This window comes from Vibrio lentus, from assembly GCF_030409755.1.
Classification (GTDB): Bacteria; Pseudomonadota; Gammaproteobacteria; order Enterobacterales; family Vibrionaceae; genus Vibrio; species Vibrio lentus.
In genome coordinates this window covers 403,701-461,371 of the sequence record NZ_JAUFQE010000001.1, presented here as the reverse complement: position 1 = coordinate 461,371, position 57,671 = coordinate 403,701, and the positions used below count along the sequence as shown (strand labels likewise).

Sequence of the window (57,671 nt, the reverse complement as noted above, 5' to 3'; positions counted from 1 at the left end):
CACAGAAATTAGCCGCCAATGAGCCAAGCGTTTCAGCTAAAACTACCGATGCGCCGCCATGAAGCATGCCCAACGGTTGGTGCGTAAAATGACAAACCGGCATGGTTGCCACCAACGAATTATCGTTGACCTCAGTGTAAACAATGTTGAGGTGCTCAATTAAGGTATTTTTTGAGGTCGCGTTGAAGGTATCTAGGTCAACGGGCTTTTTCCAAATACTCATGTGGGTTCCTTAATTATTGACTTTGTTTGTGCGTGAGCGGCTTTATTAACAAGAATACAGATCTTTACGATAACAATCGTTCTTAAGTCCAATAGTTATCTTACAACTATTAGTTATTACGCAAGTTGATGTTAACATGCATAAAAACCGAATACACAGAGGATATTGTATGACGTCATGGATGAAGTTTACCTCGCTTCTCACACTAGCCGGCCTGACCGCATGTAGCGCTTCCCCGACAGGAAGAAACCAACTGCTGCTTTTTTCAGATAAAGATATGTCTCAGCTTGGAGCACAATCTTTTGAGCAAATGAAGGAAGAACAGCCAATCAGCAAAGATGCAAAAACCAACGCTTATGTTCAGTGCGTAGCGAACAGTATTACTCAACACATCCCTAAGCAAGGCTTTAGTGAATGGGAAGTCGTTGTTTTTGATAGCGACCAAGTGAATGCGTTTGCCCTACCTGGTGGAAAAATTGGCGTATACACAGGTTTGCTTAATGTCGCGGTTAACCAAGACCAATTGGCGACGGTTATCGGACACGAAGTGGCTCACGTTCTCGCTGACCACAGTAATGAGCGTCTATCTCAGTCTCAAATCGCTAATACAGGCCTATCTATTACTAGCGTCGCGTTAGGCGCTTCAGAATACAAACAGTATCAGGGCATGACAATGGCTGCGTTAGGCTTAGGTGTTCAATACGGTGTTGTTCTACCTTATGGCCGAACTCAAGAGTCTGAGGCCGATATTGTAGGCTTAGAGTACATGGCTCAAGCTGGGTTCGACCCAAAACAAAGTGTCGATTTGTGGCAAAACATGGCGAATGCATCAGGTGGGAACCAACCACCCGAGTTACTTTCTACGCACCCTTCCCACAATACGCGTATTAAAGATCTGCAAGCGAAAATAAAAACGTTGCCTCAATCTGGAACATCAAGACCAAATTGCAAAGCGTAACCTGATGTTCGATTAAATTTAGAGCTTCAAATACAAAAACGCCCTATCCATATTGGTTAGGGCGTTTTTAGTGCATCAAGCTAATGAGCTAATGAGCTATTCAGATAGCGTTAACTATTGGGTTATGTACCTAAAATTTGTAACGGTAGGCTGAGTAACTGATCGCCAGTTGATGCGAAGTACCAGATAACGCCGATTAAACTGCTCACTAAGCCCACATACCAAAGGAATGATACGACTTGGCCATATTTATCTAATGGCAATAAATGGCTATGGTGACGCCCTTTCCATTCGAATAGGATTTCAACACTACCCATGATCAATAAGAAACCAAATAAGGTTAAGTTCAACTGATAACTCAGCACGACGCCAGCAACCGCAGCTGCCACACAAAGCACAATACCAAGAATGCTGTTCATTGAAAAACTGATACTTTTCAACACATGACCGCCATCAAGAGGCAAAATCGGCAGTAGATTGAACAGGTTTAACAAGGCATTAAATACCGCAAGCCCAGCAAAGAACATCTCGCCAGTCGCCCAGTACAACACCATAAATATCAACGACAATATCAAACCAAATAGTGGTCCCATGATCGAGATAACCACATCTTGCCATCGTGTATTGATCTTTTCGTCGGATAGCGCCAAACCACCAAGGAACGGGATTAAATAGATGCCTTTGGTCTTCATACCAAAATATTTCATTGCTCTGATATGGCCATATTCATGAAACATCAAGCAAGCGATCAAGGCAAGCGCGAACTGAATTGAAAATAGCCATGAGTAAGCCGCTAAACTCGCAGAGGCAAGTACCACCTTAATTAACTTCGCACTCTTGAGGGCTTTCATACCCAACGACACTAAACCGATTAAGCTAAAACGCTTCTCAGGCTTAGGTGCTACAACGGGAGTTTGTTGCTCGATATCTTTAGTATTGCGATTGCCTTCGGTGATGGTTTGGCCATTAACAGACGCTTTGTATGTCATCTCAAATGGTTGCCATTGAACCAACGCCTCAACGTGACACTGCAACGTTTCCTCTCCAGATCGGAGCGTAAAAGTATGCGTTCTCGCATCATCTTGATCTGTCGTTGCATCCAACTGAGAGACCAACGTGTTATCCCAAAATAACTGTTGCCACCCTGCCATTGACCCCTCTAAACGAAGCGGTTTACCAAGAAACTCTATCGCGAGTAATTCCAAACTAAAATTCCAATTTAATGACTTTCTAAATGAACCAACATTATGCCGATTTAGCGATTAGCGGTAAACATAAACAAAGTTGTTACATATTGAGCAGTTGAACACTATTTGTACCAATGAGATTCACAATCATTCTGGCCACACCTCCAACCACCAATAAACCATTTATTGTAATTATATTATTAGTGTTAAAGTCCCGCCCCTTTAAAATATAACTTCACAAAATAACAACTCATTCTTTGACTTTATATGAAATATGAATTTAACATACTGTTTACATTGGAGCTTAAACACCAACAATGCTCAGTGTGTTTTCAACAATAAGAATGAGATTTGATGCCCTAGGAGGGTCACGGATGAAAACAATACAACGCTCTCTCGTTTCGCTTTCTGTGCTATTTGCATGTAATTCACTTGCGGCTGGTTTCCAAGTTGCTGAGCATTCTGCTTCAGGTCTTGGTCGCGCATTTTCAGGTGAAGGTGCCGTAGCCGATAACGCGAGTGTGCTAGCGAGAAACCCCGCCGCAATGACCCTATTTGATACAGCCCAATTTTCAGGCGCGGTTTCTATCGTTGATCCAGAAGTGGATATTACTCAAAACAACGTTCCAGGGTCTGGCGGTCAAAGCCAAGAATCCAAAGACGTAGCGCCACTTCAAGTCGTTCCTGCCGCTTACTACATCAGCCCAATCAACGATAAATGGGCTTGGGGTATCGGTATGTTTTCTAACTATGGAGTTGCTACTGATTATCCGGATGATATTTATGCGGGTGATCTTGCAGGTGACACCTCACTTGTGTCAGTGAACCTGAATCCGAATGTCGCTTATCGAATCAATGACCAATTTAGTGTCGGTGCCGGTGCAAACCTCGTTTACGCCGAGGCTGAACTTAATCGTCACCAGGGTTCTATATCGAACATCACTGGCGATCCTGCTTCTACAAAACTGATTAGCATGACAGGCGAAACCTTTGCATTTGGTTGGAACCTAGGCGCGTTATATGAACTGAATGAAAACAATCGATTCTCTATCGCATATCGTTCAGAGGTAGACCTCGACTTTGATGATGGTGACTTTACTGATTACACGGGCAGCATCGTGCAAGGTAGTGCTACGACAACAACAGGTCGTCTAAAAATCACATTACCTTCAATTATTGAAATCTCAGCTTTTCATCAACTGACGGACCAATGGGCGATTCATTACGGTTGGCAACAAACTGGGTGGAGTAGTTTTAAAGAGCTTAAAGCGACGAGTTCAGATTGTGTAAGTGGCGAGTGTTTTAAAAAGACCGAAGACTACGACGACAATAACCGTTACTCATTGGGTGCGACTTACCAGTTAAACCAAGAATGGACCTTACGAGCTGGTTTAGCTTATGACGAGCAAGCTGGTGAAGCGACATTAAGTATCCCTGACAGCGACCGCTTCTGGTACAGCGCAGGTTTGACTTATCAGTACAGCCCTAACCTTTCAATCGATGCTGGCTTCGCTCTTGTTCAAAGTAAAGAAGGTGATTTCACTGAAACCAATGAACTTGGTCAGGAACTTGAATTCTCTGGTGATGCGGTAGCTTACCTATCTGCAATTCAAATGAACTACACCTTCAACTAAACGGAATTAAAACATGAAAAAGTTATTTAATGTTTCGCTGCTTGCGTCAGCAATGTTTCTTGCTGGTTGTGGTGATGACTCTTCGAGTTCAGGTGCTTCAACTGCGATTCAATATGAGCAATACATTCAAGATTCACTCGCACAAGCGACGAGCATCAAGTTTCAACTAACGGGCGCGGATATTGCGGTTCCTCTTCCTAGCTTCGCGTTGATGGATGCTACCGACGGTACACTTGGTTTACCGACTGGTGGTGATGATTCACTAACCAACCCTATTGCAGCAATGAATACAATGGATGGCTGGTCAACTTCGATGCCAATCATCATGGACTTTGAAGGTACTGGCTTGGCTGACGGTGCAGCGACTGGTGGGGTTTACCTATTAAAGCTTAGTGGTTCGCTGACTTCAGACACAGCACCAACTGTTACTGGCGTATTGTCACAAGGCACTCATTTTAATGTTCTGTCTAGTGCTTCAACAGACACCTTCACGATCGTATTCAAAGACTCTCTTGATGCTTCAAGTGAATACGTATTGGCGCTTTCCAATGAACTAACGGACGTTAATGGCGATCCTGTTGGCATGTCGGCAAGTTACGCTGCGCTGAAATCAAGTGCGGTAACTTACACCGAAGGTAGCCTTGCTCAAGCGCAACAAGTCACTCAAGGCGTCGAAAAGATCTTCGCCGGAGCGAACGCTCAAGGTGCAATTACTCTTGATACCGAGAACATCATTTACTCGACTTGGTTTACTACTGAATCCGTTGGTGATTCTCTTTTCGCAACAAAGGCTGCAACCGCAACAGGATTAGCAACTGCAAATCTCAATGGTGTCTGGAAAGGCAGTGCAAACCCTAACTCTGTTGACCTGACGACAGCTTATGCGATGCAATTTGGAACGTCAGAACCTTTTAAAGCTGCACTTACCAGTGACACTGATTTTGATAAGTATATTGGTGGTGACGACGCGACGAAGATTACCAAAGCAAAAACCGCCATCGAGACTTTGTATGATGCAGTAGGCACCGCTGTAAATGTTAGCCAAGGTTTCGTTCAACTTCCTCATTACTTAGAGAAAGGCAGTAATGAATGGAACTCTCAACCTTTTGAATCAGGTATGCCTAGCCTCGCCAAGATTTCAAATGCTTTGAGTAATAGCGCTGAGCAAGCCAATATGGCGGCACAGCTAGTTGCAGCAGGTATCGACACTAGCGTATTAGCGACCAGTCAAACTGAACAACTGAAGTTAATCGGTTTAAACTTAACGCTGGCAGATGGTTCACCACTTGATAGTGACAGAGTAATTACAAAGTACTCTCCAGTTCCACAAATTAAATCATTAGAATCTGTCGAGTTCTTGCTATTCACTAAGGACCTGAAAACACCAAAAAACGTTGTTATCTATCAACATGGTATTACCTCCGCTAAAGAGAATGCTTATGCGTTTGCTTATAACTTAGTAGACGATAATACGGCAGTTCTAGCAATAGATTTACCAATCCACGGTACACGTAGTCTAGATGATACACGCTCAGCAAATGCAAACGTCTTAGCTTATTTAAACCTAACAAACTTGCCAGTAGCGCGCGATAACGTTCGACAAAGTGCACTTGATGTAATGGCTTTACGCACATCATTAGCAGCTTCTTTAAAAGCTGGTTTACTCGCTAGTTCTCCATTGAGTGCATTCAATCTAAATACAGGTTCACAGGTCAAATTTTTAGGTCACTCTTTGGGCGGTATTGTTGGAACGACAGCTGTTGCTGCCTCTAACCGTACGTTAGGTAGTCCAACGGCTGATGCTCTGTATTCGTTTAGTTCCGCAGCTTTTGAAAACTCTGGCGGTCAAATATCTAACCTTCTACTCGGTTCTACTGAGTTTGGTCCTCAGGTTAAACACAATGTTGCGTTGAGTGCTTCAACGGAATACGCGAGTTTCGCAAGTGCGACTTGTGCCAGCCTATCAGACAAAATCTGCTATGAAACGTTTGAAAGCAATGCAACCACAGCACAACTAGCAGTGATGACGGCTGCATTTCAGCAATTTGCATACGCTGCTCAAACCGTGCTGGATACCATCGACCCGTTCACTAATGCTGACCACCTATTAAGCTCTGGTTCACCTGTTCTTCCTATTTATATGGGACAAGTTCAAGGCGATGATACGGTGCCTAACTCTGTGGCAAGTGCTCCGTTTGCCGGAACAACACCATTAGCAACAAAACTTGGCCTGACTGTTGTTGATTCAGTTAATCTAACTCCCGACGGTTCAAAAGACTTTGTTAAGTTTAGTGATGTTGCTTCACACAGTACCTTCGTGATTCCTCAAGATGACACAACTCCGGTACCCCTAGATGCAGCTCATCACGCTAGCATGCAGACACAAGCTGTAGACTTCTTAATAGATAACGCTTTAACTGCAGCCTCTATTACTGGTTCTGTATTGGAATAATAACGAGTTCTAAATGAAGCCAAATGCCAGCCTAACCGCTGGCATTTTTGTATCTGTCGTTCGAACCATTCCCTAGTTAACCGTTTACATAAACCTTTAAAACACAAATGGTTGATCTCAGCTAAAATTAATCAAGACAGAATACCGTACGACCTCTTTCTTTATTGTAAATAAAGTGGATAATAGCCCCGTAATTTAATACCTAATAAATGTGAGTCCATTATGTCTTCTGAAGCTACGATGCTAGAACGCTGCCAATCTAAATGTGAACTATGTGGTTCTGATTCTTCTCTTACTGCATACGCAGTGCCGCCACACAGCCACGTAACAGTGGATCACGGCATCATGGTATGTGACAAATGTCTTGGTGAGATTGACGACCCTAAAGATATCAACCACTGGCGTTGCCTGAGCGACAGCATGTGGAGTCAAGAAGCGCCAGTTCAAGTAACTGCATGGCGTCAACTTACTCGTCTGAACTCTGAAAGCTGGGCTCAAGACGCGCTAGACATGATGTACCTTGAAGAAGAAACGTCAGTTTGGGCACAAATCGGTATGTCTGCTGATGATAAGCCTCTTGATGTGAACGGCGTTGAACTTAAGAAAGGTGACGACGTAACAGTAATCAAAGACTTGCCAATCAAAGGTACTAACCAAGTGATTAAGCAAGGTACTGTTATTCGCGGCATCAGCGTTGGTGACGATCCTAAGCTTGTTTCTGGTAAAACAAACGGCGGTCAATCAATGTACGTAATCGCTGAGTTCTGTCGTAAGAAGTAATCTTACGGTAAGAAAGTGATAGAAAACGAAAAGGCGCTGATTAGCGCCTTTTTTACACCTGCAATTCTTACAACTTGAAGCTATCAATAAGGTGCTCTCGATAGTTCTTGATGACCGATACCAAAGAACCTTTTATTCCGCTGATTTGTTTTGAGTGCGGACACCATAATGCAAAGCCAAACTTGAAACCTTCTACCATTTGCTGGGAACGAATAGGTTCTATCGAATACTTCGAAAACTCCAAATCAGTAAAAAAGGCTTTAGGTAACAATGACCACCCCAACCCTTCTTCGAGCATTTTGATAATCAAAACCAGTTGGTCGATTTCTTCATAATCCGAGCTCACAATAATCTTTTCTGACATCCCTTCTTCAATCAAAGATCTCAATACAAACTGCTTCGAATTGCGGAGTGCCACAAGGACTTCATCTTTGCTCAAGGTAGATAACTCTCCACCTTTTTGCGCAAATGGAAAGAATTCGAAATGCCCTAGAAAAGTAGCATCTAAACTGTGCATAGCACGGCTATCATGAACATTAACCAAGCCAAAGTGGTAATCGCCAGTCTGTAACCCTACTTTAATTTCTTTCTTATTCTTGACGAGGAAATTTACTCTCATCATCGGAAAGTCGTGTTTTAACTGCTTACGAATATCCACCAGCACACGTTGAGGAATCACACTAGAGTAAGCAATCGTAATGTTTTCTAATCCACCAGAGGACAGGCTCAACGCAACCTTGTCAAAAGTTCTAGCTTGTTCAATCGTCTGTTTCGCGTAGTGATAAAGAAGGTGCCCGTCGTCGGTTGGCTCGACAGAGCGGCCAACTCTTTCAAAAAGATTGACTGCGAGATGATCTTCCAAGTTAGTAATAACTTGTCCAATAGTCGTTCTGTGCTTGTTAAGCTTTACTGCTGCTTTACTAAATGACTGTTGCTCATAAACGGTCACAAACGCGAGAAGTTGTTCAATACTAAAATTCATTCGATCGCACTGGCTTTCTTGATTATCTCTTTAAGTTATCACGAAATGGTCTGTTTGCACTTTTTGAGGGCAACAAAGACAAATCAGATCGACTATACGAGTGTAATTTGTCTAATTTGTAATCATTACCCATCTATACAGACCATAGTTTCCTGCTTTTGATGGATCCAATCCTCTATAAGCGATTATCCAAATTGTGCCAACTGCTTTATCGTTCTGCCTATCAGAACGAATAGAGAACAAGACCATGAACACAATGCCACATGAACTCGTGTGGGGTGAAATCTACTTCCCACCGCTGTTACTGGTTATCGCGCTCGCTTATATGCTGACGATTTTGACGGGTTCAATAGCAACCAAGTTCGGACTGCACAAATATGTCGCCTTTCCTGCATTAGCAGAAATAAGTCTAATTGTGATTTTTACTGGCGTGATTGGCCAATTCATTCCCATCTTATAAGGCCTTACCTTGATAAAACGTTACCTCATCACATTACTATTATTTGTTGCTGCAGGCTCTGTGGTTTATAGCTATTACCAATCTTATACAAGCAACCCTTGGACGAGAGACGGGCAAGTCAGTGCCTACATAGTGTCTATTACTCCTCGTGTCACCGGACAAATCATCAAAATCCACGTAGCTGACAACTCTCAAGTGTCTAAAGGCGATCTACTTTTTGAGATCGACCCTAGTATTTATAGAGCGGCTTACAACAAAGCACTAGCGACACAAAAACAAGCGCTTGCTCTACTTGCGAAAGCAAAGAATGAAGAGCAACGTGCAGCGAACCTAGAAAAGAGAACCCCTGGTGCCGTGCCCGTTTTAACGTTGAACAACTTAAGCAATGCTGTTGAAACTTCATCAGCGAATGTTCAAGTAGCCAAAGCCAATGTTGAAGAAGCACATTTGAATCTCGAATTTACCAAGGTCTATGCGCCTACCAACGGATACATTACTAATTTTAACTTACGTGTTGGATCGCAAGTGGTTGCCAACTCACCTGTGGTTGCGTTGATCGATGAAGATAGCTTTTGGATTGAAGGTTATTTTAAAGAAACCGACCTTGTTGGGGTCAATCCACAAGACAAAGCATTTGTCACTCTCATGATGCACAACAACGTCCTGTTGAAGGGTCACATCAAAAGTATTGGATTTGGTATTGCTAAACAAGATGGCAGCACTGGCAATGATCTTCTACCTAACGTGAACCCAAACTTCCAATGGATTCGTCTTGCTCAGCGTATACCGATTAAAGTGAAGTTAGATAATGTGCCTGAAGACCTACAACTTCGTGTTGGGATGACAGCTTCAATCAAAATTATCAAATAGTTGGATGGCTTTTATGTTCAATGCATCAACCAAAGAAGCGATTAAAGCAGCGCTTTCAATCGTTATCGCTATCTGCCTTGCGTTGTGGTTCCAATGGGAGAAACCTTATTGGGCTGCAATAGCGGTTGCCGTAATGGCATTGAACGAGAGTTTTGCTCATTCAATCAATAAAGGCCACAACCGTTTAATGGGCACCCTATTAGGGACCGGTTATGCCTTTTTCTTGATCGCGATGTTTTCACAAGATCGTTTTTTGTTCCTGACGTTTTTTACCTTGTTCCTAGGAATATGTATCTTCATGTCGAGTGATGAAAAGTATGGGTACGTCTTTTCGATTGGGTTCGCTGTATGTTCCATCATCGCGTGTATGGGTGGTTTCGATAGTCAGGTGACGTTCTACTTCGCAGTATTACGGATACAAGAAACTCTGCTCGGCGTGATAACGTTCTCTATTGTGTATCGCTTAGTTTGGCCGGTAAACACGGAACAAAACTTTGTACAGCGCTTTGAAGCAAGTAGAGAGACATTGTTAACCGCAATGCGTAACACCGAAAGCTTAGATATAGAAGCCTTAGAATCCAACACAGCGAATATTGATAAACTCTACCAACTGCTAGATTTACCATTAAACGGCAGTTATCACCTTAAAGAGAATATTCAAGACTGGCGTTTGAGAATCCATGAAATGGCTCATATTCAGGCTCGACTGCTTGAACTCGCCTCAAATGAACTTACTCATGCTATTGATTGGATTGCTCTGACCCAAAAAATGGAAAAACTGGAGTTAATCACGCCAAACCAGTCATTGATTGGTGATGTATCGTATGTGGTCGGTAAGAACCAAGGAGTTTCTTGGCACCATGAACATCGCACCTTTGTTCAACATTTGAATGAGGATGGGAGAAAAGTATTACAAGGTGTCTCGATGTTCGTAACATCGCTATTAGTTTGGATATATCTACCTGTACCAGGTGGTTTTATCTTCCCGATGATTGCAGGTGTGTTTTCTTCCATGCTACCGACCATGCCACCAAGTGTTATCAAAGATGCATTTTTCGGGGTAATCGGCACTGGTACCATTATTTTGCTTCAATACATATTTATCATGCCAATGATGAGTGAACTTTGGCAACTCGCACTTTTTTATTTCGTTAATAGCGTAGTGATATGGAAGGTTTTCGCAACACCTAAGCTTATGATTCATAGGATACTTGGTATTAACCTGCTCGTCGTGCTTACTTCTGGCGCTCTAAACCTAACGCCGATATACCAGATTGAAACGCCATTGCTTATGTTGACCACGATCCTGATTATCTTGATGATCGCCAAGCTGTTTACTGATCTCTTTAGAGTAAAGAGCACTGCTTAACTTAAGCGTTAACAAGCTCTTTTGAGAACAGACTGACAGACACAAAAAAGGCGCGATTAAGCGCCTTTATAATATCCATAAACAACTGATTCTTTATCAGTTATTTCTCAACCAAACATCTTGGTTTTTAGGTGCTTTTTTCTTTTTCTTCTTGCCTGTACCAGCCGGTGGCGCAACGGGTTTTAATGCAGCAACAAGTGCAGCGGTTGCTTCTTCATCCACTTCAAAGCCTTCAATTTGCTCACGCTCAAGACGAATTTTGTTCTTCTTCTCGATGATTGTGAAGTGATGATAGTCTTCGTGATCGATCAAAGACAATGCTAAACCAACCTCACCCGCACGACCACTTCGGCCAATACGGTGCATGTAGTCTGATGGACTACGTGGTAAGTCAAAGTTGATTACTACAGGAAGCTTTTCAATATCCAAACCACGTGCTGCGATGTCTGTCGCGATAAGAACATCAATCTCGCCAGATTTGAAATCTTCAAGAATACGAGTACGTGAACCCTGACCTTTATCACCGTGGAATACTTCTGCGATGATACCGCGCTTGTATAGCTTGTCTGCCAAATGTTCACAGCTGTTCTTCGCATTCACGAAGATCAAAGCTTGGCGCCATTCGTGTTGCTGAATCAGGTGCGCTAACAACGCTGTCTTACGGCCTTTTTCAACTTCAAATACACGCTGAACCAGTGTGCTTGCATTAGCACTTTGAAGTTGGACTTCAATTGGATCGTTCAGTAATTCGTGAGTCAACGTTTTAACTTGCTCAGGGAAAGTCGCAGAGAACAACAGAGTTTGCTTTTTGCTTGGCAGAAGTTTCAAGATCGCGTCGAGCTCTTCAGTAAAGCCAAGGCTCAACATACGGTCTGCTTCATCAAGCACTAACGTTTTTACTTTATCGAGTTTGATAGCGTTGCTTGAGATCAGATCAAGCAAACGACCCGGCGTTGCCACCAAGATGTCTGTGCCGCCACGTAGCGCTTGCATCTGAGTGTTCACCGACACACCACCGAATACACAAACAGTTTTGATTGCACCGTTGAAATGTACTGCGTAAGACTTAACGCTATCGGCAACTTGCTTAGCAAGCTCACGTGTAGGAACCAAGATAAGGCCAGAAACATAGTTACCTTTGCCCGAACGACGGTCTAAAGGTGCATCTTCATGGATCTTCTGTAACAGTGGAAGTGCAAATGCTGCGGTTTTACCTGAACCTGTATTTGCGCCTGCAATTAGGTCGCGTCCTGCTAACACACTTGGAATAACTTGCGCTTGGATAGGCGTTGGCTGTTGGTATTCAAGCTCGGTTAGACGAGCCATCAAAGGAGAAATTAAGCCAAGATCGGAAAAGTTGGTTGGTGCTGTGGTGTTAGTCATTAATTGCAGGAACTCAAAGCTAAAATAATAGCGCGCTATATTAACGTATTTCAGCAGTATTACGTAACTAAATCGCCCCTTTATCCGTTGTTTCAGTGGTTAAGACCCACCAAACCAAGCAAGAGATGAAGTAAACGGTATTAGAAGTGCTCTAATCATCGTCTCAGCTTCATCTCAATGTCGTTTATCTTATTGGATTGTCACTCGTGTAACACGGTAGCTCTTGCAAAACGGTCATCCTTACAATTTAGTTCAACCACCCTGCTACCGTTTGTTCGGGCGCATACGAATTAGGCTCGGTTAACCACACGGCTACGGCATCTGGCGTGGCGACTAATGGATCAAAATCGACATTGAATTGCCATTTGGATTCGCCGCGTTGGTAACCATCGTAAACCACCACAAAATCATGCTCGAGTTTTTTACCTCTGTTTTCGCCCGCTTTAACACTAGTGACTTCGTTCATCGCTAATAAGGCAAGATGAGCCACATAATCCCCTTTGCCTTCATAGCTTACACTGAACGTATCGCCTTTATGATTGACGGTTAGCTTAGGGTTACTTTGTTGTTGGAGCGAAGGGAGATTTCTATCGAGCCATTTAAAGTAACCGCGCCACTCTTTTCCATCAACGATAAATCCCGGAGTATAAACGCCACTTGTTACTCCATAAGCTTTGTACAAGCGTTGCTTCTGACTGAATGCCTTGCTCGCAAACTTATCTCCCCACCCTAGGTAATCCCAGTAGTCGACGTGATAGGCAAGCGGAATGACTTGTGTCCAAAGTTTTGGATGGTCTTCAAAAGTACTGAGGTAGGCATCAGCAGGCGGACAACTTGAACAACCTTCAGAGGTGAACAGTTCGATAACCTGCGCAGGTTGACCTTCATTACTCCAGGTTTGTGCATTCGACACAGAAGAGTAAAAGCCGATCGGTAAGGCAAGTAAACAGAGTTTAATCAATGGTGAGTTGCGGTTGGCGTGTGACATACAGAGATCCTTGTACGAAGCGAATTGATTGGCGCTCAAATACAGACCGTTATGCCTAAGTCTTTCTTTCAGGTGATGAGTTTCTTTCAGGTACTTAGTTTGCGAAGGGATAGAGTTTATTGCAGATACAAAAACGCCAGCTTTAGAAGCTGGCGTTTTCTTAAAATTCTATATTTTACATGTTCACGCTAAGATTAACGGTTAATACCGATATCGCGTTGCATGTGACCAGATAGGTCGCTAGCGTAGTAACTACGTGGAGAGTTGTCTACGAAAAGAATATCGAAAATGTGTGCAATCAATCCTTTGAAGTTAACCGAGTAGGTCTTCTTATCCATAGAGTTAGGAACAGCGATAGTATTCATTTGCATTGCTTGAGCCATGATTGCCTCTCTATAAATTTGTTTATGTGGTTCGTTCTGATGACAAGAATAATAGGTGATTTTTTGCAGGTTAAAAAATGACTAAAATTAGACATTCGAATTAGTTTTTCTAATAAAACAAACCATTAACAACCCCGGGGAATACATATGCACAATGGGTGAGTATAAATTCAACATGATGCAAAAATCATGCATTTAGTACAAATAACCCCCAAACAAAAGTGGCCAATGTCACAGAAATTTTACATAAATAAATTTTCCACTTCATCGACCACGTATCCCTTATCGAGTTTTCGATAAGTTATATTTGTTTTAATTTACTTGTTCAATGTCTGGCTTCTTTGCATAAATCGACGCTATAACCGCAATCGTCATAGTAGAAATCAGTACTGCTAACGACCAATACGTTGGAATAGCCCATTCGCTGTCGACCAGTAGCATTTTCACGCCAATGAAGACCATGATGAACGCCAATGCTGGCTTCAAGTAAATGAACTTATCCATCATGCCTTGCAGCACAAAGTACAGAGAGCGAAGGCCAAGTAATGCAAAGACGTTTGCAGCAAGTACCAAGAACGGTTCTTGTGTTACAGCAAAGATAGCTGGGATAGAATCCAGTGCAAACATCACGTCCATGACGGCAATCGCACCAATCACCAACATCATTGGAGTGAACGCCCATTTAACGCCCTGTTTAACCATTAACGCAGGACCATGGAAGTCCTCGGTGACAGGCATAATTTTACGAAGTAACTTCTCAGGTAGTGTGTTAACACTCTCTTCTTCGCCCTTGTCTAACGCCAGTTTGATACCAGTGCCAATCAAGAACGCCGCAAACACGTAAAGCACCCAGTGGTATTCAGCCAACAGCTGTGCACCTAATGCGATCATAATTGCACGAAGCACCAATGCACCGATGACACCCCAAAGAAGTGCACGCGGTCTTAGATGCTCTGGAACTTGGTATTGAGCAAAGATCATCGCGAATACAAACAGGTTGTCTACGCTCAATGATTTTTCTAACAAGTAACCCGTAATGAATGACACCGTTGCTTTTTGTGCGGTGTAGTCACTATTTGGAGCATAGATGTCCCAAAATAGGTAGATAGAACCTGCAAAAAAGAACGCGAGTACGAACCAGAAAACGCTCCAAATTGCCGCTTTCTTAATGGTTACGCTGCCACCACGAGTTTGATAGATATCAATAGAGACGAGAATTACTGTCAGCAGGAAAAAGCCCACATAAGTCGTCATGATTGGCGATGAAAAAAAGGATTCACTATTGGTAGATAATAGAGATTGAGTTGAGTTCATTATTCCTCCGGGCGGAAGAACTGTACAAAGACCTTCCGCAAACAAAGCATATCAAGCTCCATTACGGATCTTGACTGTGATTGCGTTGGTCTCGTTGAAGTGAAATATGGGATTTCACCTTTACATACCGGATAGACTCTTGGCCTAACGAGATGACGATATGTAAACTTGCGCTAACTACTCCCCAAACGCGTGGATAATATTCCCCTATTTATGTTTCGTCTAGATAAATTTGTTCTAAAAAAGAAAAAAGGAGCAAAAGCTCCTTTTTCTATTACCGCTGTTTTATCAAAATGACACACACATTGATTCTAAGAATACCACTCACGTGTTCACCCTAGATGAATGCTTAGTGATACTTGAAACGAATGATATTCATCTATAAACCAGCCATGGGTACCCAGTACACTAACGCAGACCAAACAGACACCCACCCAACGACGGCTACCGCGTCTAACCAATCTTTCTTATCCATGCTTATCTCCACAAGAAGGCAACCTGCAGGATTAAAGCATAAACAATGCCAAATTTATAAATCACTCTCATAAATAATACTAAACACAAGTATTATCATTGATTATCGAAAGCACTCCATGCAATTAAGCGGCTCGTTGTATTGAAGTGACTCCGGGTGGTCTTGTAAGAACTCAATAAAACAGTCGGCCATTGAGTCAGTAGTAACAAAGCCATCGCCTATCATATCTAAGACGGCGTTATAGCCTTCTTTGCCTTTCATGGTGTAGGCCGATGACGCTCCTCGGTAAATTCGGTCGCGAGACACTGGCTGCCAACCGGATGTTTCAGAGTGTATTTCTAGATGATGAATACGATGTCCTAAGGGAGCTTCTTTGTGATAACAAAATCTCAGGTTATGAGTATAAGGGAAACTGCCAGAACCCGTACCGACCACACCATTATCCAGCGCGTTGTTAATTGCCCCTTCTAACATGCCTGCGATCGTTTCACCTTTTACGTCATACACACCAATAGGTACGGCAAACGGTAGTAGTTTTCCGGCAATATCGGCAACGGAAACGTCTCCGCTATTGAGTGAGTTTCTCACCCCACCAGAATTGTGGATGGCAAACTCTACGCCGTGTCCTTTTTTGTTCATCAGATATTGAAACGACTGAGCAACCAAAGGCGCAAGTTGGCTAGGCCCTTGTTCGTCAGGGATACGAACATGGCGGAGTTTTGTGCCAGCATGAGCGATAACTTGTTGTTGAAGCTTGCGAACTCTTGGCTGATATTTATCCGTCAAAATGCTTTGCAGTTCAGGATCTTTCTTACATACCGCGATATTCGAGTGATTGTTTAAAAACTCACACGCCATATCGTGAGCATCGCCTTGCCCTACTTCACTTAATTTGGCGTCTATAAACAATCGACGTCCCAACAGCAGTTCATTCTTGCCATTAAAGTGCGTTACTTTGCCTGCAGAATCGAACTCAATTTCACAGTGTCCGAGGCTCATTGCGTGGAAACCTGCTTGCACAACATAGGTGCCGCCAACCTTTAAACCGTAATCATCATCTTTCACTAAGCCGATATCTGAGAAATCGCCTTGTAAACGATGGCTATGGCCGCCAACAATCACACCGATGCCTTGCACATTCGCTGCTAGCTCCAAATCAGCCTCATAGCCAAGGTGACTCAGCAGCACAATCTTGTTAATACCAGCTTGATGGATCTGCTCTATTGTGGCTTTTGCCGTTTCTAGCGCGTTTTCAAATGGTGTATCAAAGTCTGGATTCGCAATGCCCGCCATTTTGTCGATGCTTAAGCCGAAGATTGCGACCTTCTCGCCATCAAACTCTTTCGTTATAAAAGAAGCACTTTGCGTTTCAGTTAGATAAGGCTTAACAATGTCGTTGTCCGCTAAGGTATGAGTTTTATTGATATCCTCATTCGACAAATTCCAGTTACCCGCCAACAATGGGAATCTGATTCTTTTAGCGAAAATGGCGACCGGCTCATTACCCATGTCTAGCTCATGGTTGCCAAGGGTCATGCCATCAATATTAAGGGCATTCAACAAATCGGCGTTGGCTTTTCCCTTAAATAGCGAAAAGTACAACGTGCCTTGGAAGCAGTCTCCAGCATGCAGGAACAAGGTTCCGACCTTCTGACGCTTAGCATCTTGCTCTAGTTGTTTAAAGCGTGTTGAGATTCGAGCAAAGCCACCAGCACTGACATAAGGTTCAATGATGTGGTTGTTCATTTTAAGTGATAGCTGTAACGAGGTTGGTTCAAAGTATGAGTGGGTGTCGTTGATGTGTGCCAACACTATTTTTGTTGGCTTATTCTTTTTAGTCATATTTTCTTCTCTCTTTGTCCCTTCATACTAGGTTGAGAATCATGACAGAATCGTGAATTTTATGAAACTGCACTGCAAAAAAATACTCAAGATAGATCAAAAATCTCGTTTTGATCCGTATGAATAAAGAGTGGGTTTTGTGACAACTGAGCATACCGGATAACAATTTTTCGATTATGATTAAAGATATCTGTTAGCTTTCAAACAATTAGCAGAGCCTTCCGTTAGGAGTAAGCCTATGCAACTAGAAAGAATCGAGATTTCTGGCTTTCGAGGTATCAAGCGTATGTCACTCGCGTTTGACGAGCTAACTACGCTGATTGGTGAAAATACTTGGGGTAAGTCTTCTTTACTTGATGCTTTGTCCGTCGTTCTTCCCTCAGACGGCGTCCCATATCACTTCGAAATGACTGATTTTCATGTCGATTATTCTGTTTCACATCCACAATCTCAACATCTTCAAATTGTTCTCGCATTAAAAGCCAACGACAAGAGCGAACTCAACGCCGGTCGTTATCGCAAACTCAAACCTATCTGGGTTCAAGATGAGTTTGGCACCTATCGTATCTATTACCGAATCAGTGCGACGTTAGAACAGTATGAAACGACCACCCACTACGCTTTCTTAGGGACCGATGGCAACCCTTTAAAGCTCCATCATTCTGAAAAACTGGCGCAAGAGTTAATGACGTTACATCCAGTGATTCGTTTGCGAGATGCAAGGCACTTTGATCGTCCTTTCAACAGCAAATCGCTGAACCACAATGCTCATCTACCAGCCAATGTTCATGCTAGTAACGGTCACGCTAATAATGTGAATGGAAATGGTAACGGCCAGAGTCAAACAACCAATGGTAATGGCAGCAATGGAAACGGTAATAACGGAAATGGGCGTCAGGCAAGGATAGAAAAGCGCATCGACAACACCTGTCGTCGCTTAATGGCAATACCTGGTCATGTAAATAAAGGCGAGATGCGCAGTAGCCTAGAATCGATGCAGAGCCTGATTGAGCATTACTTTTCTTTCAAAAGTACTTCTCGACGAAATCCGAGAAAACAGAGGGATGGTTTGCTTTATTCTGCAGGGGTAAATGACAAGAGCATTCATCAACTTGTCGAAGAGACTAAGAATAAACAGACTCGTTTGTTATTCATGGGTTTGCTCAACGCATACTTACAAGCCAAAGGCCCTACCGATCTAAGACGTTGCGCGCGCCCTCTTTTGATCCTTGAAGATCCAGAAGGTCGATTGCACCCAACACACTTAGCAAGAGCTTGGAGCTTAATGCAAAAGCTGCCCATGCAGAAAATTCTCACGACCAACAGTGGCGATCTTCTTGCTGCCGTGCCTCTTCAGTCTATTCGTCGATTGGTTCGTCAATCAGACAAAACTATCGCTAATCAACTGAACATGAACCATTTCAGTAAAGATGAGCTAAGACGCATTGGTTTCCACATTCGCTTCCACCGTTCAGGGGCGCTGTTTGCTCGTTGTTGGTTATTGGTAGAAGGTGAGACTGAAGTCTGGCTGTTTAATGAGTTAGCCAACCAGTGTGGCTATAACCTTGCTGCAGAAGGTGTGCAAATTATCGAGTTCGCTCAGTCTGGTCTTAAAGCACTCATTAAAGTAGCGCAAGAGTTTGGCATTGATTGGCACGTGGTGACTGACGGAGACGCTGCTGGTAAGAAGTACGCTGCGACTGTGTTATCTAAGCTTGGTAATGATCAGGAAAGACATCGCCTTACTGAACTGCCCGATAAAGATATTGAACATTACTTGTATATGAATGGCTTCGAAAACTTTTTCCGAGATATGGTTAAAATCCCTTACGATCACCCTATCCCTCCGAAGAAAGTGGTGGCTAAGGTTCTTAAGAAACACGCGAAACCCGACCTTGCACTCGCGATCGTTTCTCACTGCGAGAATCAGGGACAAGACTGCATTCCGCTGTTACTAAGGTGGACGCTAAAACGTGTTATTACCATGGCAAACGGCAACACCTAAGCGCTTTAATTAATTGATAGGTGCTATTGATTCTCCTGCAGAGAAGTTTTTTAACTGATTACCTAAACCAAAACCAAAAAAGGCACACCAAGTGGTGTGCCTGTATAAATCGATATACAAATTAATTGGGGGTTATCTTGCAAGAGTTCACAGTGACTAAACTAAGGTTAACGAATTAAGCCTTAACTTGCTTAGCGTGTTGTTCAACCGCTTCCGAAGATTGGGTCGATTTTTCGTGAAGCCATAGCCCCGTTGCTTTCATCAAGTATCCGAATACACCACCAAGCAGTAAAGATGGCACGACAAGTTGCCAATCGCCACCTGCCGCAAACGTCGCACAACAACCAATAAAGGTTCCTGGGATATAACCTAGCCACGCTTGTTTCGCTTGAATACACATAAAGAAAGCCACAATAGCAGTAATCACATAGCCTAGAATCTCTAACCCTGCGAAGGTTGAGCTTTCGATAATCACCATTGCCCAGAATACGCCCGTCATGTTGGTCAGTAAGCTACCCGCTAGTCCTTTAACACCGCCGGTTGGCGAAGCAAAATAACTGGTGCAACCTAGGAAACCTGCCCATGACAGTAAGCCGAAAGAGATAGCTATCCATCCCCATAGACCTGACAAAATACCTGTTGTTAATGAAATCGCGACTAATGTACTCATACTATTTCTAAAGCCTAATTACGCAATTCATCGCAACCGGATTTAGCCTCACTTAAAATCAAGTAAGCATATTATGGGAAGAGCGTCTTCGTTTAGCCGATCACGATCACATTAATAATGTACGCCGATGTGCATTTATCATCAGATGGAGACCGGAATCGCTTATTCAACACATTTGGTTATAAGGGACTGTTAACCTTTCGAGCTTTATTTTGCAGCTCTTGTGGGAAATTTATACAAGGCAGAGGCTTTGATGTGTAGTTAGCCTACATGAAAAGGCGATAACGCAGTAGAAATGAACCACAAGGGCTGCCCGAAGGGTTCGGTTAAAATCGCTTTATGCTTTGTTGAAGAATATTTGCTTAGAATGACTAGGCTACATACTCTTCGCCGCGCCTAAAACGATTTTACCTCGAACAAAACTTAACCACGAAAGGTCAACAGCCCCTAGCCTTTATCAAATCTACCTTACAAAACCGACGGTTTGCCTTTCATCATGCGCTTACCTTCTCGCTTAATACACTCAGCAAGCGGGTTTTCAGCCATATCAGCACGCCAAATAAACGAAAGCGTACGTTCCATTTCAAGCTCAGGCACATTCAAGGTAACAAGTTGGCCTGATTCAACAAACTGTTCGACATCGAGATAAGGTAGACACGTTAAATATGGGCCGTTTGCAACCAAACTTCTTAAAACAGGAACGTGTTCATACTCTCGCCAAACATCAAGATCACCAATTAAATGATGAATAGAGCTATCAAAAACTTTGCGCGTACCAGAGCCATGTTCGCGCAATACCCACTTCGCTTGCTCTAACTGAGCCAAACTCACACGCTCACGCTTCGCGAATGGGTGATGTGCTGACGCAACGACCGTTAAATGGTCGGTACACCACACTTCTTGGTTAACTCGACTGTCGTCACAGCGACCTTCGATAACGCCTAAGTCATATTTATAATCTAATACGCCATCAATCACTGCATCGGTACTTTGCACGCCAAGCGAGATTCGCATCTCAGGAAAGTCGTTATCAATAATACTGATGAGGTCTGGAACTAGGTGTTCTGCCGGGGTTTGGCTAGCACCGAGTTTGAGCTCTCCACTAAGTAAATGCTGCTCGTAGAAACCCATCTCAATTTGCTGAGCATCTTGCAGTAAACGCTTCGCTTTAGGCCTTAGCCACATACCCCAATGAGTAAGGGCCATTTGCTTGCCCTGCCTTTCAAACAAAGGCCTGCCGAGCATTTTTTCCAACTGTGCAAGAGACATACTTGTCGCTGATTGAGTCAACGCCAATTTGTCTGCTGCCTGACTAACACTCCCGGAATCTGCCACTGCATCAAATACCGCAAGTTGTTTTAATGAATAACGCAAAATTCATCCTTAATTCTTTTAATAACTTATGTCCTGCTGCTCGTTTTTTGTTAAGCCGATGAGCAATTGATTTCATTCTACGCGTAACCAAATCTATATCAATAATTTTGATGTGGTTTCTAAAAATTGTCAATTTTACCTCTACCCCTCAACCCCCTAATCTGGAATGGCAGGACACAAACGAGCCCTGCAAAACATTACTGATTAACCATTACGGATTAACCAAGTCATTAACACTAGGAATTACACATGACGGATTGTTCAAGGGGGGGATATGGCAACCAGCACTTCTGAAAATCAGCAACTGTTCTCGCCAACAGAAATGATGGCGGAAGCCGAGAAGTTTGCATTAAGCAAAGCAAATAAAACCAGCAGCATGACATTGAGTTTGGCAATCATGGCTGGCGCATTCATCGGGCTTGCTTTTTTATTCTACATCACGGTAACCACAGGTAGCGCTGATGCTGGATGGGGATTAAGTCGCTTAGCCGGTGGTCTTGCATTCAGCATGGGGTTAATCCTGATTGTTATTTGTGGTGGCGAGCTGTTTACCAGTTCGGTGTTATCAAGCATCTCATGGGCTAACAAGCAAATAACCTTCACTAAGATGCTGTCTATCTGGGGCAAGGTTTACGTCGGTAACTTTATCGGAGCCATGTTCCTTTTGGCTTTGGTAAGCGCAGCAGGCTTATATCAATTAGATGGTGGCCAATGGGGTTTAAACGCTCTAAACATTGCTCAACACAAGCTACACCACAGCCCTGTTCAAGCGTTTGCTTTGGGTGTGCTTTGTAACTTGTTGGTGTGTTTAGCAATTTGGTTAACGTTCAGCTCTGCTAACGCCATGACTAAAGCAATGATGACCGTGTTACCCGTTGCAATGTTCGTTAGCTCAGGCTTTGAACACTGTGTGGCGAATATGTTCATGGTTCCGCTAGGCATCACTATTCAAGCATTCGCACCAGAAAGCTTCTGGATGCAAATAGGCGCAACACCAGCGCAGTATGCAGACTTAAACGTCATGAAATTTGTCACCGCAAACTTAATACCAGTGACAATCGGCAACATCGTAGGTGGTTCGGTATTGGTCGGCTTAGCCAATTGGAGCATCTACCGTCGCCCACAACTAAAAGAAGCAAAAATTACAGCAATAACTCAAACAACAGAAATTACGTCAGTTAAGGAAATCACTATGAACACTACAACAACTATCAAGCAAATCATGAACACTCAACCAATTACACTAAGCGTAGAAATGCCTACATCAGTTGCAATTGATTCACTTTTAGACGCTCACCTTGTTAGCGCTCCTGTGTGTGATGTTGAAGGCCGACTAGTGGGTATCTTATCTGTTCACGACGTAATGGTTGATCTTTGGTGCCAAGACTACATCCCGACTAAAGGTCAGAAAGTGGTAGACCTAATGAGCCGTGACGTTGTGGCTATTGATGCAAACGACAAGCTGGTTGATGTTGCTGAGTTCCTATGTATCGACAAAGAACAACTGTACCCGACCACAAGCATGGGCTACGCCACTCGCCTGACTTCTCTTTCTTTAGAAGAGCGTGCAAAAGCAATGAAAGTAAGCCAACCACACATGCTTCCAGTGCTAGAAAATGGCGTAATGGTCGGTGTACTGACTCGCACAGAAGTGATGCAAGCGTTACGTCCAATCTACGGCGACCGCCTAAACGTGGTTCCACAAGCTGAACTAGAAACAGCTTAACTGGCGATTGTTTGTAAAGTAAATATTTCACCAGAAACAGATTAACTAATCTTAAGCTGAACTATTAGGGATTAGTAGTTCAGCTAGATAACTCAGTCATGACAACGTTGACTGGCTAGAAGTAAATGGAGGCTTAAAACGCAACTCAAGGTTTGACACAAAACAGATCTAAACGCGTGGCCATTTACCTCAATAAAAAAGGCGCAAAGTCATTACTTTGCGCCTTTCTCTATTTTTAGCTACTTGTTCTTTTTCTAACTAACCTGCTAGTTGATATCGACCAAACTTTTGATGTTTCTAAAAATGTTGATACCAGTCAGCGATTATTGATAGCTAGATTACTTCTTTACACCTTCAACGTGCAGATCCATATCTACATAGCTTGAAGCGCCCATTACTGGAATGTTGAAGTCAGCAAGTTCTAGACGAGTTGTGCCAACGAAACCAGCACGCTCACCGCCCCATGGGTCTTGACCAGCACCGATGAATTCAGCTTCGATAACGATAGGCTTAGTTACACCGTGAAGTTTAAGGTCACCCATTACTTCAAGTTTGCCTTCGCCTTTATCAACTACTTTTGTGCTGTTGAATGTTGCATCTGAGAATTTGCTTGTATCAATGAAGTCAGAGCTACGGATGTGCTTATCACGTTCTGCGTGGTTTGAATCAAGGCTTGTTGTATCAATCGTTACGTTCACTTTCGATGCTTCAACGTTGCTCTCATCAAATGAGAAGTCACCTGAGAATGTGTTAAAACGACCTTGGATAAAGCTGTAACCTAGGTGGCTAACTTTAAAGTTAACTGAAGCATGCGCTCCTTTTGTATCAATCACGTAATCAGCGGCGTTCGCAGCGAAAGGCATTGCCATAGCAAATGCTAATCCTGTAGCGATAATTGACTTTTTCATTTTGAAGCTCCTATCATTTTTCGTAGCGTATCGTCTTTGTCGATAACGTGGTGTTTTATCGCCGCTAAGGCGTGCACTGATGCCATAATGATCAGTACCCATGCAGCATAGTAGTGAACCGTTCCTGCGAGATCAGATTGGTTTGCAAATAGTTCACCCATACTTGGTACAGTGAACCAATTGAATACCTCGATCCCACGGCCATCTGATGTCGAAATCAAATAACCTGAAATAAATAAAACCGTTAAGTTAATGTACATAAAGCCGTGAGCAATCTTCGCTGCTGCAACTTCATAGCTTTTCCCTTCCACCTTAGGTGACACGGTAACTAGCTTCCAAAGCAAGCGGATAATGGTAACGGCAGCCAAAAGAATGCCTACCGAACGGTGGTAGTCTGGCGCTGTTTTGTACCACTCGCTGTAATATGAAAGATCAACCATCCACAGGCCTACACCAAATAAGCCAAAAATCGCGAGTGCTGAAATCCAATGCATCGCTCTTGCTAAAGGGTTGTAATTTCTAACGTTGTTGTCCATGAATCTGTTCCGAATGTTAACGAGTAGTGTAGTTTTGAAAAGCGTACCCTACACCAAGTTTGTGTAACATATTATTTACCAAGCTTTACATTGGTAACATCATTTCAAATTAAACGAGTTATTCAAATTATTTGAACAAGTTTGGGCTAAACGTTAGATTTCAACGATTTGTTCGATCTCGTAAAGCTCATCTGAGATGTCTAACATTTTACGTTCCATCACTTTTTGCGCGTCTTCTATCCCCTTGTTGTAGTAAACAGCACCAAACTTTTTGCTTATGAAGTCGACCAAGAATTCCGTGTCGAACTGACCAAGTTCCACATCGAGTTCATCTTGGAGGTACTTTTGAAGCGTATGAGTGAGTTCAGACTTTTGTTTCGAATCTAATTGAATGGTCATGAATGTTTCCAAATAAAGAGTAAGTAGATCAATTGTGATTAGCTGACTAAGATTAAGCTAGCCACCAGTAACTTTGCTAACTAAGCTTAATCCTTCTAACTAATTAGAATTCCTCATAATTTAGAATACAGACTAGCGAAGTGCCAGTGCTATCCATAAAATCGCTCGGCAATAGCTAATTTTGATAGAGGGATCAAGAACTCGCACTTTGGCGATAGGTAATGGAACCTCAATTACCGTACTATTGCCCATCAATAAGATAGTAGCTGTGTATAAGGGACTTCATTGTTATTAGATCTAGTGATTAAAAGCGTCAATCAGTTTCAAGACGATTGCCTAAAGCTATGTGAACGCCACTACCCTACGGTACACAATCAAGGAATCAGTGAGCATCACATCGGCAAAGCCTTTGCCCGACGAATGGAACACACCTTTGTTAGCTTTAACCATGCAAGCAACATCAGCCCACTCGAAATGCTCTCTTCTGGTGAAAACCCTCGACACTTCCGAATCTCTTCTGAAATCGGTACCGTTTGGATGATCAGCCATCATATGGTGAGCGCAGGAAAAACCTGTCGTAAAAAGTTGATGCTAGACATTCATAACTGGCAGCAAGAGTATGGATTTGCCATTCAGCCAAATGACGTATTGATCATTGTTTCCGACCATTGGATAAGCCGAAGTAAAAACAGTAGTGAGTTGTTACATTGGTGGATGGGAGAACTCCCAGACGCGATGACGGAATACAGCCAGCAAGGCATCACTCTAAGAGAGAGTGATTCTCAATTCGCTTCCGATTTAAATAATAACTTCAGAATCAGCCCTTGCTTTATTAAATTCGGGCACCCACTCAAACGGTCAGGAAATCAACAATTGGTTCGTAAATACCTGCAACTTTATGCGGTACTTCAATGGCAGTGATAATACGGGTCAACTTTTTCATTCAATATTGAAAGTAAATTGTTAGACCTTCATCCCAATATTTTATAAAAGATAACTCATTCCCTGTTCATTAATTATTCGAACCTTCTGTTTTAATTATTAATAGTTGTTCTACTCGCCGTCTCGATTTTGAGAGATAGATATCATTTCTATGTAACTCGCTTACCCTCTCCATTTTGTAACTTTGACATTCCCCCACAATCTAAGCCTTTAACCCTACTTTTCTCTGGTGTATCAGCATTCTAGCCTTATATTGGCTGGGTTAATATGAGAGACGTTACTTAGCCATTAAATTCACAGCAACTATCAAACACAGTGAATGATAAGTAAATTTAATGGTCAATGTCATTTATCATGCTGATTTTTCGTTAATTATATTTATTTAAATATTGACCCTACAAATGAATTTTTATTAATTGACAATTTACTTACACCTGTCAATATTGTGACAGCCATGACGTATATTTCGTCATTAAATAAACACCTTTATTAGCGACTATGATTTTATCAGACAGAAGTGAATTTATTAGCTGTATATCTGTGGATGCCGATATGCAGTTTATTGCGAAATATCAAGACTTAACACTTAGAAGTGTCTATCAACCTATATTTGACAGTTCAATGACTCAGATAGGCGTTGAGGCTTTGGTTCGTATTTCGAATAGCAAAGGGGATGTTGTTCGTCCTGACCACTTCTTCCATTCCGACGATACCTTGTGCACTGACAAGATCAATGTAGAAAGGCTGAGTCGCGCTATCCATATCCGTAACTTCGCACAATCGAATATCCGCCATTTACACTTGTTTTTGAATGTTCTTCCAAACGTTGGTGAATTGTTTGCTGCAGAAAAAGTCAGTGACAGCCTGTTGGCTAAACGCCTTCATGAACTCAACCTTTCATGTGAACAAATCGTGATGGAATTAGTGGAACTGAATGCCGAAAGTGAAGAGCGTTTGAAAGATGCAGCCCAATCTCTAGCTGAAAATGGTTTTCAAATTGCTGTTGATGATTTTGGTACTCAAGCGTCAACAGAACAGCGCGTTCGTCATATCAACCCGCATATCATCAAGATAGATCGCTCTGTTATGTTAAATTTTGAACAAGGCGACACGAGCGAAATGGAGTTGGTTCTCGATCTTGCTAATCAAATTGGTGCTAAGACCGTAATCGAAGGTATCGAAACCCAGCAACAGCTCGCAGCAATGCAAAGCTTAGGCTTCGATATGTATCAAGGCTATCACTTGGCGATGCCAAAGCCGATTGAATTAGATCTCCGCCTCGCAATCTAGAACTGTCCCCTATTCTTCCTGAAGCCGCTGACCTTTGGTTAGCGGTTAGTGGTTCATAGTAAGCGGCTTTCTTGTAGCGCCAACCTTGTAGACCAAATCACACCCATAAAAAAGCCCAGTCAAAATTGACTGGGCTGGCTTAAAAGAATCTGTTTTATATCATTCCCTAATAACCCGCAGTGGACGGTTTGATTCTATATAGAATAGCGAACATCACTGGTACTACTATTAGCGTTAGTACTGTAGCAAAGCCTAAGCCTGCCATGATGGTAATCGCCATCGAGCCAAAAAATGCATCGAATACCAAAGGAATCATGCCTAAGATAGTCGTCAAAGCTGCCATAGACACCGGTCGTACACGACTAATCGCACTGTCGACAACCGCTAAGTATGGGTCTTTACCTGTTGAAAGCTCAGTGTTTATTTGGTCAAGCAACACAATACCGTTTTTTCAAAATCATGCCGCTTAGACTTAGCAAGCCTAAGAACGCCGTGAAGCTGAATGGCATATTAGTCCCTAGCAGACCAATCGAAACACCAATGATAGAGAGTGGTACCGTAAACCAAATCACAAGTGGCTTACGAAGCGAGTTAAACAGAAGCATAGTGATGATAAACATCAGCAAGTAACCCATTGGCAGTGAACCAAATAGAGATTCTTGTGCATCTTTAGAGCTTTCGTATTCGCCGCCCCAACTGATGCTGTAGCCTTCTGGTAGATCCAATGCTTCTATCTTTGGTTTAACACGAGCAAACAAGCTCGCTGGCGTTTCATCACCCAATACATCGTGGTCAGCCAGCACGGTTAACGTACGCTTTCTATCGCGACGTTGAATCAGTGGTTCAGACCATTGATGCTCGACACCATCAATCACTTGCTCAACTGGAATGTAAGTTTGTAGCGATGGGCTCCAAATTTTCACATTGTTCAGTGATTCAAAGTCAAAACGCTCTTCTTCAGGTAAACGCGCAACGATAGGTAACATATGAGTACCATCACGCAGTAAGCCGATGTTGTAACCGCCGAACGCCATTTGTAACGTCTCAGACAAATCAGTTTTTGATATGCCAAGGCGACGTGCCTTTGATTCGTTAAACAGTGGCACTAACTCTTTAGTGCGTTCACGCCAGTCGTGACGAACATTTCGTGAGCCTGGATCGGCAAGTAAGACGTCTTCGACTTCAACTGCAATACTACGCAATACTTGAGGGTCAGCACCGATAATGCGAGCTTCTATCTTCGAAGCTGGTGACGGACCAAATTCAATCAGTTTGAACTGGAACGTTGGTTGCTCAAATTCGTTCGCTAAGTCTTTGTCCAACTCGGCTAGAACCTTAAACATGGTATCACGGTCAGTGGTTCTTACTTGTAACTGGCTGTACGCTTCGTAGCTTTTCTCTGGTTGGTATGTCAGCGCGAAACGTTGCATGCCCTGCCCAACCGTTGTGGTTACAAACTCTACGTCGTCTTCTTGACGAATGTAGCTCTCAACCTTTTCAGTCTGCTTGATCGTTTCACGTACATCCGTACCTTCTGGCATCCACATGTCTACGTAAAACATCGGAGTATTTGATGGCGGGAAGAACTGTTGCTTCACCTTACCAAAACCAACGACAGACACGGCGAGCAATACGATCATGCTGACTACAGTTAACCATCTAAAACGCAATGCAAATTTCAGAGACGCACCGAATACAACGAACAGAATACCTTTGTATGGGTCTTCGTTCTCATCAACTTTATCTTCTTCTTTAAGCAGCATTTCAGCAAGGAATGGCGTCAGCGTTAGCGCCGTAACCCAACTCAAGAATAATGAGAAACACAACACCCAGAACAATGAGCCCATGAACTCGCCCGTTGCATCTTTCGACAAACCGATAGGTGCAAAAGCGGTAATAGCAATAATGGTCGCACCCAATAGTGGCCATTGCGTTTGTGTCACGATGTCTTTTGCTGCTTGAAGCTTGGTCTTACCTTTCTTCAAGCCAACTAGAATACCTTCAACGACAACAATCGCGTTGTCCACCAGCATACCGAGCGCGATGATAAGTGCACCCAGTGAGATACGGTGCAGCTCAACATCGTTGTAGTCCATAAGAATGAACGTACCGAATACGGTCAGTAGAAGCACTAATCCAATAATCAAACCACTGCGTAAGCCCATCGCAAAAAGCAGTACGATGATAACAATAGCAACTGCTTCTACTAGGCTGATTAGGAAGTCAGCCACTGATTTGTCCACTTCTTGCGCTTGGTTGTAGAAGTAGTTCAGCTCTACACCGGCAGGCTTAATGCTTTCTAAACGATCCAGTTCGGCATCTAACGCGTTACCAATTTCGACGACGTTTACGCCTGAAGAGAACGCAATACCTAGGTTAATTGCTGGCTTGCCGTTGTAAGTTAATACATTGCCAGGCTTTTCTTGGATACCGCGAGTGACCTCAGCGACATCTTTCAAACGAATCAGGTTGCCAGTGTCACGACCATGAATGATTAGGTTTTCTAGCTCTTCAACTGTGCTCAGCGTACCGTTAGGTTTGATCGTTAGGCTTTGGCCATTCAACATTACCTCGCCTGCCGATACCACACTGTTTTGTTGTGCTAACAGTGACGTTACCATCGACATATCTAGGTTCAGCGCCGCTAAACGCTCAAGTGACATCTCAACAAACAGTTGTTCTTGTTGATCACCTGCACTGCTTACTTTGCCGACACCGTCGACCAGTTCGATTTCACGCGTTAGGTAATCTGCGTACTGTTTCAGCTCAACGTAATCGTAACCATCACCGGTCAGCATGATCATCACACCGAATACGTCACCAAAATCATCAATGATCTGAACGGAATTTACACCACTTGGCAGTGTTGGCTGTAGATCGTTGATCTTACGGCGCATTTCATCCCAGATTTGTGGTAGCTCGTCTGGGCCGTAGTCCATCTTCATGCTGACCATAATTTGAGACATACCATTCGACGAGGTCGAAGTGATCTTGTCGATATAAGGGAGCTGTCTTATCTCTTTCTCAAGGGGGTAAGTCAGTTCTTCCTCAACTTCCATTGACGTAGCGCCAGGGTAAGTTGAAATAATCATTGCATCTTTAATGGTAAAAGCTGGGTCTTCTAAACGGGATAGATTACCAAAAGACGTCACACCGCCAATGGCCAAAATGACTAGAAACAGCCAGCTGATTACTTTGTTCTTTATTGAATATTCTGCGATGTTCATTCTGCTTTTCCTGACAATTTGATTCCGTCACGGAGTTTTCTTAGATTTGAATTTACAAGTAGCTCACCTTGTTCAACGCCATGAGCAATAAGTGCGCCTTGGCCGCTGATCTTGTCGACTTCCACTTCGCTTTTGAATGCTTGGCCGTCTTCCATTTTCCACACGTAAAATTGGTTCGCTTCAGCGCCCGCTTGTAGGGTCGTCATCGGTAACTGATAGCCTTGAACATCACTCAAGCCGGCTTTCGCCATATCCACATTTACCGTAACGCTCGTACCCGGCAGAATTTCGTTTTCTGGTTGCAGCATTTGCATCCAAAACTCGTAAGTGCGAGATTGCGGGTGCAGTTCACTGGTGTGCTCTAGGTAAGTCAGAGGGTATTTTCCAGAGTGGCCGCCAAAGGTTGCGTCAGGTCGATAGCTGTTCGAACGCATGTCTGGGCTGATAGACGCTAAGATCGAATCTGATACTTGAATTCGCACATACACCTTGTCGTTCTGGTACACGCTGAGTAACGTTTCACCCGGTGTCGTGTTTTCGAAACATTGCTTATCGACGGTTGAAACCGTGCCAGAAAATGGTGCTAAAAGATCTGTGTAACTCAGCTTACGTTCTGCCGCAGCCAAATTAGCCGATGCCAGTTTGTAATTAGCAGTCAGCTGATCGTGTTCTGATTGCGACAACATCTTGCTATCAAACATTTCAGAACCACGCGCCAGTTGCTTACTCGCTAATTTGAATTGTGATTTAGCGTCTGTCAGATCTTGAAGGTATGTTGCGTTGTCTAAGGTCGCCAGTAGCTGGCCTTTTTCTACGTTGTCACCAGCTTCAACCAATACTTGTTGAATCTCACCAGCAAGCTTAAATGCCAATGGTGTAAGTTCCGCAGGCATCACCTGTCCGTTAAAACTTCTGAATTGGTCAGTCATTGGCGCATCTACTTCAAAGGTTGAAACCAAAAGTGAAGGCTGCTCACGGTGGTCGGTTTCATTGTTACAAGCTTGAAGCAATAACGCAGAGACAACCACAACTGATAATTTGGAAAGGTTCATTAAATACCGCCCTCACGTAACCAAGCTTTTACTTGTTGCCCATCAGATAACACATCGACACCCGCTTCTACGATCAGGTCGCCAGAAGACAAGCCTTCAATAACCTTGCCTTGCCCATCAAGGGTGACTTGTACTTTAGAAATCAATTGAGACTCTGGGTTGTAGCGCCATAGTTCACCCTGGTCTGCTTCTTTGCTTAACCAAGCTGAATCAACAATGCCAATACCGTAGTCCGATCTGTTTTTCTGAACTTCAACTTGTGCCGTCATACCAGAAAGCAAATTAATACCTTCAGGTTTCTCGATAGACACAACCGCTTGGTAGCTGTTGGTGTCTTCGTCTGGTTGCGTTGAGATCTCTTTAAAACGTGTTGGGATACGAATGCCGCGGTGGCTATCCATCACAACCCACATGTTTGAGTTGGTCAGGTCTTGAATGGAACGGTCTTCAAGCTTTGACACAGGAATGGAGAAAGTCACATCCATCTCGCTGTGATTTAAAATATTAAGAACCGGCTGCTTTTCAGCGATTAACTGATATTGCTTACCAAACACCATCGATACCACGCCATCGAATGGAGCAACTAATGTGGTGTAACCAAGGTTTGTTTGTGCTTGGTCCAACTCAACTTCAGCGGCAGTAAAGGTGTTTACGGCTTGGTCGTAGTAATCCGTGCTTACAAGCTTCTTCGAATACAGCTCAGACGCTTGCTTGTATTGGCTGTTCGCCAGATCAAATTTTGCTTGTGCTGCATCAACCGCGATACGGTAGTCCGTTGCATCTAGCACAGCGAGTACTTGGCCTTTCTTCACCTCTTGTCCCATACGAACAGAGAACGTTTCAATATCTCCGCCCACTTGGAAAGAAAGCGCGGCACGGTCGGTCGCATCCACTTTTGCGATAAAGCTATCAAGCTCGATATCCGTCTGCTGAGGGATCTCAAACAGCTTTACTGGCTTAACAACTTGAACCGTTTCTTCTGACTGAACCTTGTTACATCCGGTCAAAGAGCTTGCGAGTAATAGTGCAGCAAACGCCACTCCTATCTGCTTACCCGTCTTGGCTTGAATAGACAAATTGGACTGCATGATGCATCTCCATTTAATTATTATGATTTATTACACAGGTGGGCAGTATATTTAATATTAAAGAATTCTCAAGCTTTACTTTCCACCTGTGCAGTATTTTTTATTTTAAGGAAAACAGTGTAGAATGTGGTAATCAGGTAAATGTGTGAAAAGAAGATGACAGAAAAGAAACAAGGTAGAAGAAGCGCAAAAGACGCCGAAGAGACTCGATTTTTGATCATGAGTGTTGCTGCGGATATGTTCTGTGAGCATGGTTATGATAGCGTTTCGCTACGAAACATCAGTGAAAAAGCAAGCGTCTCGCATAGCCTTATTCGCCATCACTTTGGTAGCAAAGAAAAAATCTGGCATGCTATAAGTGACTGTTTACATGAGTATTTTCAGTCTTACATTGCTAAGATAGTGGAAGAGTTACCAAAAGGCATTGCGCCAAACATTACTATCTATTTATTTAGTATGCGTCTCTTTAGCAACATGATTCACTCACGTAAACCGATGCAACTTATCACTGACTCTGTTCGCCAAAAAGACAACTTGGTCGATTACTTTATCGACAATGTTGGTAATGTCGAAAGACAAATCCATATGTTGGCAGAAGAATATAATGATGCGAATCCAGATAACTTGATCAACATTTATGAAATAAAATGGCAAATGATCATGTATGCGCACGGAGCGGTATGCCTAACCCCTTTCATGGAAAGCACGTGGAACGAAGGTGACATGCAATCGACGCCTGAAGAAGCATTGTTAAAACACTGGCAATTGTTCAACAAGCAAATGATCAGTATGTTCAATATCAGTGAAGAATGGATCTTGAATCCAAGCTCGATTGAAGAGCTAATTTATGAAGTCCCTTGCGTGTGGAAGTGCAATCAAGAACACCATTAATCGAATGCTTTTGTCTGCCCTGATCGTAAATTAATTGACTAAATACAAAAACGCGCCGTTACAGAACCAACTGTAACGGCGCGTTTTTATATGTATAGATCTTTAATCGAGTTCTTTACGTCCGCTTATTAGCGACGTGCTTTACCACGGTTTTGATGGATTTTAAGCTTAGCTTTCATCTTACGTTTCTCCGATGAACGACTCTTACTGCGACCACCACGGTCGGGGGCTACATCTTTTTCAAGGCTTGGTTCAAAACCCTCTAACCACTCTCGAGGCAAACGCGTATCTAGCAATCGTTCAATGTCACCCAGTAGGTAAGCTTCATCCTGACTCATCAAAGAAATGGCTAAACCGCTGTTGCCTGCGCGGCCTGTACGTCCAATACGGTGAACGTAATCTTCTGCTTTGAATGGCATATCATAGTTCACAACTTGTTCCAGCTGTTGAATATCGATACCACGAGCTGCAACGTCAGTCGCAATCAACGCGCGAACCTTGCCTGATTTAAAATCGTCCAATGCTTTTTGGCGCGCACCTTGGCTCTTATCACCATTGATTGACGCCGCTTTAATGCCGTCTAGCTTAAGCTCTTTAACTAGTGCATCAGTGCCCTGTTTAGTTTTAGTGAAGACCAACACTTGTTGCCAGTTCTTTGAACCGATCAAGTAAGCCAGCAGTTCACTCTTGCGTGATTTATCAACGGGATAAACCATCTGAGTCACCGTGTCCGCGGTGCTGTTTTTTGGCGTAACTTGAATTTCACTTGGCGACTGCATCATACGATGTGCAAGCGCTTTTATTTTATTATCGAACGTCGCAGAGAAGAACAGAGTCTGACGTACTTCATTCATGCGTGAAAGAATGCGTTTGATGTCAGGCATGAAACCCATGTCCAACATGCGATCCGCTTCATCAAGCACCAACACTTCAGTGTGGCTCAGTATGATGTTCTTTGTGAACATGTGGTCGATAAGACGACCAGGTGTTGCCACTAAGATATCTGCGCCGCCACGTAGGTTATCCGTTTGCACCTTCATGCTAACGCCGCCGTAAGCGACAACCACTTTAATGTCGGTACCTTTCGCGTAACTGGTTACGTTATCAAATACTTGTTGTGCTAATTCACGCGTTGGCACTAATACAAGGGCGCGGACTAACTTAGGGTTTGGGATAACGTTATCTTTAGTCTCGATTAATCTTTGAATAATCGGCAAACCAAAAGCTGCGGTTTTACCTGTACCCGTTTGCGCACCAGCCAATACATCTTTGCCTTCTAGCACCAATGGAATCGCTTGCTCTTGAACACTGGTTGGAGCCGTAAAGTTAAGCTCGGTGAGTGTTGTAAGCAGTTGGTCAGACAATCCAAGTTGGTTAAAATATTTAGTAGGTTCAGACATAGTATGATGCTCAAAGATTAAATAGGCGCGGATTGTAGCAAACCTGCATTACGCTGTTTACCTTTCCTTTTGATTTTTCGTCAATTGAAGCGCACTAAACTGGTTTGCTTCTTCTAAAACGCTTGGATAAAGCTCATTAAAGTGACACTGCAACTTATCATAGTGGCGTTCGAGGTCGTCGTAACAGTTTTTGAGCATGCCTAGCTTAGGCCTTCTTAAAGCCATTCGCTGTAATACCAACTCAATGGAATACATGTCTTGATAGCTTTCCAACCACCGCTGTTCTGCCATCTTTTGATGAATAGTAATGAAGTTTTCAGGCCAGTGTGACTCTTGATGTTCGAAAATCTGCTGATGACTGTCTGAACAAAAGTGCTCTAACGATTGTGTCGAGAACTGGCCCCAATGATTAGCTAAGCAGTGATCCCAGAAGACATCGAGTGCGATAGGAGCAAAGCGCTTTGTTTGATCTGAAAACAGAGATTTTGCAGAGCGAGAAACATCATGACGGTCAGTATAGCTATCGACGAATCGATGAAGTCTTATCCCGTTAGAAAGCGAATCTGAATAGTGTTTATTAGGGTCACCCTTAACGAAGTCACCTAACAGATTACCGGCTAAGTTACTGTTGCAGTGTTGGGCGATGTGTAGGTGTGCGAGAAAGTTCATTGAACCTCATTAAAGTATCGAGAACTAAGTAACATGGTAAACGTACTCGTTTATCTTCGCGAACTTTAATGAGGATAGTTTTGATATGACGTGTGAGCGAATGAGATTTGCTCAGTTTAAGAATTGTCTAATTTGAGAACGTTGAACTACAAAAACTTTTAGCTAAAGAAGCTTTCGTTTAAGTACTTTTGCTTAAAAAGCTCAAGTTAAAAATTTAAAAGCTTAGTTCGAAGACTTAAAAAGCTCTTCTGCTAATTGTTTAACTGTTTGTTCATAGTCAGATAAATCAATGCCAATTTCCATAGCATCTAACAACTCAAGACTTTCGTCATTATAAGATTGGTCACTCATAGTGCCCCCTCTATTCCTTGATGTGGACATAATGTCCTGTTAACTAGTACACCATCTTGGACTTATATTATGTCACTTTGATGAACGCACTCTACTCTACCCATTCCATATTTATAGCTTGAAGCTACTCGCGATCATTAACGCTTATTTACGTTAAAGGGGTATACGCGAACGACATATGTACTGCTACCTTACACCAAGTACAACAAATTACTCTACAAATTTTGAAGCTGATCATGGTCAAACGTTTGCTTAGACATTTCTGATGCCCTGTTACTCATTATTGTAAATATTAATTTACAGTGGATATTTTTAATTACATTAGAGATTGCATTTGGAATTAAACTCAATCAGAATACTTGAAAATCGAGATATTCTTTGGGTTTATGCGCTTAATCTAGAAGAATTACAATGAAAATACACTCTAACGTAAAGAATTATATACAATGAATAAATCAAAGGTTTTTGGTAGTACTTTGATCATTGCAGGCACCACTATTGGTGCTGGCATGCTCGCTCTTCCACTTGCTTCTGCAGGTATTGGCTTCTCAACTTCGCTTTTCTTAATGCTGTGTCTTTGGGCATTAATGGCCTTTACCGCTTTATTAATGGTAGAGCTTCATCAATTCGCAGAATCGGACGCAACCCTACACACTTTAGCTCACACAATTTTAGGGAACAAAGGAAAGTGGATTGCGAGCTTCGCCGTTATGTTTCTGTTTTACGCTTTATGTGCAGCCTACATTGCTGGCGGTGGTGCTCAATTCAACCAACGTATTTCGGATATTGCAGGCATTGAACTCAACGGCCAAATCACAACCCTTCTATTTACTCTGTTAGTTGCCGGTGTTGTGACGATTGGTACACACAGTGTTGATAAAGTTAACCGCGTTTTGTTTGGCTTAAAGCTAATCGCGATGGTTTTAGTACTTAGCTTTCTAGCACCTAACATTACTTCTCAGTACCTAATGAGCATGCCTTTGCAGCAAGGCCTGATTGTTGCGGCGATTCCGGTTGTGTTCACCTCTTTTGGCTTTCACGGCAGCATCCCTTCGATTGTTCGATACCTTGATGGCGATGTTCGCTCTTTACGTAAGGTCATGATTATTGGTTCTGCACTGCCTTTGGTCATCTATGTTTTCTGGCAGAGCGTGACTTTAGGTGTAATTAGCCAAGAACAGCTATTGTCAGACACCAACTTGGGCGCACTGTTAGTCTCACTGTCACAGACCGTTCATCAATCTAACCTTAGCGTGATCGTTGGTGTATTTGCCGATCTTGCACTGTTAACCTCATTTATTGGCGTGAGCTTGGGCCTATTCGAATTCATGGGCGATTCATTAAGCAATAAGCTAGGCAGCGCTAAGCGTGTCAAAACAGCATTGATCACTTTCGTTCCGCCACTCGGCTTTGCTTTGTTCTACCCACAAGGCTTTATCATGGCTCTGGGTTACGCAGCAATTGCGCTAGCAGTGCTTGCAATCCTGTTACCAACAGTGATGGTTTACAAAGTTCGTTACACTGATTTCGCCGTTAATGGACAAAATACTCAAGAGACTTACCAAGTATTAGGCGGAAGCAAAGCGTTGTTTTTAGCGGGTAGCGTTGGCGTGTTTATCATTGCAATTCAAATCCTTATTTCAGTAGGGTTACTACCTTCATTAGGCTAATAAACCTATACGCAGTATAAATACTTGATTGAGATCTCATAAACGATATGTTGGTATCATTAATTTTCACAATTAGTCGATTGGTATCACATTTTTATTGAGGTCGGTTATTTAGAGTCCACGGTAAAGGATTTACCGTGGAGTTTTTATGAAAGAAGTACAATTTCGAACGATCGACAAGCTGTTTATCAAAATGTCTATCAACGACAAGTTTTGGGTTATTTTCTTAATCTTTTTTGCCGCTGTGGCAAGCCTGGCTGGACTCAACTACGTCAACAAAATGGAACAAATTGACGCGAGTGCAAAACACCAGGTTGAGTATCAACTCAAAGGCATTTTATCAGCGTCAGATTCCCCTGCCTCTGTTCGTTCTGTTAGCCAACAAACTCGTCCTCAAGAAACCATCATTTCTAACAGTGGCGCGGTTACCGCAACGGCTCTTGCACAAGATGGTAACTACTACTCTCTAACCGTTTCAAATAACGAGACACAAAACCAAAAGCAGCAAGCACTGTACACTTTATTACTCAGTCTTTTATGGTGTGCGCCTTTTGGTCTTTTCTGTTACTGGGTTGCGACCTTCCTAGGTGGTGCATTATGGGTGCTTTACTCAACGACTCAAAAGATTGGTGACGGTGACTTAACCTCACGTCTTGGCTTCCACCCGGGCCGTGATGAATTTGGTACTATTGGATGTGCACTTGACCGTTCAATGGACACGCTAAGTGAACTAGTGAACAACGTAAACCACAGTGCCGCGACACTCAGTGAAACGTCGGCTTCTTTCGAAACAGAGATGAAGCGAAGCGAAACACAAATCATGAGCCAAAACGCGTCTTTGGACTCTGTGGCAACTGCAATGGACCAGATGACGGCATCAGCTAACGAAGTATCGAATATCTCTGCACGTTCAACTGAACAAACAGAACAAGATGCGCAGCAAATCAACGATAGCCACTCGAAGGTTCAACAAGCCATCTCAGAGATCAGCACACTTTCTTCTCTGATTGAGCAAACCTCATCTTCGGTGACCAGCTTAAATGTCAACACCAGCCAAATTAATGAAGTGATCACGACGATCAACGCAATCTCTGAGCAAACTAACCTACTTGCACTAAACGCGGCGATTGAAGCAGCTCGTGCGGGTGAGCAAGGCCGTGGTTTTGCGGTTGTTGCGGATGAAGTACGAACGCTGGCAAGCAGAACACAGTCGGCTACCGTTGAGATTCAAGCGATGATTGAGCGCCTGCAACAAGAAAGCCAGAACATCGCTAAAATCACTGAACAAACGGTTGATCAGGCTCAAACCAGCAGCCAACTGATTTCAAATATCGGTGATGACGTGAATTCTATCGCGGCTTCCGCGAATACCTTGATGGACATGAGCATTCAGATAGCCACTTCTGCAGATGAGCAAAGTAATGTAGCGAATACCATCGCGGCAGAGCTTAACGATATCCGCAGCCAATCAGATGTGATTAAAGATGTGGCCCAAAACTCTTCAAATGGTGTATCTAAGCTAACTGAAGCCTCCGTATCTTTGTCTCAAACTTTGGCAAGATACCGCACTTAAGGCTCGACGCTATAATGTTCAAAGTCATAACGTTCAAAGTCATAACGTTCAAAGCCATCACGTTCAAAGTCATAACGTTCAAAGCCAACGCTAAAGTGGCTTCCAGTTAACGTGAAGAGAAAACAAACTAAGAAGGACTCGCACTGAGTCCTTTTTTTATTGACGATCGTTAATAGCAACTTCCATTAATGCCAACTTCCATTGATAACAACTTGCATTGATAACAACTTGCATTAATAACAACTCCCACCAATAACCATAGGAAACACACGGTCTTTAAAGATGAGATTATCATTACCATGAAGCAAGTCGCAAAGGAGAGATTATGAAGGGGCAAAACTGTCTAATAATCGAGCTTAGGAGTAATCTAATTAAACGGGTCTTATTTTCGCTTACCCTCTTGCTGCAGGTGACATAATGAATAATACAGAAGCACCAAACAACGAAGACATCACATGCCCTCTATGCCAACACGACGAATATCTGCTCTCAGAAAGCGGAGAAAAGTTTACGTGCGCATCTTGCGGTTTCCATACCAAACAATTTAGCAAAATAGTCAGCCTTCAAATAGGCACTACCCCACCAAAACTCCAGAGTTCGGTATACCATTCATTGAGCAATGCTTGCCATTAATCCAAACTGAAATTTCTTCTAAACTGTAAATATCCTGAGCCGCTAGCTCTGCTATGTCGGCTTCTGGATCATCATTCAGTGAATCTTCAATCGTTGGTCTCAGTCTAAAAGATTGAATACCCGCTCGAACCCCAGCTTCAATACCTTTCACCGTGTCGTCAACATAAATACATTCGTTTGGTAAAAAGCCCATATTCATTGCGGTATACATGATCAAATCAGGCTCAGGTTTCCAACTGTTAGCATCAAATGCCGAAAACACTTTGCCTTTAAAGTCATCAAGCATACCCGTCATCGCTAATGATGATTCGACTCTCGATTTCGGGGCGTTTGAAGCGATACAAAATTCGATGTCTTGTCGTTTTAGAAATTCAATCAGCTCAATAGCGCCATCCATAGGTTTCAAATGACGCTGGAAAAGTGCTTCAAGCTCTGAGCGGTAAAGTGGTTCAAGCGTATCAACGGATATCGACAGTCCAAGGCGTTCTTGTGTATCCATCAATATATCGGCCAACTTCCCACCTTGAAAATGGGCGTAACAGTCGTTCACGTTTAAATCAGCGCCGAAACTCGAGAATACGTTCACTAGAGCTTGGCAGCACAGTCTTTCGCTATCGATTAACGTTCCGTCACAATCAAAAATTACACACTTAGTTTGTTCCAACCGCATAGAAATTTCACTCGCTTTGAATCCAAGCTTTATCCTATAAGGTTATCTTCAGGCTCGGCATGATTAAGCTAACACTTTACCTAAACTTAGTTATTTTTCTTTGCAAAATATGCAGCTGATCACCTTATGATTCAATATGCTTAAGCATTTTCATCTAACTTAGAGATATATGAACAGTGTTTTCAGTCCGATATTTTATAAATGATAATTAGTCTCAAGCACAAATATAAACAGGTAGAATACGTCGCGTAGAAAGAATGGCGGGAGAAATGGTTTAGCTCACCCTATGATGAGCTAAAATCACGCACAGTTGGCTTGTTGAGTAGTAGCAGCTAAAGCAGCCGATTCTGAATTGGAACTATCTGGGTAAGCGTCTCTGATCGCAACAAACTCTGGTAAATGGTCCAGCAATAGCTTGGCAAGCTCAGGATCAAACTGTCGACCGCACTCTCGTTCAAATAGGTCTACAACCATTTCTAACGGCCACGGCTCTTTATAGCAACGTGCGCTCAACAATGCGTCGAAAACATCGGCTACGGCAGTAATGCGTGCAAACAAATGGATTTCATCAGCAGCCTTACCATTTGGGTATCCTTCACCATCCCATCGCTCGTGATGCTCATTGGCGATAATCGCAGCTAAGTTAGTGATGTCACCCGCTCCACTGATCAGCAAATTGTAGCCTGCCGTGGTGTGCAACTTCATCACTTCCCATTCTTCATCCGTTAGTTTACCTGGCTTGTCGAGAATCGATTCTGGCACTGAGATTTTACCTACATCGTGCATCGGACTGATGATTTCAAGCATTTCTACTTCACGGTGGCTTAAACCTCGATGTTTCGCCAAAAGTGCTGATAACTTAGCAACACGCTTTACGTGATTACCCGTTTCGCCAGATCGCGTTTCAATGGCTTCGCCTAACACATGAATCATGTCTTTCTGAACGTTCAGTGTTTGCTTCTGCAGAGCGAGAATCCGCTTGTTCTTCTTTGCCAGCTCTTTCTTTTGACGCAACGTAATAAACTGCATCAAGATAATCAGGCTTAAGCCCGCAATCACCATGGTCAAGCCCATCAGCAGTTGGAAGTTCTTACGAATAAAAGAAGAAGGTTCATTGATGACAACAGATTCTTCAGGTAACGCACTCTCACCGATGCCGAACTTTTTCATCGCCGGATAATTGAATACGAAACGTATGTTGTCACCCGGTACCAACGGTGAAGAGAAACCAAGCGATACGTACTTGTCTAACGCATCAACGGCTTCTTCGCCCATACTTTGTGAGTGATTAACATAACCGCCCAACACGTCACCTAAGATATTGAACTGCCATAGTGCGAACACAGGAGCCGCGCTTGATACTGACAAGGTTTCAGCGATCTCTTGATAAGAGTGATAAACGCCTTGTGCGAGTTCCGTGTTGTAGTGGCTGAGCAGAACTGCATCATCAACTGAGATAGTTTTTAAGTACTGTCTCGTCTCTTCAAGGGTCTGATTTCGAATTTCAACCAAATTGATATCGGGGAAACCAACCATCACCTTTTGTACTTCTTTACGAATCAACTCAGAAGTGACACTGTAATCATTGACAAAGTACAGGTTCTTAAGGTTTGGCCTTAACTGGGAAATCAACTCGATGTTAATGTCGATATGATCATTCTCGTGAAGCACGGTTGCTCTGTCAGTAATCGCGTACATGTCGGTACTGGTATCATTAATGCCAACCGCAACAACAGGTGTATTTCGGTCAATTAATGAGCTGATGGATTCAAGAAAATTTGCTGCGTTATCATCGGTAACAATGACACCATCCAAGTGATAACCTGAATACTTAGCTTTAAAGTAATCGACAAGCGAGTCGTAATATTCCGGACTGTTGATACGCTTGGTATCTAGATACTCAATTGAAAGTTTAACTTCGACTTGAGATTGATTGAACGCGTTATCGATTCCCTTTTGGAAATCGGCGGTCCATTGATAGGAAGGTCCATAGGAGTGGATAACTAGGATGTGCTTGATATCCCAGTTGTTAGCGTAAGTAGCTGTAGAAAAAGCGCTAACACACAATACAGCGATTGATATCAATAGCTTGTACATACCGGACCCTGTTTAAAAGACGGTGTATTGTACTCAGATTAACGCTTTATCAAAGGTTCTTTAGCTTTCCAACCATACTTTATGGCTAGAACCTTGATCTTGTGCCCAAAATTCGAGTAACTGTTTAGCAAACCCAATACAGTCTTGGTCATGCTGGTTTACAACATCTGAGATCAGCAGTGAATCATCAGTCGCTGTAACAATCGCACTCGCTACCACATCACCGTTCTTGGTACCTACAAATAGTTCATGTTCTTCCGATAGCATTATTTGGCTTAAGAACTCCAAAATATGCGCTCTTTCCGTTTCATCTTGATACGCGCTAGCTTGGTTAAGCGAGAATAGAACCGTCAGCTTATGAAAGTCGACTTTGTGTAATTCATCTAATTGGGTAGGAGTTTGATCTTGAGGAAGAAGTTGATATGTTTTTTGGGGAAGTTTGCTTTTATAGAGGTCTCGACCGAGAAGGCTCTCTTTTGCGGGGTACGCAATGTCGAGTTGGCTGAATAGCCATTGGTTTTTCTTGTGTGCATTTTCAGGTATTTCGTTATTCATTCTATTAGTACCTACGTTTAGTATCCCCAAATATCACAGTTATTTGGAAGACATATGGTCGACTGAGGTGCCGAGCTACAAGCAGAGAGCATACAGAGCATGACCAAGGCCAACAAGTACTTTAAATGCTTCATATTTTTCATTCTCCAACAACATCCTTTAAGAACTCGGTGAAAAGCTCTACACTCGTATTCACGCTTTCAATATTCCTATAGTAAACAGAACTATATAAATAAAAAGGACTTCTTATGAAAAAAGCCTTAATAGCAGTTGGTATCATGACATTGTTGGCTGGCTGCTCAGACAATGAAGTTGGCGACGTATCTCTCGGTTTCTTCACCATGAAAGATATCAAGATGTCTTCTCTAGATGACGACAAGATCGCAGGTGTGACTTGTCATATCGCATCCATCGAAGCAAACCTTAGCCTGTCAGATCCAAGTGATAGCTCTATCTCTTGTCGTCAAACAGGTGAAATCACACCAGAAATGATTGCTCAAATAGACAAGAGCAAATCCGGCGAAGTGGTATTCAAGCAATCGAAAAGTATCTTTTTCAAAACAATGAAAGTTCGCCGCATCTACGACGCAGAGAATCAATCATTGCTCTACTTGTCTTACACCACAAAAGAAACAGAGGGTAGCTTCAAACACAGCCTTTCCACTGTTCCTCTATGGGGTACAAAGGCTTACGTTGATCCTGCTACGTTAGTCCCTACGGAATAACGAGCTTGAATCACCTGTACAGACATTGTGCAGGTGATTCAAAATGTAATAAAAATGAAAGAAACAGAAACAAAATGTGATATCATGCGGCAAAATTTTTTCACTGTATTTGTCATATGAAATTTCCTGGACAGCGTAAATCTAAGCACTACTTTCCAACTCACGCCCGTGATCCGTTGGTCAACCAAATTCAACAAACACCTAAGCTACACCGCGCAACAGTTGTCGGTATAGGTCAAACGATTGTTGATATCGAAGCCCGTGTTGACAACGAGTTCCTAGAAAAATATGAGCTGAGTAAAGGTCACTCGCTTGTATTGGAAGAAAGTAAAGCCGATGCCCTTTACGAAGAGCTAGTTGAACGTGGTTTGATTACGCATCAATACCCTGGCGATACCATTGGTAACACGCTACACAACTACTCTGTTCTTGCAGACAGTAAATCAGTTCTGCTTGGCGTTATGTCTAAGAAAATCGAAGTGGGTTCGTTTGGTTACCGCTACCTTTGCCGTACCTCTTCTCGCATGAACTTAAACCACCTACAAACAGTTGATGGTCCAATTGGTCGTTGTTACACGCTAATTACCGAAGATGGCGAACGTACGTTTGCGATCAACGAAGGACACATGAATCAACTGCTTCCTGAAAGTATTCCTGAGCAAATTTTCGAAAAAGCCTCTGCATTAGTTGTATCTTCATACCTAATGCGCGGTAAGCCTGAAGATCCAATGCCAAAAGCCGTACAAAAAGCGATTGAATATGCGAAAGCACACAATGTGCCTGTTGTACTGACGCTTGGTACTAAATACGTGATCGAAGGTAATGCTGAATGGTGGCAAGAATACCTGAAAGAGAACGTTACCATCGTCGCGATGAACGAAGACGAAGGTGAAGCATTAACGGGCGAAAAAGATCCATTACTTGCAGCGAATAAAGCGCTTGAGTGGGTTGACCTTGTTTTATGTACTGCGGGCCCTGTTGGCTTGTACATGGCAGGTTACACGGACGAACCAGCGAAACGCGAAACCACACTGCCATTGTTACCGGGTAACATCCCTGAGTTCAATAAATACGAATTCAGCCGTGCTATGCGTAAGCAAGATTGTGTAGACCCAGTAAAAGTATATTCTCACATTGGCCCTTATCTAGGTGGCCCACTTGAGATTAAGAACACCAATGGCGCAGGCGACGGTGCACTTTCTGCACTGCTACACGATATGGCAGCAAACAGCTACCACTACGTAAATGTACCAAACTCAGAGAAACACGAGCACGCTTGTCTAACTTACTCGTCACTGTCTCAAATTTGTAAGTACGCAAACCGTGTAAGCTACGAGGTATTGACTCAACACTCACCTCGCCTTTCTCGTGCCCTACCGGAACGCGAAGATAGCTTAGAAGAAACATACTGGGATCGTTAATCTAGATTGAGGCACTGATTCCAACGGGTTAGTGAAGCATTCTAAGATGACCAATTCCTAAGAGGGCTGCTATATGCAGCCCTTTTTCTATTGGTGAGTTATGTGAATGGCGCAACACCTAATCAAATCTAATTTTTTGCCAGATTAAGATTTGATCTCGCGCAATGACTGTTTAGATCTGTTATCTTCCAGCACATAATTCGTGTGGTTTGCCTTTACTTGGCAAATTTATACAGTACTATCGCCACGCAAACGTTTACGTAACACCTTTCGGTTCTGATATAAGGAGCAAATATGCTATCTGATATTGATATTTGTCGCTCAACTCCCCTTAAAAACATCAGTGAGATTGCCAAGCAAGCTGGCCTGAATCATGAAGAACATCAACCCCTTGGGCTTTACAAGTCTAAGGTTTCTCTTACGTCACTTGAACGCCTCTCTGACCAACAAGACGGCAAATTGATCGTTGTAACTGCTATTACACCTACGCCACTCGGTGAAGGAAAAACGGTCACTACAATTGGCCTTGCACAAGGTCTCGCCCAAATAAACCAATCTGCGATGGCGTGTATTCGTCAGCCTTCTATGGGCCCAGTATTTGGTGTCAAAGGCGGTGCTGCTGGCGGTGGTTACTCTCAAGTGGCGCCAATGGAGCAGTTAAATCTCCACTTAACAGGTGATATTCATGCAGTGACAGCGGCTCATAACCTCGCCTCTGCTGCGATTGATGCTCGTTTATATCATGAGCAACGTGAAGGGTTAGAAGCCTTTGAAGCGCGCTCTGGCTTAAAAGCATTAGATATAGACCCAAGCAGAATCGTTTGGCGACGCGTGCTTGACCATAATGATCGCGCATTGCGCATGATCACGGTAGGTAAGAACGAGGCAGACAAAACAATCAACGGCTTTGAGCGCGAAGATGGCTTTGATATCTCGGCCGCTTCAGAGCTAATGGCCATTCTTGCGCTGGCTGACGACCTGCAAGATTTAAGAAAACGTATTGGTCGTGTGGTACTCGCTTATAACCACCAAGGCATGCCATTAACCGCAGATGACTTCAACGTTGCAGGCGCAATGACCGTAACAATGAAAGATTCAATTGAACCAACATTAATGCAAACACTTGAGGGTGTGCCAACGCTGATTCACGCAGGCCCGTTCGCAAACATTGCACATGGTAACTCTTCAATTATTGCCGATAAGATTGCTCTCAAACTGAGTGATTTTGTAGTGACTGAAGGCGGTTTTGGCTCCGACATGGGTTTTGAAAAAGCGTGTAACATCAAAGTTAAAGCATCGAATAAAAAACCTGATTGCGCTGTTATAGTCGCTACATTACGCGGTCTAAAAGCCAACTCAGGCTTATACGATTTAAGACCAGGCACCGCATTACCAGAATCAATCTTCAATGATGACCAAGAAGCCCTTATCGCTGGCTTTGAGAATCTGAAATGGCACATCAACAATGTTAAGCAATACCAAGTGCCTGCCGTTGTCGCCATCAACCAATTCCCACAAGACTCGATTCAAGAGTTAAACACACTAAAACAGCTAATCACCGACTTTGACCCTAATGTGACCGTTGAAATCAGCGAAGCTTTTGGTAAAGGCGGAGAAGGTGCGACGTTATTAGCTCAAGCAGTGGTCAATGCGTGTGAAAACGAGAGCGACTTTAAAGCACTTTATGAATCTGAGCAGAGCTTAGAAGAAAAGTTGATGGCAGTCGCCGAGGTCGGTTACGGCGCAGCAAGTATTTCACTATCACCTTTAGCCAAGCAACAACTCGCTGAATTCAACCAACATGGATACAGCAGACTGTCGGTATGTTTGGCAAAGACACCGCTATCTATTTCGACTGAAGCACAAGTTAAAGGCGCTCCTACCCAGTTTGATGTACCAGTTAGAGAACTGAAGCTTTGTGCCGGTGCGGGGTTCATCTACGCTTTGTGTGGCAATGTAATGACCATGCCGGGCTTACCGGATAAACCGGCGTTCATGTCGTTAGATATTGATGAAAAAGGAAATATCGTTGGCCTTAGCTAAATAATGATGGCGAATTGATTTTCGATCTAACCGATATACTTGAACAGTATGCTACTTCGAGCCGTCATTTCTGAACGGAATGGTTGCTCGATTAGCAAGCTTAATTGCAAAAAGTTGCACTAAAACCATAGTTATATGCAAAGCTTGTTCTAAGTTCTGGGTCAAGATCACATTAAAAACCCCATAAAATATATAGTATTGCGCTGATTCTTTAAGGACAGTGATGAATACGAGTATAAAAAAACTAGTCAGCCAATTTCTATGTACCATTTTTGCCCTAGGACTAGTCCCTGCCCTCTATATTAATTCTGAATTTGATCGGATAGACGCTCAGCACACGCTAAATATCAAGCAATCAAGTCAAAACCAAATTGAATACAGCTTCCACGAGCTTTCTGTCATCGTAGAGCAGATATCTAACTCCGTTCCCTCTATAGCAAATTCACAAACCCTTCTTCGTGCCATTGAAGAACCCTCAACGATTCACAAAGAAGCGCTGCAAGACTTGTGGGTGATGCTTGCTCGTGGGCAAAAATATTACTCACAACTTCGTTATCTCGATATTCAAGGGAATGAAGTGTTCCGCGTCAACTACAAAGACGATCAAGCCACAGTTGTTGCAGACAAGGAACTACAAAACAAATCAGCACGCAGTTACTTTGACACTCTTCAAAAACTAGAAATTGGACAAGTCAGTTCAAATGGTATCGATCTAGAAGTCGAATACGGGGAAATAGTCCATCCGTTAGTTCCGGCGCTTCGTATCATGACGCCTGTAACATCAAAAGATCGCATCATTGGTTACTTTATTGCTAATCTCAATATGCTCGAAATTTATGATCGCCTGCATTATCAAATCGGAACATCTTCTGCTGTTCCGATACTCCTGAATAAAACCGGCCATGTCATCATGGGGCCCGACCCAGAAGAATCATTTGGTCATGTTCTTGAGTCTCGTGCTGAGATCACTTACGCAAAGCGCTATCCAGAATTATGGGAAGCAATTAAAGACAACACGTCCTCTAGCTATTTTGATGGTGAAAACTGGTATTTCCACTCAGATATCAGCCCTAAGATAGATCAGTTTGAAGGCCCTATTTATATGGTTCTTCACGTTAAAAACCATCAGTTTAATAACCAGTATCAACAAGAACGCCACGCTATCATCGTACAGATCATTACCTTGACGATACTGATATCAATGATTTCTGCTGGGTTTGTGCTTTGGAATAGAAACCACAAGAAGAACAGCATTGATAGCCAACTGGCTAAAGCAGCAATGAATGGTATGTCGGCCTTAGTCATCACTGATAGAAACAACCGAATAATCAAAGTAAACCAAGAATTTACCCGCGTAAGTGGTTACAGCTTGGAAGATGTAAAAGGTCACCAACCTTCTATGTTTGCCTCTGGTCGCTACAATCAAGAATTCTACATAAAGATGTGGAGCATTATTACTAAGACCGGAGTATGGGAAGGCGAAGTGGTAAATCGCCGTAAAGACGGTTCTCTGATCACTGAAATACTGCGAATCCAAACGATTAAAGATTCTAAAGATGTAATTCAGTTTTATGTCGCGTCATTTGTCGATATCAGTAAACACAAAGAGCTCGAGAATAAACTGAGAAACCTAAGTGAAAAAGATTCGTTAGCAGGCTGTTGGAACCGTCGCAAGTTCGATCTTGAGCTGCGCGATGAATGCTCTCGTGTTAATCGTTATCCTACTCGCGAGCAGTCGTGTTTAGCTATTTTGGATATTGACTACTTCAAACGCATTAATGATCGATTTGGGCATGATTACGGTGATCGAGTCATTCAAACGGTCGCTAAAGTGCTCCAACGCGAATGTCGTGAAACCGATTTTGTTGCTCGTATTGGTGGTGAAGAGTTTGGTGTCATTCTGCCTCACACCTCAACAGAAGAAGCTGAATACGTCCTTAACAGGTTGAGAGTTGCTGTAAGTCTTGATCTCGACAACGTAGTGACCGTGAGTGGCGGGATCACCAACATCACTAGCGATCCTGCGCTTAACTACAAGTGCGCCGATTTGGCGTTATATGAGGCCAAAGCGGCAGGTCGAAACCAAGTCTGTTTATTTCTAGACAAAGAAATGAGTGAAATCGCCTAGCAAGAGTGTACATCGTCCCGCTAGGCTGTTAATCAGACCGAGAGCCATTGACTTAGCAGCCTTATCATTCAGTAACATCACCATTTAACAATCAGCTTGGTGCTGGATAGAACTCTAACTTATTCCCTTCGACCACCAGAATACAGTCCATGTTCGCCGCATGAGCTGCCTGCTTACCAAGATTGGTATCTTCAAACACAACACATTGCTTAGGTTGTAACCCCATGCCAAAGCACGCGTCCAGAAAGGTATCAGGATTTGGCTTATGATTCTTCACATCTGTTGCTGTCACTAAGATATCCAGCTTGTTCAAGATATCCGTTTTATCTAATAGCTGTTCTGCGCTTTTACGCTGACTGCCTGTTCCTACCGCTATTTTCTTATTACCTAGATGTTCGATTAGAAGAGAATACGTACAAGGGATAATATCGCCTTTGTCTTCAATCGCCGCAAACGACGCCATCTTAAAGGTTGATACCGCTTGCGGGTCGAGTGACAAACCGTATTTACTGTTCACTTCACCCGCTATCTTATAACTCGGCATACCACCTAAGCTGTGCAGCCAAGATGCCTCGAAATGAAAACCGAACTCTTCAGCCGTTTGCTGCCATGCTTTTACATGTGCTGGCATTGTATCGATCAACGTACCGTCCATATCAAAGATTAATCCTTCATACGTCGTTAAATCTATTGTCATCACTACTATCACTCTTTAAGAAAGTTACTGATACCATAACCAATATTCAGTATCATGACCCCATATTACCGTTCAAAATGGAAGTTTATGTTACAAATATCTAACTCTGTTTCGATTCAAGACTGGGAACTCCAGTTAACTGCGATCAGAGCACAAGGAGCCGGCGGCCAAAACGTCAATAAAGTATCGAGCGCGATACATTTACGCTTTGACATCAAGCACTCCACCCTACCTGATTTCTATAAAGAAAAACTCCTAGCGCACAAAGATAGCCGCATCACTAAAGATGGCGTGATTATCATTAAGGCGCAGCAGTATAGAACTCAAGAACAAAACCGAGATGATGCTTTGGTGCGTTTGAAAGAACTGATCTTGGAAGCAACAAAGGTTCAAAAAGTAAGACGAGCAACTAAGCCGACGCGTGGCTCTCAAAAAAGACGTTTAGAAGGTAAGAAGCAAAGAAGTACCACTAAACAACTGCGTGGAAGAGTAGAATAATTGTTTCATGTCACCCAGTGAACACGTCACCCATGCAACAACCGCTCTAACTCTATTTATTTAGATAAAAGACGATACCGATTAGACCAGAACGCTACGGCTATTTTTTGACCGATAAAATCAGTTTGATCAACAACATTCTCTCTTCGCTGGTCAGTAAACGACTGACCGCTGCAACATCTTCCGCCGTGGCTTGCGATGCGCCAACAATATCAAGCACGACATCCAAATCCGTCACTTTTAAGGTTCTAGTAATAGAACGATACTGGGACATTTTGATGTCAGCTTCACCACGTTCAATACGTTGATAAGTTTTTAAACTCATTCCCGCACTTGAGGCCAATTTTTCTTGCGACAAATTAGCGAGCTTCCTGCGATCAATCAGCGCCATGATTATGGGTTCTTGTGACATAAGCTTATCCTCAATAGACAGTTATGACCTAATTTCAGCAAGAAGCAGACCATATTGACTCGTAACGGTTTACATACGCCATCAAAGGCATATTATGCGATTATTAAAAAACGTTACGTTTCATAAACTTTCGCACTTTGATCGGTCGTGAACGTGCAGGCTAGTAAACTTGATTACTCAAGTGTTGGGAAATTAGAAAAATTGCAAATTGCGAATAACAAAGACGTCAAATTGGAAATTGCGAATCGTTATACTTTGGCATTTCCTTGCATAAAGCGCGCTTTAGAATCAGAGGATACCCGCAATCAAATTGTCGCGGTACAGCAAAGGCTACTCACTTACAAAGAAGTGTTGTTGCACGGAAACATGTTGGAAGACAAGGAATTGAAACGGGCTTTTTCTGCATTGAACCCAAGCGAAAAAAGTGTCGCGCAAGGTGGCATCAAAAGCATCAATGATGCGATAAAAGAGATGGATGAGATTCTAGAAAGGTACAGCCGAAAAGCGGTTGTAGAACTAAGTAACTAAGTAACTAAGTAACTAAGCGGGTAAATCACTAAACAGATAAACCTGCAGAAATAAAAAAGTCGACGCTATCGTTAGATAAAGCGTCGACTTGTTCAAAACATTGCAGTTCTAACGTAACACGGCTTTTCTAAGACCCGCGAACAACATCAGCATACCTAATAAACCAAATGAAACACTACCACCACTGCTACCAGAGCCAGATGATGTACGTGCATTCACATAAGCTGTTCGCTTAGCATCAGTAGAAACAAACTGGGCGGTTTCAGTACCAGCAATAACACTGTCTATCCAAGCTTCATAGTCTAATATTTCAGTGAATACTGATGTCACAGTCACGCCCGAAGTTATACTACCGCCACCACAAGTTTCAGGTCCAAAACTGGTAATACCAACTTGTCGGTACTCACCACCATCCTTCCAATACACAGGGCCACCTGAGTCACCCTGGCATGTACCACCATATAACCTAGTGAATACACTGTAGTCACCAATAAAACAGATTTGATTATCAGTTAACGCAGAACCATCAGTAAAGGCTGAAGCACACGTGTTATTTTCCACGTAGTTTAGTGGTGCTTTCTGTAATATCGTTGTGGCATCAAAATCAGATTTTGTATCGCCATGACCAACGGCAACAAAATCATTTACACCAATTCGATAGTTAGCATTTGACGGACGCTTAACAACATCATTAATTGAATCGATATTCAGTGCGCTTTCTAGTTTAAGAATGGCAACATCGTTACGGAGTAGATCACTCAACGCATTTGAATAGTCACTGCGATAATAAACTTCTGAAACTCGCGCTTTTTGAATGTTACCGTTAGGGAATTGAGACGTATCTTCAATTTGAGGGACTACAGTAGTAAATAGCTGCCCTTCTTCATTGCCGTAAATACAGTGTGCTGCCGTCAGAATATGAGTCGGGTTTAAAATGGTCGCGCCACAGTAAGGGCCTGTAGAGTAAACACCATCATAATCAATACGATCAATGAACAAGCTCGCCATTGAAGGAAATTCAGTCACAGAAGCGTTACTACCATTCACGATATAAGGTGTGACACCCACATCAGGAGCACTCTCGGCCGTGTTTTCCGTCGCCAATACACTAGATGTATAAATCAACGGTGCTAATAGCACTAAAACGGCTTTACGAACCGGACTCACTGTATAGTTCACATTCATAGTTAACTCCTTGTAACCACTACGACTTCTTTATAAAAATGATATGTGGCCACCATAACACGGCATAACCCTGAGTATAGTAAGTATTTGTAACGATATAGCCACATCTCTCATTTTATAAACGAAATTCCAGACGACCTATCTTTACCAATACTCAAAGTTATGTACGTTACTAAATACAAAAAAGCCTACCGTCAAACATCTTATTATAAAGAGGTAAACAATAGGCTTTCATTTAGCTTAATGGTTTCTCTTAAAAGAGATTAGCCACGGTAGTAACGTTGAGGCACGAAAGGCATTTTTTCTACTGTCATTGGTAGCTTCTTGCCACGAACGTCAGCGAATACTTCAGTACCAATTGCTGCTAGGTCTGTACGAACGTACGCCATAGAAACAGGCTTACCAGCGTTAGGGCCAGCAGTACCACTTGTTACAACGCCAATCTTGTTGTCTTCAGCATCAAACAGCTCTGCGCCTTCACGTACTGGCGCTTTAGTTTGACCTACTAGACCAACACGTTTGCGTTGAACATCTTTCGTTGCGATTTGCTCAAGGATGATATCAGCGCCAGGGAAGCCGCCTGCACGTTCACCGTCAGTACGACGCACTTTTTGAATACCCCATAGAAGGCTTGCTTCTACTGGAGTAGTTGTTGTATCTAGGTCATGACCGTATAGACATAGACCACACTCAAGACGAAGTGAGTCACGAGCGCCAAGGCCAATCCACTCTACTTCAGCTTCTGCAGTTAGCTTACGCGCTAGCGCTTCTGCGTGATCGTTCGGTACTGAAATCTCATAGCCATCTTCACCCGTGTAACCACTGCGGCTTACGATGCATTCAACGCCGTCGATATCAACTTTTTGGACGTCCATGAACAGCATGTCTGCAACACTTGGTTGGAAACGAGCTAAAACTTCAGACGCTTTAGGGCCTTGAAGTGCTAATAGAGCGCGATCATCAATCACTTCCATTTCTACGTCAGCAGGAAGGTGCGCAGTTAGATGGTCGATATCTTGTGTCTTGCATGCTGCGTTCACAACAACAAACAGGTGATCGCCTAGGTTAGCAACCATCAGATCATCCATAATGCCGCCCTGCTCATTAGTAAAGAACGCATAGCGCTGCTTACCAGAAGGAAGGTCAATAATATCTACAGGAACCAAAGATTCTAAGACAGCAGCTGCGTTCGCGCCATGAAGACGAAGTTGCCCCATGTGAGAAACATCAAAAAGACCGGCAGCATCACGAGTGTGTAAGTGCTCTTTCTTTACACCTAGTGGGTACTGAACTGGCATATCGTAGCCAGCGAAAGGAACCATTTTTGCACCCTCTTCAACGTGAAGTGCATGCAGTGGTGTTGTTAGTAGGTCTTGATTAGCGTGTTCTTGAGTCATTTTCTTCTCCATGAAGCGTTGCAGGCTTTCCAAATCGAGTCTGCCGCTTATATCTCTATTTAGAGTCGCTTCTAACGTAAGTTGCATCATTAGTCACTTCAGCGTATTCGCGTCAGTAACCTTGGCGTCTTAACCTTAGAAACAGTAGATAGTAAAAAGTGATGTCTTTTATATAGGCTTATATCGTTAGCTTGATAAATCAGGTTAGCTGTACAAAAGCTCTACAAGTCACTTTCTAAGAATTCACTTCAGTAAACTTCAATCAACATGAGTAAACCGTGTTCACTATAATAAACAAGCCTGCGTCAGTTTTACACCCTTAACAATAGTCAAACAGCTCAAAATGTGACATTTAACAATTTAAAAACAATTATTCGATACATACAAAAACGCGATATTGATGATTATCACACCAATATCGCGTCTAATGCCTAACGTTCGAAATAAAAGCAAACGTTTGCATCCACTATAAGAAATTCTAAGATTGTTAATTTATTTTGCAGTCACCCACAAAATGAGCGCGTCGTCTGCACTGGTCGAGATAAGCATATGGCCCATATTGGCATCGTAATACATGCTATCACCTTCACTCATCGGTACGGGTTCGTAAAATTCTGAGTAGAACATCACATCGCCAGATATGATCATTAAGAACTCTTCCCCGTCGTGGCGAACCCAATCATTATACTCTTCAAAAGTACGTGCTCGCACGCGGCTCTTAAACGGCATCATCTTCTTATTAGAAAGCTCTGTGGCAAGCAACTCATGTTCGTAAGTCGGTGTTGGGTGTGGCTTCCCTTGCCCCGCTTTGGTTAAGTCACGACGTCCCGTTGCAACTTTTTTCCTTGGTGGTTCAAAGAGTTGAGGCATGTCAATTTGCAAGCCCATCGCCAGTTTTTGCATAGCCTGAAAGGTTGGCGAGATTTGTTCGTTCTCAATTTTGCTGAGCGTAGAACGCGCTAAACCTGTTCTTTGACTTGCTTCTTCTAGCGTAATCCCAAGTTTGCCGCGGATATCTTTAATGCGCTGGCCAAGCCTAAGTGGTTCAATATTCTGGTCTAACGTTTCCTTCGCCAACGTTAAAGATGGGTACTCATCATAAATGTCTTCTGACATAGGTCCCTCATTAATTTCTTGCTTCCTGTCTATTAATTTCATTGTTGCATGAAGCGCTTTGTTGATTAAAGAGCACACAGAGAAATAAAGCGTGCTCCCCGTAGCAAAACAAGAAAAGTTGTTTCCTATTGGAAATTTTTGTTGAAAATTGATTTTATCGGAGCTATGTTATCGACTTGTTAGATGAAGAGATGCTACTTCAGCTTGCAGCAAATGATAGATTTAACATTTGTAAGAGCTGTTTTTTACCCGAACTTTTGGGAAACAATTCGTGCTGCATTGACCCTACAACGATCGCTTAGACGCTGTAAGAGTATATTTATAACGCAATTCACGTTTATCTATACCTATATAGCGCAAACGATACCGATGCAGAAATCAACGTAAGACCTAATGGACTATAAAAACAATCACCATTAGCTTAATGAAAGGTCTCGACAATGAACGCTTACCAAAACCATAGCTTAGACAGTTTTTTCACTACGAACTTATCTGGTACTGACGACGCAGTATTTGCTGGAATCCAAGCAGAGAACACTCGTCAAAACGAACAAATCGAACTTATTGCTTCTGAGAACATCGTTTCTAAAGCAGTAATGCAAGCTCAAGGCACCTGCCTAACCAACAAATACGCAGAAGGCTACCCAGGCCGTCGCTACTACGGTGGTTGTGAGCACGTAGATACCGTTGAAGCTATCGCGATTGAACGTGCTAAACAGCTGTTCAAATGTGAATACGTAAACGTACAGCCTCACTCTGGCGCTCAAGCAAACGGCGCAGTTAAACTTGCCCTACTTCAACCTGGCGACACTATCCTAGGTATGTCCCTTGACGCTGGTGGCCACCTTACACACGGTGCGCGCCCTGCAATGTCTGGTAAGTGGTTCAACGCTGTTCAATATGGCGTAGACCGCGACACTCTTGAAATCGATTACGAAGCGGTTCGCGCTTTAGCAATCGAAAGCCAACCTAAAATGATTATTGCTGGTGGTAGTGCTATCCCACGCGTTATTGATTTCGCTAAGTTCCGTGAAATCGCTGACGAAGTTGGCGCTATCCTAATGGTCGATATGGCACACATCGCGGGTCTTATCGCGACAGGTGCTCACCCTAGCCCACTACCACACGCGCACGTTGTTACAACAACAACGCACAAAACACTTCGTGGCCCACGCGGCGGTATGATTCTTACGAACCACGAAGACATCAACAAAAAAATCAACTCTGCAGTGTTCCCAGGCCTTCAAGGCGGCCCACTAATGCACGTTATCGCGGCTAAAGCAGTGGCGTTTGGCGAAGCACTTGGCCCAGAATTTAATACTTATATTGATTCAGTGATCGACAACGCAAAAGTTCTTGCTGAAGTGTTGCAAACTCGCGGTTGTGACATTGTGACTGGCGGAACAGACACGCACCTAATGTTGGTTGACCTTCGTCCTAAGGGCTTGAAAGGTAACGTAACTGAAGAAGCATTAGAGCGTGCAGGGATCACATGTAACAAAAATGGCATACCATTCGACACAGAGAAGCCTATGATTACTTCGGGTATTCGTTTAGGTACGCCAGCTGGAACCAGTCGTGGTTTTGGCACTGAAGAATTCAAACTTATCGGTGAATGGATCGGCGATGTACTTGATGGCTTAGTTGAAAGCCCTGAAGGCAACGCTGAAGTTGAGCAACGTGTTCGCAAGCAAGTTAAAGAGCTTTGCAAGCGCTTCCCTCTTTATCGTTAAACCGTTTTTAAGATTTAAATTAAAACCTCATAAATTTTTGGAGAATAAGCAATGGACAATACACTAAAGTTTGCAGACAGCCACGAGTGGGTAAAAGACAACGGTGACGGTACTGTAACTATCGGTATTTCTGAGCACGCTCAAGAGATGCTAGGTGACGTTGTGTTTGTTGACCTGCCTGACACTGGAGACGAAATCGAAGCTGGCGAAAGCTTCTCTCTAGTTGAATCAGTGAAAGCAGCTTCTGATATCTACGCACCAATCTCTGGCGAAATCGTAGAAATCAACGAAGAATTAGAAGATAGCCCTGAGTTAATTAACGAAGAATCTTATGAAGGTGGTTGGATTGTTAAAGTGAAGATGTCTGATGCATCTGAACTAAACAACCTTAAAGATGCGGAAGAATACCTAAGCTCTATCGAAGAAGACTAATAGGTTCCTCATTACGATAAAGCTGCTCTTTGGAGCAGCTTAATTTTAGGGGCTAGCTCACGGCTCCAAAGAGAAAGTAGAACATATCATGACTGAATTACTTCAAAGCCAATTACTAAAAGACTTGGGTACTCAAAACGAGTTTGTTGCTCGTCATAACGGCCCAAATAAAGCAGACCAGCAGAAAATGCTTGAAGCGATCAACGCGACTAGCCTAGACGCACTGATCGACGAAACAGTTCCTGCACAAATCCGTCTTGAAAAACCAATGACACTTGCTGCGCCACTGAGCGAAATGGACATGCTGACCTCTCTTAAAGAGATCGCTAA

50 protein-coding genes and 1 pseudogene (2 of these 51 cut by a window edge) are annotated in these 57,671 nt (G+C 43.0%); 24 read left to right on the top strand and 27 right to left on the bottom strand.

The features are described 5' to 3' along the window. Positions 1-223: the 5' portion of a hotdog fold thioesterase gene (locus QWZ07_RS01880; protein ID WP_004730936.1), read on the bottom strand. Its footprint begins 203 nt before the window's first position; only the first 223 of its 426 coding nucleotides appear in the window; it begins with the start codon at positions 221-223; its stop codon lies beyond the left edge, outside the window. Between the two features lie 169 nt (positions 224-392). Here QWZ07_RS01880 and QWZ07_RS01875 point away from each other — a divergent pair, with 169 nt between their 5' ends. Beyond that, positions 393-1,181: a M48 family metallopeptidase gene (locus QWZ07_RS01875; RefSeq protein WP_192852617.1), complete on the top strand. Its 789-nt coding sequence runs from the start codon at positions 393-395 to the stop codon at positions 1,179-1,181. 122 nt (positions 1,182-1,303) lie between these two features. On the opposite strand, the gene QWZ07_RS01870 is transcribed toward QWZ07_RS01875, so the two are convergent. Continuing rightward, positions 1,304-2,386 (bottom strand): site-2 protease family protein, encoded by a 1,083-nt coding sequence (locus QWZ07_RS01870; RefSeq protein WP_192852616.1) that lies wholly within the window; start codon positions 2,384-2,386, stop codon positions 1,304-1,306. Positions 2,387-2,742: 356 nt separating this feature from the next. Here QWZ07_RS01870 and QWZ07_RS01865 point away from each other — a divergent pair, with 356 nt between their 5' ends. The 3 genes from QWZ07_RS01865 to QWZ07_RS01855 all read left to right on the top strand — a co-directional run bounded on the left by QWZ07_RS01865 (position 2,743) and on the right by QWZ07_RS01855 (position 7,234). After that, on the top strand, positions 2,743-4,002 hold the full coding sequence (locus tag QWZ07_RS01865) for an outer membrane protein transport protein (protein ID WP_192852615.1): 1,260 nt from the start codon (positions 2,743-2,745) through the stop codon (positions 4,000-4,002). Positions 4,003-4,015: 13 nt separating this feature from the next. After that, a complete protein-coding gene (locus tag QWZ07_RS01860; protein WP_192852614.1) occupies positions 4,016-6,454 on the top strand; it encodes a VolA/Pla-1 family phospholipase in 2,439 nt (812 codons plus the stop codon). Between the two features lie 222 nt (positions 6,455-6,676). Continuing rightward, positions 6,677-7,234 carry a PhnA domain-containing protein gene (locus QWZ07_RS01855; RefSeq protein WP_017111983.1) on the top strand — a complete coding sequence of 186 codons (558 nt, stop codon included), beginning with the start codon at positions 6,677-6,679 and terminating at the stop codon, positions 7,232-7,234. Positions 7,235-7,301: 67 nt separating this feature from the next. Here the strand turns inward: QWZ07_RS01855 and QWZ07_RS01850 are convergent, their stop codons facing one another. Further along, positions 7,302-8,216: a LysR family transcriptional regulator gene (locus tag QWZ07_RS01850; protein ID WP_102518427.1), complete on the bottom strand. Its 915-nt coding sequence runs from the start codon at positions 8,214-8,216 to the stop codon at positions 7,302-7,304. 247 nt (positions 8,217-8,463) lie between these two features. On the opposite strand from QWZ07_RS01850, the gene QWZ07_RS01845 reads away from it, so the two are divergent. The 3 genes from QWZ07_RS01845 to QWZ07_RS01835 are packed head-to-tail and all read left to right on the top strand — an operon-like array spanning position 8,464 to position 10,915. Beyond that, entirely contained in the window at positions 8,464-8,676 is a 213-nt protein-coding gene (locus QWZ07_RS01845; protein ID WP_065105717.1) for a DUF1656 domain-containing protein, read from the top strand. 9 nt (positions 8,677-8,685) lie between these two features. Next, positions 8,686-9,546 (top strand): HlyD family secretion protein, encoded by an 861-nt coding sequence (locus QWZ07_RS01840; protein ID WP_192852613.1) that lies wholly within the window; start codon positions 8,686-8,688, stop codon positions 9,544-9,546. Positions 9,547-9,559: 13 nt separating this feature from the next. Beyond that, positions 9,560-10,915: an FUSC family protein gene (locus tag QWZ07_RS01835; protein WP_192852612.1), complete on the top strand. Its 1,356-nt coding sequence runs from the start codon at positions 9,560-9,562 to the stop codon at positions 10,913-10,915. 96 nt (positions 10,916-11,011) lie between these two features. Here the strand turns inward: QWZ07_RS01835 and QWZ07_RS01830 are convergent, their stop codons facing one another. The 5 genes from QWZ07_RS01830 to QWZ07_RS01810 all read right to left on the bottom strand — a co-directional run bounded on the left by QWZ07_RS01830 (position 11,012) and on the right by QWZ07_RS01810 (position 17,300). Then, entirely contained in the window at positions 11,012-12,298 is a 1,287-nt protein-coding gene (locus QWZ07_RS01830; protein WP_029223683.1) for a DEAD/DEAH box helicase, read from the bottom strand. A gap of 247 nt (positions 12,299-12,545) precedes the next feature. Beyond that, positions 12,546-13,286, bottom strand: a complete 741-nt coding sequence (locus tag QWZ07_RS01825; protein WP_192852611.1) for a DUF1223 domain-containing protein — start codon at positions 13,284-13,286, stop codon at positions 12,546-12,548. Between the two features lie 194 nt (positions 13,287-13,480). Then, a complete protein-coding gene (locus QWZ07_RS01820; RefSeq protein WP_010429554.1) occupies positions 13,481-13,669 on the bottom strand; it encodes a hypothetical protein in 189 nt (62 codons plus the stop codon). Between the two features lie 312 nt (positions 13,670-13,981). Continuing rightward, positions 13,982-14,983 (bottom strand): TerC/Alx family metal homeostasis membrane protein, encoded by a 1,002-nt coding sequence (locus tag QWZ07_RS01815; RefSeq protein WP_102282324.1) that lies wholly within the window; start codon positions 14,981-14,983, stop codon positions 13,982-13,984. Positions 14,984-15,560: 577 nt separating this feature from the next. Then, positions 15,561-17,300: a bifunctional metallophosphatase/5'-nucleotidase gene (locus QWZ07_RS01810; protein ID WP_192852610.1), complete on the bottom strand. Its 1,740-nt coding sequence runs from the start codon at positions 17,298-17,300 to the stop codon at positions 15,561-15,563. 238 nt (positions 17,301-17,538) lie between these two features. Between QWZ07_RS01810 and QWZ07_RS01805 the strand changes: the two genes are divergently transcribed. Beyond that, positions 17,539-19,305: an ATP-dependent endonuclease gene (locus QWZ07_RS01805; protein ID WP_192852609.1), complete on the top strand. Its 1,767-nt coding sequence runs from the start codon at positions 17,539-17,541 to the stop codon at positions 19,303-19,305. 175 nt (positions 19,306-19,480) lie between these two features. Here the strand turns inward: QWZ07_RS01805 and QWZ07_RS01800 are convergent, their stop codons facing one another. Then, entirely contained in the window at positions 19,481-19,975 is a 495-nt protein-coding gene (locus QWZ07_RS01800; protein ID WP_017105899.1) for a DUF1097 domain-containing protein, read from the bottom strand. A gap of 468 nt (positions 19,976-20,443) precedes the next feature. Next, positions 20,444-21,349, bottom strand: coding sequence for a LysR substrate-binding domain-containing protein (locus tag QWZ07_RS01795; RefSeq protein WP_017105900.1), 906 nt, complete (start codon positions 21,347-21,349; stop codon positions 20,444-20,446). Between the two features lie 274 nt (positions 21,350-21,623). On the opposite strand from QWZ07_RS01795, the gene focA reads away from it, so the two are divergent. Next, on the top strand, positions 21,624-23,075 hold the full coding sequence (focA, locus tag QWZ07_RS01790; protein ID WP_192852608.1) for a formate transporter FocA: 1,452 nt from the start codon (positions 21,624-21,626) through the stop codon (positions 23,073-23,075). Positions 23,076-23,413: 338 nt separating this feature from the next. Here the strand turns inward: focA and QWZ07_RS01785 are convergent, their stop codons facing one another. The 3 genes from QWZ07_RS01785 to QWZ07_RS01775 all read right to left on the bottom strand — a co-directional run bounded on the left by QWZ07_RS01785 (position 23,414) and on the right by QWZ07_RS01775 (position 24,918). Beyond that, positions 23,414-23,983 (bottom strand): YceI family protein, encoded by a 570-nt coding sequence (locus QWZ07_RS01785; RefSeq protein WP_029223680.1) that lies wholly within the window; start codon positions 23,981-23,983, stop codon positions 23,414-23,416. Further along, positions 23,980-24,519, bottom strand: a complete 540-nt coding sequence (locus QWZ07_RS01780) for a cytochrome b (protein WP_192852607.1) — start codon at positions 24,517-24,519, stop codon at positions 23,980-23,982. Before QWZ07_RS01780 ends, QWZ07_RS01785 begins: the two co-directional genes overlap by 4 nt. A gap of 153 nt (positions 24,520-24,672) precedes the next feature. Then, on the bottom strand, positions 24,673-24,918 hold the full coding sequence (locus QWZ07_RS01775; RefSeq protein WP_017059821.1) for a DUF2164 domain-containing protein: 246 nt from the start codon (positions 24,916-24,918) through the stop codon (positions 24,673-24,675). Between the two features lie 285 nt (positions 24,919-25,203). On the opposite strand from QWZ07_RS01775, the gene QWZ07_RS01770 reads away from it, so the two are divergent. Then, positions 25,204-25,839, top strand: a complete 636-nt coding sequence (locus tag QWZ07_RS01770) for a hypothetical protein (RefSeq protein ID WP_192852606.1) — start codon at positions 25,204-25,206, stop codon at positions 25,837-25,839. Positions 25,840-26,412: 573 nt separating this feature from the next. Beyond that, complete coding sequence (locus QWZ07_RS01765) at positions 26,413-27,150, top strand: EAL domain-containing protein (RefSeq protein ID WP_083717828.1); 738 nt, start codon at positions 26,413-26,415, stop codon at positions 27,148-27,150. 166 nt (positions 27,151-27,316) lie between these two features. On the opposite strand, the pseudogene QWZ07_RS01760 reads toward QWZ07_RS01765, so the two are convergent. The 3 genes and pseudogenes from QWZ07_RS01760 to QWZ07_RS01750 all read right to left on the bottom strand — a co-directional run bounded on the left by QWZ07_RS01760 (position 27,317) and on the right by QWZ07_RS01750 (position 32,517). Then, positions 27,317-30,377 (bottom strand): annotated as a pseudogene (locus QWZ07_RS01760) (efflux RND transporter permease subunit). Beyond that, on the bottom strand, positions 30,374-31,429 hold the full coding sequence (locus QWZ07_RS01755; protein ID WP_192852604.1) for an efflux RND transporter periplasmic adaptor subunit: 1,056 nt from the start codon (positions 31,427-31,429) through the stop codon (positions 30,374-30,376). The pseudogene QWZ07_RS01760 and the gene QWZ07_RS01755 overlap by 4 nt, the downstream one beginning before the upstream one ends. After that, the gene (locus QWZ07_RS01750) at positions 31,429-32,517 is read right to left on the bottom strand and encodes an efflux RND transporter periplasmic adaptor subunit (protein WP_102298918.1); all 1,089 of its coding nucleotides are present in this window, start codon (positions 32,515-32,517) and stop codon (positions 31,429-31,431) included. The genes QWZ07_RS01755 and QWZ07_RS01750 overlap by 1 nt, the downstream gene beginning before the upstream one ends. 156 nt (positions 32,518-32,673) lie before the next feature. On the opposite strand from QWZ07_RS01750, the gene QWZ07_RS01745 reads away from it, so the two are divergent. Further along, a complete protein-coding gene (locus QWZ07_RS01745) occupies positions 32,674-33,408 on the top strand; it encodes a TetR/AcrR family transcriptional regulator (protein ID WP_102383267.1) in 735 nt (244 codons plus the stop codon). 128 nt (positions 33,409-33,536) lie between these two features. Here the strand turns inward: QWZ07_RS01745 and QWZ07_RS01740 are convergent, their stop codons facing one another. From QWZ07_RS01740 to QWZ07_RS01730, 3 genes are all read right to left on the bottom strand, one after another. After that, positions 33,537-34,808, bottom strand: coding sequence for a DEAD/DEAH box helicase (locus tag QWZ07_RS01740; protein ID WP_192852603.1), 1,272 nt, complete (start codon positions 34,806-34,808; stop codon positions 33,537-33,539). A 57-nt stretch (positions 34,809-34,865) separates the two neighbouring features. Next, positions 34,866-35,477: an acyl carrier protein phosphodiesterase gene (locus tag QWZ07_RS01735; RefSeq protein WP_192852602.1), complete on the bottom strand. Its 612-nt coding sequence runs from the start codon at positions 35,475-35,477 to the stop codon at positions 34,866-34,868. 222 nt (positions 35,478-35,699) lie between these two features. Next, positions 35,700-35,828, bottom strand: coding sequence for a hypothetical protein (locus QWZ07_RS01730; protein ID WP_017059831.1), 129 nt, complete (start codon positions 35,826-35,828; stop codon positions 35,700-35,702). Between the two features lie 446 nt (positions 35,829-36,274). Between QWZ07_RS01730 and QWZ07_RS01725 the strand changes: the two genes are divergently transcribed. From QWZ07_RS01725 to QWZ07_RS26455, 3 genes are all read left to right on the top strand, one after another. After that, on the top strand, positions 36,275-37,498 hold the full coding sequence (locus QWZ07_RS01725; RefSeq protein ID WP_192852601.1) for an aromatic amino acid transport family protein: 1,224 nt from the start codon (positions 36,275-36,277) through the stop codon (positions 37,496-37,498). Positions 37,499-37,646: 148 nt separating this feature from the next. After that, positions 37,647-39,071 carry a methyl-accepting chemotaxis protein gene (locus tag QWZ07_RS01720; RefSeq protein WP_102325945.1) on the top strand — a complete coding sequence of 475 codons (1,425 nt, stop codon included), beginning with the start codon at positions 37,647-37,649 and terminating at the stop codon, positions 39,069-39,071. 417 nt (positions 39,072-39,488) lie between these two features. Then, positions 39,489-39,704 carry a hypothetical protein gene (locus QWZ07_RS26455; protein WP_076670283.1) on the top strand — a complete coding sequence of 72 codons (216 nt, stop codon included), beginning with the start codon at positions 39,489-39,491 and terminating at the stop codon, positions 39,702-39,704. On the opposite strand, the gene QWZ07_RS01715 is transcribed toward QWZ07_RS26455, so the two are convergent. The 3 genes from QWZ07_RS01715 to QWZ07_RS01705 form a co-directional block, all read right to left on the bottom strand. Further along, the gene (locus QWZ07_RS01715) at positions 39,646-40,374 is read right to left on the bottom strand and encodes an HAD-IA family hydrolase (protein WP_017111961.1); all 729 of its coding nucleotides are present in this window, start codon (positions 40,372-40,374) and stop codon (positions 39,646-39,648) included. The genes QWZ07_RS26455 and QWZ07_RS01715 overlap by 59 nt on opposite strands. 300 nt (positions 40,375-40,674) lie before the next feature. After that, positions 40,675-42,471: an HD domain-containing phosphohydrolase gene (locus tag QWZ07_RS01710; RefSeq protein WP_076670280.1), complete on the bottom strand. Its 1,797-nt coding sequence runs from the start codon at positions 42,469-42,471 to the stop codon at positions 40,675-40,677. Between the two features lie 60 nt (positions 42,472-42,531). Continuing rightward, positions 42,532-43,026 (bottom strand): hypothetical protein, encoded by a 495-nt coding sequence (locus QWZ07_RS01705; RefSeq protein WP_102311970.1) that lies wholly within the window; start codon positions 43,024-43,026, stop codon positions 42,532-42,534. A 248-nt stretch (positions 43,027-43,274) separates the two neighbouring features. On the opposite strand from QWZ07_RS01705, the gene QWZ07_RS01700 reads away from it, so the two are divergent. The 4 genes from QWZ07_RS01700 to QWZ07_RS01685 all read left to right on the top strand — a co-directional run bounded on the left by QWZ07_RS01700 (position 43,275) and on the right by QWZ07_RS01685 (position 49,343). Beyond that, complete coding sequence (locus QWZ07_RS01700) at positions 43,275-43,751, top strand: CreA family protein (RefSeq protein ID WP_017111959.1); 477 nt, start codon at positions 43,275-43,277, stop codon at positions 43,749-43,751. Positions 43,752-43,867: 116 nt separating this feature from the next. Continuing rightward, positions 43,868-45,172: an inosine/guanosine kinase gene (locus tag QWZ07_RS01695; protein ID WP_017111958.1), complete on the top strand. Its 1,305-nt coding sequence runs from the start codon at positions 43,868-43,870 to the stop codon at positions 45,170-45,172. A 294-nt stretch (positions 45,173-45,466) separates the two neighbouring features. Then, a complete protein-coding gene (locus tag QWZ07_RS01690; RefSeq protein WP_192852600.1) occupies positions 45,467-47,215 on the top strand; it encodes a formate--tetrahydrofolate ligase in 1,749 nt (582 codons plus the stop codon). A gap of 223 nt (positions 47,216-47,438) precedes the next feature. Continuing rightward, on the top strand, positions 47,439-49,343 hold the full coding sequence (locus tag QWZ07_RS01685; protein WP_192852599.1) for a sensor domain-containing diguanylate cyclase: 1,905 nt from the start codon (positions 47,439-47,441) through the stop codon (positions 49,341-49,343). Positions 49,344-49,434: 91 nt separating this feature from the next. Here QWZ07_RS01685 and QWZ07_RS01680 read toward each other — a convergent pair whose 3' ends face one another. After that, positions 49,435-50,040, bottom strand: coding sequence for a beta-phosphoglucomutase family hydrolase (locus QWZ07_RS01680; protein WP_192852638.1), 606 nt, complete (start codon positions 50,038-50,040; stop codon positions 49,435-49,437). Between the two features lie 87 nt (positions 50,041-50,127). On the opposite strand from QWZ07_RS01680, the gene arfB reads away from it, so the two are divergent. Then, positions 50,128-50,538, top strand: coding sequence for an alternative ribosome rescue aminoacyl-tRNA hydrolase ArfB (gene arfB / locus QWZ07_RS01675; protein ID WP_004730912.1), 411 nt, complete (start codon positions 50,128-50,130; stop codon positions 50,536-50,538). 100 nt (positions 50,539-50,638) lie between these two features. On the opposite strand, the gene QWZ07_RS01670 is transcribed toward arfB, so the two are convergent. Then, entirely contained in the window at positions 50,639-50,950 is a 312-nt protein-coding gene (locus QWZ07_RS01670) for a helix-turn-helix transcriptional regulator (RefSeq protein ID WP_192852598.1), read from the bottom strand. Between the two features lie 201 nt (positions 50,951-51,151). Between QWZ07_RS01670 and QWZ07_RS01665 the strand changes: the two genes are divergently transcribed. Continuing rightward, positions 51,152-51,478 (top strand): hypothetical protein, encoded by a 327-nt coding sequence (locus QWZ07_RS01665; protein WP_192852637.1) that lies wholly within the window; start codon positions 51,152-51,154, stop codon positions 51,476-51,478. Between the two features lie 108 nt (positions 51,479-51,586). On the opposite strand, the gene QWZ07_RS01660 is transcribed toward QWZ07_RS01665, so the two are convergent. The 3 genes from QWZ07_RS01660 to QWZ07_RS01650 form a co-directional block, all read right to left on the bottom strand. Continuing rightward, on the bottom strand, positions 51,587-52,663 hold the full coding sequence (locus QWZ07_RS01660) for a S1 family peptidase (protein ID WP_192852597.1): 1,077 nt from the start codon (positions 52,661-52,663) through the stop codon (positions 51,587-51,589). Positions 52,664-52,926: 263 nt separating this feature from the next. Then, positions 52,927-54,060 carry a glycine cleavage system aminomethyltransferase GcvT gene (gene gcvT / locus QWZ07_RS01655; RefSeq protein ID WP_029225803.1) on the bottom strand — a complete coding sequence of 378 codons (1,134 nt, stop codon included), beginning with the start codon at positions 54,058-54,060 and terminating at the stop codon, positions 52,927-52,929. Positions 54,061-54,552: 492 nt separating this feature from the next. Beyond that, positions 54,553-55,176 (bottom strand): helix-turn-helix domain-containing protein, encoded by a 624-nt coding sequence (locus QWZ07_RS01650; protein ID WP_102294852.1) that lies wholly within the window; start codon positions 55,174-55,176, stop codon positions 54,553-54,555. Positions 55,177-55,616: 440 nt separating this feature from the next. Between QWZ07_RS01650 and QWZ07_RS01645 the strand changes: the two genes are divergently transcribed. The 3 genes from QWZ07_RS01645 to gcvP all read left to right on the top strand — a co-directional run. Continuing rightward, positions 55,617-56,909: a serine hydroxymethyltransferase gene (locus tag QWZ07_RS01645; RefSeq protein ID WP_054546921.1), complete on the top strand. Its 1,293-nt coding sequence runs from the start codon at positions 55,617-55,619 to the stop codon at positions 56,907-56,909. A gap of 51 nt (positions 56,910-56,960) precedes the next feature. Then, positions 56,961-57,341 (top strand): glycine cleavage system protein GcvH, encoded by a 381-nt coding sequence (gcvH, locus tag QWZ07_RS01640; RefSeq protein WP_004730871.1) that lies wholly within the window; start codon positions 56,961-56,963, stop codon positions 57,339-57,341. An 88-nt stretch (positions 57,342-57,429) separates the two neighbouring features. Further along, positions 57,430-57,671 carry the 5' end (the start) of an aminomethyl-transferring glycine dehydrogenase gene (gene gcvP, locus QWZ07_RS01635; RefSeq protein ID WP_192852596.1) on the top strand. Its footprint extends 2,638 nt past the window's final position, so 242 of the gene's 2,880 nt are visible here — the first part of the coding sequence; it begins with the start codon at positions 57,430-57,432; the stop codon falls past the right edge of the window.

What these genes read in the sequence shown, in the direction of transcription:
- QWZ07_RS01875 (WP_192852617.1), top strand. Translation starts at nt 393, where the DNA reads ATGACGTCATGGATGAAGTTTACCTCGCTTCTCACACTAGCCGGCCTG.
- QWZ07_RS01865 (WP_192852615.1), top strand. Translation starts at nt 2,743, where the DNA reads ATGAAAACAATACAACGCTCTCTCGTTTCGCTTTCTGTGCTATTTGCA.
- QWZ07_RS01860 (WP_192852614.1), top strand. Translation starts at nt 4,016, where the DNA reads ATGAAAAAGTTATTTAATGTTTCGCTGCTTGCGTCAGCAATGTTTCTT.
- QWZ07_RS01855 (WP_017111983.1), top strand. Translation starts at nt 6,677, where the DNA reads ATGTCTTCTGAAGCTACGATGCTAGAACGCTGCCAATCTAAATGTGAA.
- QWZ07_RS01850 (WP_102518427.1), bottom strand. Translation starts at nt 8,216, where the DNA reads ATGAATTTTAGTATTGAACAACTTCTCGCGTTTGTGACCGTTTATGAG.
- QWZ07_RS01845 (WP_065105717.1), top strand. Translation starts at nt 8,464, where the DNA reads ATGAACACAATGCCACATGAACTCGTGTGGGGTGAAATCTACTTCCCA.
- QWZ07_RS01835 (WP_192852612.1), top strand. Translation starts at nt 9,560, where the DNA reads ATGTTCAATGCATCAACCAAAGAAGCGATTAAAGCAGCGCTTTCAATC.
- QWZ07_RS01830 (WP_029223683.1), bottom strand. Translation starts at nt 12,298, where the DNA reads ATGACTAACACCACAGCACCAACCAACTTTTCCGATCTTGGCTTAATT.
- QWZ07_RS01825 (WP_192852611.1), bottom strand. Translation starts at nt 13,286, where the DNA reads ATGTCACACGCCAACCGCAACTCACCATTGATTAAACTCTGTTTACTT.
- QWZ07_RS01820 (WP_010429554.1), bottom strand. Translation starts at nt 13,669, where the DNA reads ATGGCTCAAGCAATGCAAATGAATACTATCGCTGTTCCTAACTCTATG.
- QWZ07_RS01815 (WP_102282324.1), bottom strand. Translation starts at nt 14,983, where the DNA reads ATGAACTCAACTCAATCTCTATTATCTACCAATAGTGAATCCTTTTTT.
- QWZ07_RS01810 (WP_192852610.1), bottom strand. Translation starts at nt 17,300, where the DNA reads ATGACTAAAAAGAATAAGCCAACAAAAATAGTGTTGGCACACATCAAC.
- QWZ07_RS01805 (WP_192852609.1), top strand. Translation starts at nt 17,539, where the DNA reads ATGCAACTAGAAAGAATCGAGATTTCTGGCTTTCGAGGTATCAAGCGT.
- QWZ07_RS01800 (WP_017105899.1), bottom strand. Translation starts at nt 19,975, where the DNA reads ATGAGTACATTAGTCGCGATTTCATTAACAACAGGTATTTTGTCAGGT.
- focA (WP_192852608.1), top strand. Translation starts at nt 21,624, where the DNA reads ATGGCAACCAGCACTTCTGAAAATCAGCAACTGTTCTCGCCAACAGAA.
- QWZ07_RS01785 (WP_029223680.1), bottom strand. Translation starts at nt 23,983, where the DNA reads ATGAAAAAGTCAATTATCGCTACAGGATTAGCATTTGCTATGGCAATG.
- QWZ07_RS01780 (WP_192852607.1), bottom strand. Translation starts at nt 24,519, where the DNA reads ATGGACAACAACGTTAGAAATTACAACCCTTTAGCAAGAGCGATGCAT.
- QWZ07_RS01775 (WP_017059821.1), bottom strand. Translation starts at nt 24,918, where the DNA reads ATGACCATTCAATTAGATTCGAAACAAAAGTCTGAACTCACTCATACG.
- QWZ07_RS01765 (WP_083717828.1), top strand. Translation starts at nt 26,413, where the DNA reads ATGCAGTTTATTGCGAAATATCAAGACTTAACACTTAGAAGTGTCTAT.
- QWZ07_RS01755 (WP_192852604.1), bottom strand. Translation starts at nt 31,429, where the DNA reads ATGAACCTTTCCAAATTATCAGTTGTGGTTGTCTCTGCGTTATTGCTT.
- QWZ07_RS01750 (WP_102298918.1), bottom strand. Translation starts at nt 32,517, where the DNA reads ATGCAGTCCAATTTGTCTATTCAAGCCAAGACGGGTAAGCAGATAGGA.
- QWZ07_RS01745 (WP_102383267.1), top strand. Translation starts at nt 32,674, where the DNA reads ATGACAGAAAAGAAACAAGGTAGAAGAAGCGCAAAAGACGCCGAAGAG.
- QWZ07_RS01740 (WP_192852603.1), bottom strand. Translation starts at nt 34,808, where the DNA reads ATGTCTGAACCTACTAAATATTTTAACCAACTTGGATTGTCTGACCAA.
- QWZ07_RS01735 (WP_192852602.1), bottom strand. Translation starts at nt 35,477, where the DNA reads ATGAACTTTCTCGCACACCTACACATCGCCCAACACTGCAACAGTAAC.
- QWZ07_RS01730 (WP_017059831.1), bottom strand. Translation starts at nt 35,828, where the DNA reads ATGAGTGACCAATCTTATAATGACGAAAGTCTTGAGTTGTTAGATGCT.
- QWZ07_RS01725 (WP_192852601.1), top strand. Translation starts at nt 36,275, where the DNA reads ATGAATAAATCAAAGGTTTTTGGTAGTACTTTGATCATTGCAGGCACC.
- QWZ07_RS01720 (WP_102325945.1), top strand. Translation starts at nt 37,647, where the DNA reads ATGAAAGAAGTACAATTTCGAACGATCGACAAGCTGTTTATCAAAATG.
- QWZ07_RS26455 (WP_076670283.1), top strand. Translation starts at nt 39,489, where the DNA reads ATGAATAATACAGAAGCACCAAACAACGAAGACATCACATGCCCTCTA.
- QWZ07_RS01715 (WP_017111961.1), bottom strand. Translation starts at nt 40,374, where the DNA reads ATGCGGTTGGAACAAACTAAGTGTGTAATTTTTGATTGTGACGGAACG.
- QWZ07_RS01710 (WP_076670280.1), bottom strand. Translation starts at nt 42,471, where the DNA reads ATGTACAAGCTATTGATATCAATCGCTGTATTGTGTGTTAGCGCTTTT.
- QWZ07_RS01705 (WP_102311970.1), bottom strand. Translation starts at nt 43,026, where the DNA reads ATGAATAACGAAATACCTGAAAATGCACACAAGAAAAACCAATGGCTA.
- QWZ07_RS01700 (WP_017111959.1), top strand. Translation starts at nt 43,275, where the DNA reads ATGAAAAAAGCCTTAATAGCAGTTGGTATCATGACATTGTTGGCTGGC.
- QWZ07_RS01695 (WP_017111958.1), top strand. Translation starts at nt 43,868, where the DNA reads ATGAAATTTCCTGGACAGCGTAAATCTAAGCACTACTTTCCAACTCAC.
- QWZ07_RS01690 (WP_192852600.1), top strand. Translation starts at nt 45,467, where the DNA reads ATGCTATCTGATATTGATATTTGTCGCTCAACTCCCCTTAAAAACATC.
- QWZ07_RS01685 (WP_192852599.1), top strand. Translation starts at nt 47,439, where the DNA reads ATGAATACGAGTATAAAAAAACTAGTCAGCCAATTTCTATGTACCATT.
- QWZ07_RS01680 (WP_192852638.1), bottom strand. Translation starts at nt 50,040, where the DNA reads ATGACAATAGATTTAACGACGTATGAAGGATTAATCTTTGATATGGAC.
- arfB (WP_004730912.1), top strand. Translation starts at nt 50,128, where the DNA reads ATGTTACAAATATCTAACTCTGTTTCGATTCAAGACTGGGAACTCCAG.
- QWZ07_RS01670 (WP_192852598.1), bottom strand. Translation starts at nt 50,950, where the DNA reads ATGTCACAAGAACCCATAATCATGGCGCTGATTGATCGCAGGAAGCTC.
- QWZ07_RS01660 (WP_192852597.1), bottom strand. Translation starts at nt 52,663, where the DNA reads ATGAATGTGAACTATACAGTGAGTCCGGTTCGTAAAGCCGTTTTAGTG.
- gcvT (WP_029225803.1), bottom strand. Translation starts at nt 54,060, where the DNA reads ATGACTCAAGAACACGCTAATCAAGACCTACTAACAACACCACTGCAT.
- QWZ07_RS01650 (WP_102294852.1), bottom strand. Translation starts at nt 55,176, where the DNA reads ATGTCAGAAGACATTTATGATGAGTACCCATCTTTAACGTTGGCGAAG.
- QWZ07_RS01645 (WP_054546921.1), top strand. Translation starts at nt 55,617, where the DNA reads ATGAACGCTTACCAAAACCATAGCTTAGACAGTTTTTTCACTACGAAC.
- gcvH (WP_004730871.1), top strand. Translation starts at nt 56,961, where the DNA reads ATGGACAATACACTAAAGTTTGCAGACAGCCACGAGTGGGTAAAAGAC.